This window comes from Edaphobacter paludis (assembly GCF_039993895.1).
Lineage (GTDB): Bacteria > Acidobacteriota > Terriglobia > Terriglobales > Acidobacteriaceae > Edaphobacter > Edaphobacter paludis.
Window position 1 is genome coordinate 3,967,636 of record NZ_CP121194.1, and the last position, 56,702, is coordinate 4,024,337.

Sequence of the window (56,702 nt, forward strand, 5' to 3'; positions counted from 1 at the left end):
GAAACGCTTGCACCTCCAGCCGCAACGGCTCACCCTGCTCGACCGCAACCTTAGTAAGCGAGAGCCCAGCCGAAGGATGCTGACCGCCAGCCTGCGCTGCCTGCGCCATGGCGGCAAGCTGAGCCGGGTCCATCCCGGCCGCAGCCGCCACGTCGATCATCAATAGGTCCTGCCGCGCAAAGTCGAGCGAGAGATACTGATGCGGCTGAAAGAACCGCAGCTTCCGCACCCTCTCCGTGCTCACGCGGCTGGCGGTAAAGTTGGCCACGCAGCCGTTCTCGAACTCCACCCGAACGTTGGCGATATCCACCTTGTTCGAGAGCACCGGCAGCCCCACCGCCCGCACCTCGCGCACCGGCGAGGCCACCAGGCTGAGCACAATGTCCAGATCATGGATCATCAGGTCCAGCACGACATCCACATCGAGTGATCGCGGCGTGAAGACGCTCAGCCGATGGGCCTCAAAAAACATAGGACGGTGCAGATACCGCCGCGCCGCAGTCACCGCAGGATTGAACCGCTCCAGATGCCCTGCCTGCACAATGCGCTCATGCTTCCGCGCCAGTTCTAGAATCCGGTCAGCATCGGCGAGATTCGCAGCGAGCGGCTTCTCCACCAGCAGATCGACGCCCGCAGCCAGCAAAGGCTCCGCAGCCACAGCATGATGAACCGTAGGCACGCAGATTGAAGCAGCATCCAGCTTGCCGACAGTGTCCAAACAAGCCTCGATGCTATCGAAGCCAGCGATACCAAAGTCGGCAACCGCCTTCTTTACGACAGCAATATCGCGATCGACAACAGCCACAAGCTGAATATCGCAGCCAGCATCCTGAAGCTCACGATAGACGCGGAGATGATTGCGCCCGAAGGCACCCGCTCCGACAACAGCGACACGCAGTGGATTCGTACCCGCCACTTATTTGCTGGTTGGGTTGCTGATCGGCGCCTCGACAGCCTGGCGGCAACGCGCATAAAGCTCGAGCAGATTCGTCACCTGATCATCGGATTTCGCCGTCGCCGTGACGCCAAAGCCGGTGGCACCGGCGCCTTTGCTGCCAACATTGGCCTGAGCAGCGACAAACTTAAGCAGATCGAGCGCGATATCTTCCGTGCGCCGCGCCGTTGTGGTCGATTCCATGAAGTCGTTCCTCATTTCTCTTTAGCCCGATGTTAATTGGCTGCGAGATAAGGCGCAAATGAGACCCTAACCAGCCGCATTCACCAGCCGAGGCTCAGCCCTCATGCCGCACACAATCTCGTAAGCGATCGTATGCGCCAGCCGCGCATGATCGTCCGCCGTAATGCCATCGCCCAGCAGTACAACCTCATCGCAAACGCTTACGCCCGAAATGTCCGTCACATCGACCACAGTGAGATTCATCGACACTCGGCCCACAATCATCGCCCGCCGGCCGCCAATCATCACCCATCCGCCCGGCGTAGCATCCGATGCGGACAACTCCCGCCGCAGCCCATCCGCATAGCCAACCGGCAGCAGAGCCAACCGCATCGGCCGATGCGCCGTAAAGATCGCGTTATACCCCACCGAATCGCCAGCCTGCACGTCACGAATGCCGATCACGCGAGTCTTCCACGTCATCACCGGACGAAGCTCAGGCCGCACCAGCGACCTCCCACCCTCAACCGGCAGACAATACCCATAGAGCGCAAGCCCACAGCGAACCATGGCACGCGCGCCGATGCCGGAAGCAACGCTCCGCAGCCAGACCAGCGAGCCGGGATCATGCACGCTAACCGCGCTGTTATCGACCGTAGAAGAGTTCCCCGCATGAACCCACACTGGTTGCAGGCCCGCAGCCGCAACCTCGCCGATAGCCTGTTCAAACCGCACTCGCTGCCGCAGCGTAAGCGGTGAGTCCGCAACCTCCGACGAGGCAAAGTGCGTCATTACCCCATCCAGCCGCAAATTCGGCTGCACAACCAGCCACTTCAGCAGCTCCCGCAATTCCGCACCCGGTGCAACGCCCTGCCGCGCCATGCCGGTATCGATCTCCAGATGCACCGCCAACGGCTCCGCACCGCGCTGTACAACCGCCTCAGCCAACCATTCCATCTGCTGCCGAGTCCACACAATGGGCGTCAAGCCGTGGCGCACAATAGCCTCGGCATCCTCACGAAGCAGCCCCGACATCACCATGATCCTCGGCTGTCGCTTCTCAGAGATCCCGGCCACCGCTGCACGAACCGCCGCACCCTCCTCAGCATCCGTAACGCCGAGCCACTCCACCCCAGCCCGCGCCAGCACCGGAGCGCATACCTTCGCGCCATGGGCGTAGCCATCCGCCTTAACCACGGCGAGAACCGTTACGCCGTCCCCCGCGCCACTCACGAGCGCCCTGTAATTCGCCACAAGCCGCTCTTCTGAAATCTCCACCCAACTCTTCACAGCACCGTCCCAACTACCATCCTAATCGCCGACCGTTAGAACGCTCCCACGATTCACCGACTGGCCATGGTCCGGCTTCGGCATCGCCGCTTTGATGAAATCCTCCAGCCGTTGCCCCCGGCGTGGCACGAAGGTGCGCTCCAGCACCAGCACGTCCTCCATGCGGTCAATCCGAAAGGCTCGGAAATCTTTCCGCAGTTCACACCACGAAGCCAGCGTCCACACGCCGCTCCAGAAGGCGAGAGCCAGCGGACGCACCGCGCGGCTGCTGCGCTCGCCATCTTCACGCGCATAGCCAAACGTGATGGCACGCTTCGTAAGGCAGGCGGCATGGAGAATATCCAGCCGTTCGCGCAGGTGCTGCGCCATGTGAAATCCGCCCGGCGCATACAGCAGGATGGAGTCGAGTTCATCGCGCAACTCCGCAGGCAGGACGGCCTCGATGCGCTGCAACGCCTGATTCGCCGCGACGACGTTCTCCGCGCCGCCCCACGCGCTCACCAGCCGCACGCCCAGCACCAGCGCGGTCAACTCATTGCGCGTGAACATCAGCGGAGGCAGATCGTGGTCGCGCCGCAGCGTGTAGCCCACACCGGCCTCGCCTTCAATCGGCATACCGGAGAGCTGAAGGTCTTGAATGTCGCGGTAGATCGTCCGCTGCGAGACCTGTAGCTTCTCGGCCAGCTTCTGCGCCGTCAGCAGACGGCCGAGGCGCAAAAACTGGACGATGCGGAAGAGTCTGTCAGCGCGTCGCATAGGTGTGATCTTAGTGCGAATGCAGGCCGATGTGATTGCCCTCGGTATCGCGAAGACAGGCAAAGTGGCCGTAGCCGCCGGGCACCTCCGTCTTGGGCATCAGCACAAGGCCGCCCGCCTTGGGGACACGGGAGAGAACATCATCGAGGTCGCCATCGCAATTGAGGTAGACCATCGTTCCCGCGCCTGGCTTCTGAAACTTCCGCTTGACCAGGGTTCCGCTCGTTCCCGTCTGTTCGGCAGGAAAGATGGCCATGTTGTCGCCGATATTTTCGCGCTGCATCTTCGCGCCCAGCAGCGTCTCGTAAAAGGTGGTGGCCCGGTCCAGATCGGCGCAGGGAATCTCGAACCAGTTGATGGCATTCTGGCGAACTGTCGCTGTATTGCTCATGTCGCTCTCCTTGAATTGGCTGACTTAAGGCAAAGCATATACAGGGACTACTGACAGCATTGTGTCAGTAGCCATTATTTTTTTGAGAACATATCAGCCAACATCCGTGAGCTAGTACCCGCCACCACCGCCGCCATCGCTCTGCAAATTTTCAAAGCGCGTGTAGTCCGACAGATACGCCAGATGCACGCTGCCCGTAGGCCCGTTTCTCTGCTTGGCGATGATGATCTCCGCCTTACCCTTCGACTCAGGATCTTCGTCGCCGTTCTCGTCCTTGTTGTAGTAGCTCTCGCGGTGAATAAACGCGACCACGTCAGCATCCTGCTCGATCGAACCGGACTCGCGCAAGTCGCTCAACAGCGGCTTCTTGTCGCCGCCGCGCTGCTCACTCGAACGCGAGAGCTGCGACAGCGCAATTACCGGGACCTTCATCTCCTTCGCCAGTGCCTTCAGCCCGCGCGAGACGGACGAGACCTCCTGCGTGCGGTTCTCAAATTTCTTCTGATTGGCCCCGGCCGAACCCGTCATCAACTGCAGATAGTCGATCACAATCAGGTCGAGCCGCCCCTCCTGCTGATGCAGTCGCCGCGCCTTGGCGCGCATCTCGGCGAGCGTGATGCCCGGCGTATCGTCGATAAACAGCTTCGATTCCATCAGCCGTTCCAGCGCACTCAGCAGCTTGCTCTTATCTTCCTTCGGTAGAAAGCCGGTCTGAATTTTGCGCGAGTTCACCAGCGCCTCGGACGCCAGCAAACGGCGCAGCAGGCTCTCCTTCGACATTTCCAGCGAAAACACAGCAACCACCTTGCCGTCGCGCACAGCAGCATTCTGCGCGATGTTAATCGCCCACGCCGTCTTGCCCATCGAAGGCCGCGCCGCAATAATAATCAGCTCCGAGTCCTGCAAGCCGCTGGTCATGCGGTCGAACTCGATATAGTGCGTCGCCAGACCGGTAATCTCGCGCCCCTGCTCATACAGCTTGTCGATCGAGCCGAACGACGACTTCACGATCTCGCCGATGTCGGAAAATCCGCCCGTCACCGCGTGATCCGAGATCTCCATCAGTCTGCCGCTCACGTTGTTCAGCACATCGAGCGCTTCCTGACTCTGGTCCGCCGCGTCGATCATGCCGAGGTCGCACACCGTCATCAACTGACGCATCAAGCTCTTGTCGCGCACAATGCGCACATAGCTCTCGATGCTCAGCTTCCTCGGCAATCCCTCGCTCAAGGACGCGAGGTATGGCAGGCCGCCAATCGAGTCAAGCTCCTTCTTCTTCTTCAGCTCCTCGCCCACCGTAACGATATCGACCGCGTGGCCGAGCTCGGACAGATGCAGCATGGCCGTATAGATTCTGCGGTGCGAGTCCAGCGCGAAGTCGTCAGTTTTCAACAGCATCGTCGCATCGTTGATTGCGAGAGGCTCAACCAGCATCGCGCCGAGAATCGTCATCTCAGCATGAAGCGACGCAGGGCGCTCTTGCTCGCCAACGATATGAGGATAGGTAGCCATCGATTATTAACCTAGCTGAAGTGTTCCTGCGGATGGCAGGCAAATTCTGTGGATTAAGCGTCAAAAGACGCCTTTGCAAAGTCTACTCTTATACCAGTCAGCACACTGACGCACACACGCACACTCAGCTTTGGAGGTATCAAGATGGGATCGGAAAAATTTCTCGCCATTCCGCCAGCCGCACAACGCGACAAGGCATCCTTCGAGGTGTTGCGCGTCTGGATCGCCGAGCAGGGCCAACACGTCAGCATCCGCAGCGGCGCCTGGGAGGACCCCTTCGCGTGGGGCATCGTCCTCGCCGACCTCGCCCGTCACATCGCCCTCGCCCACGAGCTGCAAGGCCACGCCGTCGACAAGGATGCCTTTCTTGAACGGCTGCTCGAAGGCTTCACCGCTGAGATCGACAACCCCACCGACGAGCCCGAGGGCGAAGTCACCCAATAGCTTCGTCGCTACTCCCCTTTGTAAGGCTGAAACAGCTCCGGAAAGTCCCGCTTCAGCGTCTCAATCTTCGGCCGGTCGCAAACCATGATGTAAGGATTGTTCGGGTTGTTCGTCGCATAGTCCTGATGGTAGGACTCGGCGTCATAAAAGCCCTTCAGCGGAACCACCTGCGTCACAATCGGCTTTGAAAATACATGCGCCGCTTCCATCTGCGCGATATACGCCGTCGCAATCTTCTTCTGTTCATCGTTGGTGTAAAAGATCGCCGAACGATACGACGTGCCCACATCCGGCCCCTGCCGGTTCAACTGGGTAGGATCATGCACCGTGAAGAAGATGCGCAGAAGCTGTCCATAGGTCAGCTTCGACGGATCGTAGACCACCTTTACTGACTCCGCATGTCCGGTCGTCTCCGTCGTTACCTGCGCGTAAGTTGCTGTCGCCGCAGAGCCTCCGGCATACCCGGCCATCGTCGAAGTCACACCCTTCACCCGCTGAAACACTGACTGCGTTCCCCAAAAGCATCCGCCCGCGAACACCGCCGTCTCGTGGCCCGAAACCGAGGCCTTCGCCTCATCGACGGCAGGCACCGGGGCCTTCGCCTGCGCACTCACTTGTGTCATCTTCATCCCCCTCCATGCCATCAGAACCACTGCAACCACCACCAGCGCTATCCACCCGAACCGTATCAACATCTTGCCTGTCTGCATCTCGAACCTCCACTGCATCCCGCTATACAGTTAAGACGCGCTCATACCGGTTTCAGATTCTCTCAGCAGATCCGCCGCTCTGCGACGCCTGCCCTGAATCTCAATGAATCCATGGATCAGACTCACCGCCACCGGCGTGACTCCGGCAATGCGGCTGGCCTGTCCCAGTGTCTGCGGACGCACCCGCGACAGCGTCTCCTGCATCTCCCGTGACAGGCCGCTCACCGCCGCATAGTCGAACCAATCCGGAATCAGCCGCTTCTCGGCCTTGCGCAGCTTCTCCATCGACCGTCGCTGCTGATCGAGGTAGCCCGCGTACTTAATCTCGGTCTCCACCGTTTTCATCTCATTGCGAACCCAGGCAGGCAGCCGCGCGCTCACAGAATAAGCAGCCGCATCCATCGCCGCCACCCAGGCACTCAACACCTCACCCTCATCCACCAATCGATCCCGCAGCAGCGGAGCAAGCTCCTCCACCACAACCTCAGGCCGCTTCAGCAACTGTGCAAACGTCTGTCCGGCAACGCCCCCGTCGCCATCCAGCCGCGCCACCAGCTCTTCAGGCAGCTCGCCCGTCCTCACCCGCGCCGTTCCCAGCAGCTTCTCAAACGCAACGCCGCGCGCCTGCTTCGCTTCATAGCCAGCCCACGCGTCGTCATCAATCAGCCCCAGCCGCCGTCCATGCGGAGTCAGCCTGCGGTCCGCATTGTCGATCCGCAGATGCAGCCGGAACTCCGCCCGCGAGGTAAACATCCGGTAAGGCTCATTCGTTCCCTTACTGATCAAATCGTCGATCAGGATGCCCGTGTACCCCTCAGTGCGATCCAGCGTAAAGCCCGCCTCGCCACGCACCGCCAACGCCGCGTTGATGCCTGCCATCAGCCCCTGGCATGCTGCCTCTTCATAGCCGCTCGTGCCATTGATCTGCCCGGCAAGATACAAACCCTGCATCGACTTCACCCGCAGCGTCCGGTCAAGCTCCGTCGGATCAATCGCGTCATATTCGATCGCATAGCCGGGCCGCAGCATCTCCGCATTCTCAAGGCCGGGAATCGAGTGCACCATCGCCGCCTGAATCTCCATCGGCAGACTCGTGCTCATGCCGTTGATGTAAACCTCGTGCGTGTTCAGGCCCTCAGGCTCAAGGAAAAATTGGTGCCGCGTCTTCTCCGGAAAGCGCACGATCTTGTCTTCAATCGAAGGACAATAGCGCGGGCCGATGCCCTCGATCTGCCCGGTATACATGGGCGAGCGATGCACATTTTCGCGGATCAGCCTTAGCGTCTCCGGCGTCGTATGCGCGATGTGGCACATGATCTGCCGCAGCGGCAGCGACCGCGTGCGGAAGCTGAACGGCGTCGGATCCGCATCGCCCGGCTGCTCCTCAAACTTTGTCCAGTCAATCGTCCGTCCATCGAGCCGCGGCGGCGTGCCCGTCTTCAAACGGCACTCCCTCAGTCCCAGCCGCTTCAAGCTCTCGCCCAGCAGAACGCTCGCTGGCTCTCCGCTGCGCCCGGCGGTGTACTGCTGCTCGCCGCAATGAATCAGGCCGTTCAAAAACGTCCCGGTCGTCACCACCGTCGCAGCCGCGTGAATTGTGCGACCATCCCGCAGCTTCAACCCACGCACAACCCGTTCTGAGCAGCCATCCACCTCTTCCACAATCAGGTCCACGACTTCGGCCTGCTTGATGAACAGGTTCCTTTGTCCCTCCAGCACCTCACGCATCTTCACCCGGTACAGAGCCTTATCGCACTGCGCCCGCGGAGACCACACCGCCGGCCCGCGCGACGTATTCAGCAACCGAAACTGAATGCCGCAGGCATCGGCGACTTCGCCCATCACACCGCCCAGCGCGTCCACCTCGCGCACCAGATGCCCCTTGGCAATTCCACCGATCGCCGGGTTGCAACTCATCTGCGCAATCAGATCGAGGTTCAGCGTAAAGATGGCCGTGCGCAGCCCCATGCGCGCCGCAGCCATTGCCGCCTCGCAGCCCGCATGGCCTGCGCCGACGACCACGACATCGTACTGTTCCGTAAAGCTCACCCTTCTATTCTAGGCTTTCCGAGAGTAATTTCCCGTCCCGCCACGGCGGCTCCGCAGATCACTCGCTTCAGACTCCGGGCATCCAACCATAACGATGATTGCCATCTTCCACTCCCATCATGCCTGGTTTTTCGCCATCTTCTTCTTTTGCGCCGCGCTTGTGCTGGCGAATCTCGTGCATTACGTTGTGTTCCGGATCCTGAAACGCAAAGAGGTCCAGATGTCAGGCATGGGGTGGGGGCTTCAGCAACACCTCGGCCATCCGGCACGAGCCATCTTCTTTCTCACCTGCCTGCTTCTCGCGCTTCCATTAGTCCCCCTTCCCCGCGATCTCGAACAAATCATCCATCAGGGCTTCATCATGGCAATGGTCGCCGCCCTGGGATGGTTCGTCGTCGGGTGCATCTACGTGCTGCAAACCATCCTCCTGCGGAAATACGATCTCTCCGCCGCCGACAACGTTCGCGCACGCCGTATCCATACGCAGTTCCAGGTCTTCCGCCGCATGCTCATCACCTTTGTCATCGTCATCGACATCGGCGCCCTGCTCTGGACCTTCAACGACCCCCGCATCTGGCACTACGGCTCCGGCCTGCTCGCCTCCGCCGGCATCGCCACCCTCGTTCTCGCCACCGCCGCCAAATCCACCGCATCCAACTTCCTGGCAGGCATTCAAATCGCGCTCACGGAGCCCATCCGTATCGACGATGTCGTCGTCGTCGCGGGGGAGTGGGGCAAAATTGAAGAGATCACCTCGGCCTACGTCGTGGTCAGAATATGGGACCTCCGCCGCCTCATCGTTCCGCTCACGTACTTCATCGAAAACTCCTTCGCAAACTGGACACGCGAGTCCGCCGACATTCTGGGCACTGCCTTCCTCTACGTCGACTACTCCATTCCGGTAGAAGAGTTGCGCGCCCAACTCGACCTCATCGTTCATCCTTCGCCCCTCTGGGACAAGAAGGTATGCGGTCTCCAGGTCACCAACCTCAGCGAGCACACCATGGAGATCCGCTGCCTGATGAGCTCCAGCAACTCCAGCGCAAGCTTCGATCTCCGCTGCCTGGTACGCGAAAAGATGACGGCCTGGATTCAGCAGAACTATCCCAACGCCTTCCCCACTACCCGCTTCGCCGCATTACCCGACCGCGCTGGCAGCCCACAGCAAGGTTCGCTGCCGCCGGATTCAGCCCCCGGCCCGCAGCAGCCCCCAAAGCAACAATCCAGCACATAGCGGAGTGGAAAGATCCTTCAATCAAATTGAGGCAGGTGCCGCACATCCCCTTCGGGAACCAGTTCCAGCTCGCCCCCGGCCTTGATCCAAGCCTTCATGCCACCCTTAATCACCTGCACCTTGCAGTCTTCCTGCTGGAGCATATAGGCCACGCGCACGCTCGTCGTGTCGCGCAGGCAACTGCAATACAGATAGATCTCGCACTCCGGAGCCATGAACTCACGCAGCGCCACTACTTCTTCTTTCAGCCGGTTCGGCTCCACGCGAATCGAATTCTTGATGCGCTTCATTCCCGGATCGTAGTAGCCATGGCTGCGCACATCCGCAATCACCACCAGCCGGTCCGGCGTCAGCAATTGCAGCCGCTCGTGCAGGTTAGCCGCGCTGATTTTCTCGATCGCGCGATACCGCCTCGCGCGGATCGTGAACGCCAGAAACCCGACCGCGTACCCGATCGAAAGCAGCAGGACCAGAATCAGCACCGCATGTCCCGCCTGCGCCAGCGCCTCCGCAATCTCCCGCAAAAACCGGCTGAACACATATCCCGCCATCGTCCAGGCGGCGCAATAGAAGACCGCGCCCAGCGCATCCAGTCGCAAAAACCGCCAGAAGCGCATATTCAGGCTGCCTGCCAGAGGGGCCGCCATCGCTCCCAGTCCCGGAATGAACTTCGCCACCAGCAGCGTCTTCGCGCCACGCTTGTAGAAGTAGTCGGCCGAACGAAAGATACATCCTTCAGGATCGAGGGATAGCCTGCACATCACCGCCAGCAGCCACCATCCCGTATATCGTCCGCCAAAATAAAGCAGCGTATCGCCCGCAATCGCCGCTCCGCACGCCAACGGCAACAGCACACTCAATTGCAGCCCATGATGGGACGCCGCACCCGCCGCCAGCAACGTAATCGATACCGGCAACGGAACGCCTGCGCAGGCCAGAAACAGCACAATCGCGGTCACCGCGTACCCATGATGCGCAATGACCTCGATCAGCCCCATCTCACCACGCTCCAATCACAGCTTACACACCGCTTCGATGCAAACCGCAGCTCTGAAGCACTCGCTGGCTTTTAAGGCCTCAAAACTCCAGCCTCACCCCAAGCTGAACCTGCCGCTCCTGCGTCTGGCTCGTCGAAGCCGCCGTAAACGTCCCGAACGGCTGCACATTCAATCCCTCCGCCGCCACCGTCGCCGCATCCTGAAACACCAGCGGAGTCACTCCGTTCGCCGCCGTCTCGACCAGAAACGCCCGTTGCATGATCGCCGAATAATTCACCCGGTTAGTCACATTAAAAATCTCCGCCACGCCTTTGAGCCGCACCTTCTCCGTCACCCTCACCATCCGGCTCACCCGCAGATCGAGATTCGCCGCATCCGGCAACCGCAGCGTATTCCTTCCCACGGTCGGCAGATATACGGCACCACCCGAGCCATTGATGCTCTGATGCCCACCCGTCAGCCGCCTTCCCCCGTAGATGTTCAAGCTATACGGCCTTCCACTCCTCTCCGTAAACAGCGGAGCCATCATCCACCCATTCGCGGCAAGCCGCAGCCACCGCCGCTCGCTCGAAACCCGCGGCTCCCACACCGCGCTCAGGACCAGCTTATGGGGAAAGTTCAGCGCCGAAAGCCCCTTGTCATATCGCAGATCGAACGGATCCAGCTGCCCATTCTGAAGAGGTGTCGCTCCAGCACTCTGCCCGAAGTCGATGGCCTTCGACCACGTCCAGCTCGCCCTGAACTCCAGGCCGCCAACGCTGCGCCTCCGCGCCTCCAGCACCAGCGCGTTGTAGCTGGCATTCGCATTCGACACGATGTCTGTCACCGGCCCAAAGCTCGCGTCCACCCGCTGCGTGTAAACCGGTAATGCAAATGTCTCCCCGTCGCGAACACCCCGCGCCCCCGTACCGCCCTGCAGCTGAAACGTCTCCACCGCCGAAGCTGGCGCAATATTAATGTCCACCGAGTTCGGCAACTGCCGGTCAAGATTCATCAGGTAAGTCGCGCTCCCCACCACTCCCGCGCCGACCATGCGCTCCATCGTCACGCTGCCCTGCTGCACCGCAGGCAGCCGGAAGCCGCGATCGAAAACTGTTGCCGAGGTCGTCGTACTCACCGCCGCCGGAGGCGTCGTCAGATACGCGCAGGCATAACCAAAACCCTGGTCCGCCACCTGCGGACAATTCGTCACCGTTGTCGGTGTAATCCTGACATGCGTCGCTGAATTCGGCAGCGCCGTATTCACCAGCGCACTTCGCACCGTCGCCCCCGGCAGGCGGCCATAGAACAGTCCGTACCCCACTCGAACCACGCCACGCCCCACCCCAAGCGGCTGCCACGCCACGCCCACACGAGGCCCAAAGTTATTTCTGTCCTCGGGAAAGACGCTGGTCGCGCCGCGCCTCCCAAACGCTGCATCGATATTCCCATTCGGCCTCTGCGGAAAGGGAAGCAGCTCATACTCATAGCGGACACCCGCATCGATTGTCAGTCCCCGCCTGGCCTGCCAGCGGTCCTGCATATACCCGGCCCACTCCTGCGTATCGAACGTCACCGCAGCCTGCCCAAAACTCTGCGCGAACGACGTAAAGCAGAAGTCATGCAGAGCCGAATGGATCGTTGGGCATCCGCCATTCGGATACGTATTCACGTTGAATGTGTAATCGGTGATCCAATCCACCAGCCCACCCGCATGTCCTTTGGTCGTGCCGCTGTCATAGTGAAACGCTCCCTCCTGATCGCTCAGCGAATCGATGTAGTCATGCACCAGGCTTACATCCCCACCAACCTGCAACTGATGATGCCCATGCACCCAGGTCACCATGTCTGCAAACTGCACCCTGCGCTCATCGGGATAGGCCTTGCGCCCCAGCGACGACGGCGTTCCGAACGTCAAGCCATTCGGCCCAATCGCCACCTCGGGAGCATAGCCGCCGGGCCCCACCGCCGGCTCCTGCGGCAGCGAAGCCGAGGCCTGCTGATACTGAAAATCCCTCCCCACCGCCACTCGGACCTCATTGCTGAACTTCGCGCTCCCCGACCACAGCCACCGACCCAGCAAGGTGTCCACCTTCACATAGCTGCTGCCCAGGCTCGCCCTGCCGCGCGCCACAACCGCCGCCGACCTCACACCACCCGGCGAACTCGACCGGGCCCGGTCATACTGCACGCTCAGCCGGTTCTTCGCCGAAGCCTGCCAGTCCAGCTTGCCAAAGTTCACCGTCTGGTCCTGCCGCCGCGCCACTGTCCCGGTCAGGCTATCCAGATAATTGAGCGCCGCATTTACCTTCGAGGACGTCACTCCGCGTGTGGCCAGCACCCCTATTTGCGTCGATGTCAGCGAATAAAACGCCGCAGCCCGAGGCGAAGAGACCGCCGGAAACCCGCGCCGCTGCTGGTCGAACGCATAGAAGTAAAACAGCCTGTCCCGCACTGCCGCGCCACCCACGCTGCCCCCAAACTGCTGCCGCAGATCATGCGGCTTTACTGTCGCGCTCGTCACCACGCCATCGGCATAATGCGTCGCAATCGAGAAAGGGTTCGCCGCAGCCAGCGCACTGCTGCGCGCCAGATAGAATCCCGTCCCATGCAGCGCATTCGTTCCGCTCTTCGATACCGTCGTCACCACGCCCCCCGCCGCGTGTCCATACACCGCCGAGTAGTTCTGCCCGCTCACGCGGAACTCCCGCACCGCCTCCTGCGAAAACGTATAAGCCGCGCCGCCCAGCCGCCCATACCCCCCATTGCCTTCTCCACCCGTTCCCCGAGGCACCGCACCAAAGCTCTGGTCATCCTCCGCTCCATCCACCACCGTACTGTTCTGCGTCACCGCCAATCCGCGAAAGCTCAGCAAACCCGCCGCATCGGGATTCACCTCAGGTGTCAGCAGCGCAAACGTCTGCCACCGCCTCCCATTCACCGGCAGCCGCTCGATCTCTCCCGCCGTCACCGTGCTTCCCGCCGCCGCCGACTCCGGCTCCGAAACCTCCGCAGCGGCCGTCACGGTCACTGCCGTCGCCACTCCGGCAACCCTCAGCCGGGCATCTACCCCCGTCACCGCACCCGTCTCGACCACGACCCCCGACAAAACCAACCGCTCGAATCCCGCCGCCTCCACCACCACGCGGTATATTCCCACCGGAACCCGCGCCACCAGAAATTCCCCGCCTTTATCACTGACGACCCGCACCACAAACCCGGTCGCACTCTCCTCCACCTGCACCCGGGCCCCACGCACAGCCGCACCGCTCGCATCCACCACCACTCCGTGCACAGCGCCGTCCACCGCCGTCTGCCCTCGCGCAGCCGCCAGCCCACAGCACAGCAAAAGCACCAAAACAACCGCGCCCGACCTCACGCGATTACAGCAAGACAACATGCACTCTCCCGTAAATTAAAGCGACGCCCATCCAGACCACGGGAAGACAAGACAACACCGCGCCCCATCCATAACTATCCGGGCAGAGCATCGCAGCACAGCGAAACTTCATAAAGTAATTAGCCGCAGACTAACCAACTTCCACCGATTAAGAAACTCCCCACATGGGTCACATCTGCGCAGGAGATGCGGTGGCCAAAGCTAGCCCGCCATGGGCAAAAAAAAAGGGAGGCACCTGAGGCGCCTCCTTGGAGAGCATTGATTGAAATTGTTAAAGAAAGAGTAGCTTCAGCCTCATCTCCTGTCATCGCCACAAAGACCTGTTTTCATCTCAACCTATAGGTGGAGAGCATCCCTCGATTCACACCTCAGGAAACCACATTGAACGCGCCCTGCTGCTTCCCCTCATGCAGCATATAAAACGCACCGGCGGCGATACACAGCACCGCTATCGCCACACCGGGCAGAATGTCTCCCAATGCCCAGCCATGCAAGATCTCGCGATAATCAAATCGTGAAAGGCCATGCAAAAGCCACGCCGCAAAGGCCACTACGCAGCCCAGACTCAGCAAACGCATAAAAATCAGCGGACGCGTCGCCCGCTTCAGAATCATCGCCTGTCTCTCCATCTGCGCCCGTCGCCAGATCTCGTCGGCAGCCGCCGGCACCTGCTCTACCCGCAGCGAAGCAGCATAGTGCAACAGGCTCTCCGCGACCCGCTTTGTCTCCCTGCACGAATCGCAGCTCTCAATATGACCATTCAAGTCAGCCGTCCACAAGCCCGTCCGCAGAGCATCCACGACTTCACGCTCACATTCACATCCGCTTCGATTCATCGCTCTTCCTCTCTTGTTCTTTCAGCGGCCGCAGCAGCACCGCAGCCTTCTGCCGCGCCCGAAACAGCAGCAGCCGAACGCTCATCGTTCCCAGACCGGTCGCCTTCGCAATCTCGGCATGACTCATCCCTTCCACGTACGCCAGCCATAGCAGCTCGCGCTCTCTCGGCTTCATCATCTGCATCGCGCGCCGAACATCCATCTGCGTGTTGACGTCCGCCATGTTCGCATCCGGCGAAGATCCCTCGTCCGCCATCTCAGGGGCCGGGCGATCCTCGCCCTTGCGCCAGCGATCGCGCAGCAGATTCGTCGCAATGCGAAACAGATACCGCCGGGCCTCAGTCGCTTCCATCGCCCCAGGCTGGCGCACCAGAAAGCGGCAATAGGTCTCCTGAAGGACATCCTCGGCCACGTCTCTGCGGCCGGTCACGCCGGTCAGATAAGCCAGGATCGGCCGGGAGGTCGCGTCATACAGCGATCGAAACGCCTGCTCATCCATCGAGGCCGTCGAATCCATCGCAGCGTCTTCCTCGCCCGTCCACGAGAGCCGTGCCGCAAGTGCATCGGTCTTATGCATCGGCCTCAAGACCCCGCTACGCGCCTTCACTCTTATTCAGCAGCCCGAACGACCGGGAGAGAAAGTAAGTCGCCAGCGCCGCCACTTCAAACCCGATACCAAGCGTAAGGGCGATCGTTCCAATAAACTGATTGGCCTGGGCGTCGTTTCCAGCCAGCGAATGCAGTGACAATAGCGCCGCACCCAGCGCAATCAGCATAATACCCGCGCGGACGCCGCTCAAGATGCTCTTGTACGGCGTCGCCCGCTCCGCCTGCTCCACCGCCAGCGAGCTCAGAAAGTTCCGTCCGGCCTCCGTCTCCGCATACGCCAGCACCGTCTGGGGCGAATCGATCTTCTCCAGCAGCTTCATCTGCACGAAATACTGGAGCTTCGCAATCCGGTAACGCCGAATCGACGACAGCACCACCCACGCAATCCAGCCAATCGTGAAGAACACAATGAATGGAACCAGAACATTTTCTGCCATAACCTCTACCCCTTTTCCGATACGAACGTCGCCTTCATCGAATACAACGTTCCAGAGGCCTAAACGGTTAACACCCAAACCGCGCTTGTTCTCATCTCACCCACGTAAGATTTCAGACTTGGAAGCAGGAGAGTCGATCCGCATCGATCCGTGATTGCCTCAAGCCGTTCGCCGCCCCAGCCCCTGCAGTATCTCCCCCACCGTCTTTCCCAGCACCGGATGCACCATCCCCGGCGCAATCTCCGCCAGCGGCTCCAGCACAAACCGTCGCTCGTGCATCCCGGGATGGGGCAGTGTCAACGCCGCCGTATTCATCACCACCGCGTCATAAAGCAGCAGATCGAGATCGATCACCCGAGGCCCCTTCGCAACGACCCGCTGCCTACCCATCGCCTGCTCAATCTCAAGTAGCCCGCGCATCAACTCCAGCGGCTCCTGCTCGGTCTCCAGCAGCATCGCCGCATTCAAAAACCTTGGCTGCGACAGATACCCCACCGGTTCGGTGTCATGAAATGTCGAGACCGCCCGCACTCTCCCCAGCAACCCCAGTCGCTTTACCGCCTCGCGCAGGTTTGCTTCCCGGTCGCCAAAATCCGACTCCAGGTTCGACCCCAGCGCAATCGCCGCGAGCGCTCTCACAATCGCACCCCACCCATCTCATTGTCCTCAGATTTAGATGATGGTCCGGCCCGTAGCCCGTTTATGGAAAGATAAACCACCCAGTCAAGCCGAAGCGTGCTGCAATCTGATCGGAGCCGTCTCCACCTCAGCCACTTCATCATACCCGTGCGCCAGTTCCCACGCCGACCGGTCCCGCATTAATCGCTGCACCAGGGCTGTGTGCATGGCATGGCCTGCCCGCTCCGCCACCACCCGCCCCTGAATCCGCCGCCCTGCCAGGGCCAGATCGCCGATCAGGTCCAGCACTTTATGCCGCACAAACTCGTCCTCAAACCGAAGCGGCCCATTTTCCACTCCCCGTCGCGACAGAATAATGGCACTCTCGTCCGAGACCCCGCGAATCAGTCCCATGTCCCGCAACATCGCTTCATCTTCCTTAAATCCGAACGTCCGCGCCGGAGCAATCAACTTTACATAGTCGCCCGTCGCCAGGTCCCCTGTGAACTTTTCGTATCCGATAGGCTGCGGAAAATCGATGGTGTACTCGATCCGATATCCCGAGCCCGGATACACGCCGATAAACTTCGACCCATCCCGGACCTCGATCTCCTTCAGAATCCGGATGTACTCCCGCTTCCGCCGCTGCTGCTTCAACCCGACTGAATGAAAGGCCTGCACATAGGGCAAAGCGCTTCCATCGAGGATCGGGACCTCCAGATTGTCCACCTCGACGATGACATTGTCCACGCCAAACCCGATCAGCGCCGACAGCAGATGCTCCGTCGTCGAGATCAGAACGCTCTGCCGCATCAGGCTGGTCGCATAGCTCACCTTGGCCACATTGCGGCCAATCGCCGGAATCTCGAAGTTGTCCAGATCCGTGCGTCGAAAGACGATTCCCGAACCAGCCGGAGCCGGAACCAGCCGCATCGAGACAGGTGCGCCGCTGTGCAGGCCAATGCCGCTCAGCTCTATCTCCGACCGGATTGTTCGCTCAAAATGGGCTTCGAATGCCACGAATCTACATCTCCTGCGCCAACTCGGGTTAGGTTACAGGCATATCAATGCCTGTAAATGTGGTAAAAAAACCACACTTGCCAATAGGGATGACTACCTTTGTTCCCTCAAAATCACTCCACTAAGCTCTCTGTCTGCTATAACATCCGTCCATGAACCCCAATGCTGTCCTTAACCTGGCCCAGACCAGGCATGAATGGATCCGATCCGCCCTCCGCGATCTCGTTTTGCAGGAATCCCCAAGTGAGGACAGGGCGGCAGTTAACGCGGCGGCCACTCTCGCAGAAGATCTCGCCCGTGGCCTCGGCGGAAGAACGAGACGGCACAAACAGAAAAACTTCGGCGACATCCTCGAACTCCGCTTCGGCCCGGCACGCTCCTCCCGCAAGCCCATTCTCCTGCTCGGCCACCTCGACACCGTATGGCCCATGGGAACGCTCAAAGGCATGCCCTGGCGCGAAGAAAATGGCCGGTACTGGGGTCCCGGGGTCTTCGACATGAAGGCTGGCATCGTCATAGCGCTCGCCGCTATCGGCATCTTGAAAGAGTTGAAATTGTCCCGCCCCATCACCCTGCTCCTCAACAGCGACGAAGAAGTTGGCAGCACCGTCTCTCGCCCCATCACTGAAAAGCTGGCGGCTGCATCCTCCGCCGTCATCGTCCTCGAACCCGCCCAGGGACTCGCCTGCAAGACTGCCCGCAAGGGAGTCGGCCAATATAACGTGCGAGTGACAGGTGTCGCCGCGCACAGCGGGTTGGACTTCGAGCGCGGCCACTCCGCCATTCTGGAGCTGGCAAAGCTGGTCGAAACCATCTCCAGCTTCACCGACCTCTCCGTCGGTCGAACCGTAAACTGCGGCGTCATCGCTGGAGGAACCCGTTCCAACGTCATCGCCCAGAACGCCTATGCCGAGGTTGACGTACGCATCGCCAAAACCAGCGATGCCGCGCGCGTAGAAAAACTCTTCCGCAGCCTCAAGGTCTCCGACCCGCACTGCAAGCTTGAGATCACCGGAGGCCTTAACCGTCCGCCGATGGAGCGCAAGCCCGGCACCGTCGCCCTTTTCAAACACGCGCGAAAGCTGGCTGACGAACTAGGATTCGAACTCAACGAAGCCTCAACCGGCGGCGGCTCCGATGGCAACTTCACCGCCGCCCTTGGCATTCCCACGCTCGACGGCATGGGAGCTGTAGGCGACGGCGCCCACGCCGCCCACGAGCACGTCGTCATCGATCAACTTATCCCACGCACCGCTCTGCTGGCCGCCATGCTCGCGACTCTCCCTGAACGGGGCTAGTAAAGCCTCATTTATGCTGCTCTTGCGTACCTGCTAAGAACCAGCCAACCCTGCCGCCGCTTCATCCAGCAGAGAGATTGTCCGCGCAATCGGCAACCCAACCACGTTGAAGTAGCAGCCCTCAATCCGGGGGATCCATCGCGCGGCGTAGCCCTGAATCGCATACGCCCCGGCCTTATCAAGCGGCTCACCGGTAGCGATGTACGCGTCGATCTCCGAGTCCTTGATTACGTCGAAGGTGACCTGCGTGATCTCAACCTCGCTGATCGCCCCCTTGCGTGTAACCGCGGCAAGACCCGTCAACACTGCATGAGTGCGTCCGCTGAGAAGCTGCAGCATGCGCCGCGCATCAGCAGCATTTACAGGCTTACCGAGGATGTTGCTCTCGCTGACCACTGCGGTATCGGCCCCGATCACGATCAGCGGATCGCCACCAGAGTCGTGGGATTGATGCCGATTCCAGATGGCCTGCGCCTTCTCCACGGCCAGCCGCTGAACGTAGGCAGCCGCCCCCTCGTCGGGCAGCAGGTCTTCATTCAGATCGGCCGACTCGACAGTAAAGTTAAGGGCAGCCTGCGTGAGCAGTTCACGGCGGCGAGGCGAGGCGGAGGCAAGAATAAGCATGGCAACCTAAAGTGTATTCGGCTCAGGACAAAATTTTCTCGACGGAGATATGCGCCTGCATGCTGTGCGTCTTTCCCGGCGCAAGCGTGACAGTATTGGCCGCGGCGTTCACCGTTTCGACGCACAACATCTCGTGCCACTCGTCCGGCCCCAGATCGGCCATCGCCTTCCACGGATTGAAGACAACCGTGGTGTCGGAGTTCGTCTTGGCAACCGTGATGCGGCGACGACCGGCAGCATCGTGCAGAACACACGTCGCTTCAGTATTTTGATAGACCCGGTCGGTCGGTCCTGTAAACGTCAGCGGAGCATGCGCTGCGGGCTTCTCGCGCATGTTGTCGGTCTTGTCGATGAAGGGTGTCGGCTCAAGCCCGGTGACCGTCACCTCATGGACATCCACCACGGAGTAATAAGTATGCAGCGCCTCTTCAAAGAGAAGTGGCGCTGCCGCGTCGTTGGCCACCGCAAGCTGCATCGTGAGCGTACGCCCGATGGTCAGTTGATAGGCCAGCCGAAAGTTATCGTAGCCAAGCTCGCGGCTTATCTCCGTCGGCGCCAGCGTGAACGTCAGATGCAGGTCGTTCCCGGCGAGCGCGGCAAAGGCCAGCGTCCAATTCTGGATACGAGCGAAGCCGTGGGATGGGCCAGTCTTGCCATCGTGCCGGTTCGCAAACCAAGGAAACGCAATGGGCACGCCGCCGCGGATCGGTTTGCCCGGCTCGAAGTCGCTCTTGCGGCTGACAAAAAGCACCGGCTGTTCCCCGGTAGGCTGCCACGCAGCAAGGTGCGCTCCCTGCAGATAGACCGTAGCCGTAGCGTGCGGCGTCGTCACGTCGGCATAGATGAGGCCGCTGGCCGTCTGATTAAACGAGAGCACGCCGGGAATGGCGAAGTGTTCGGTGAGGGAAGCGATATCCATAACTGCTTTCGAGTATCTCAGATGGAAACGCCTTTTATGCCCTTCGAATGAAGTGCAATCCAAAGCCAAAGAGAAACGAGGGCAACCTGGATGGCTGCCCTCGATAAGAGATTGCGATATTGGCAAAAGCGATCTAAATCTGCGAATACGCCGTCGGGCTGAGAATGAGGTTCGTGACATTGCTCACGATCGGCTCAAACGAATAGCGAGACGAACTCGACAGTTTCTTCCAATCCGGATCGCTGCTGAAGCGCTTCCACTTGTCCGTCAAGTCGGACAGCTCGGGATAGCTGAGCATGTACGTCAGGTTCGGCATGCGCGGACCAATGAGCGTGTCGCCATAGAAGACCTGGTCGAAGCCCGCCTTCTGAAAGATCTCGAACTCGCCATGATGGAACATCTCGACCTTGCGAACGTGATCGGCATCGCTGGGGCTCTCGTAGGTGCGAAGCTGGAAGACGCGCTTACCATGCTGCGCCGCCGAAGGGGGTGGAGTCAGCTTCGGATGCCCTTCAAAAGCAGCGAGCAGCGAGCTTTCCATGCGAATGAACGCAGGCGCCGTCGCGGGGGCGCTCCAGAACGGCTGCGCCGTCTTCATAAACTGTTCGTCCTGTGCCAGCCGCAGATCGACGTTCACCAGCGTCTCGAGATTGCTGCAGGGCAACAGCAGATAAAGCGTCGGCGTCTCCGGGCCCAGGTCGAGATGAAAGGCGCCAACGGGCGCGATGCCCAGACGGTTCAGCGCGGGGATCAGCGAGTCGGCCACGTAGCTGTCCGTGAGCTTGGTCTGCGGCCCTGACTGCATGTGGTACTTGCGTATTTGGTAGTATTCCCGCGGGCCGGCAGCCGCCGGTGATTGTGCAACGCCCGATTGTGGCTGGCTGGCAAGGGCAAGCGTCGATGCGGCAAGGGACGAGGTCAGAAAATCACGCCGTTTCATTTGTTCTCCTGCAGATAGAATGCCCGCAAGCGCGGGACCAGAACGCATCTTGAAGCATACAGAATGCACGCGAAGAATGTCCCCACGCCGCGTTGCTTTTTGAGGGCGAGCCGCATTGCCTTATGCTGGAAACATGATGCGCCGCATCCCGCTCTGCCTGCTTCTCTCCTGCGCTCTCCTGTTCGGCGCCGCTCGCACGGCCTCTGCAATTGAGGTCAAGATCTCGTCGCAGGCGCTCGAACGCACGCTTCGCGCACAGCTCTTCAACGGGGCCGATGGCCGCTACTACATGCGTGGCGACATCAATTCCGCCTGCTACGTCTACGCCGATTCGCCGCACGTCACCTTCATGCAGGACCGCATCGTCGTGCATGTGCACGCACGCGCGAAGCTGGGCACCTCGGTTGGCGGCCTCTGCATCGGCGTGTCGATGGACACCAATGCTGACGTCTCCATGATCCCCGTCGCGCAGGAACAGATCATCGGCTTTCGCGATGCGCGCATCGAACGCCTCAGCGAATCGAAGGAGTTGAACTTCCTTCTCGTGCCCTTCCTCGACCGCAAGCTTCCCGACCAGATGAAGGTGAACGCCGCCGACCTGATGCGGCAACTGTTGAGCCAATCGACCCAGACCACAGGCTATGCCTTCACGCTCAGTTCGCTGAAGCTGCACTCCCTGTTCGTCGAAGGCACGATGCTTGTGCTCGACGCCGACGCCGGGTTGAACGTGGACTGAAGCTATCGGCGCAAATGTTTTACTGCGCCGCGCCGAAATATGGGACAGTAATCCCGCCCGGCGCCGAAGGTACAGGTTCTCCATGCAATTGCGGTTCGCTCTCTGACGCCGGTTGCACGGATGGCTTTGCCAGGTCCACCGCGACGCCCTGCGCTCTACCCAGGTTCTCGATGTCACCCGGCAATATCTCCCTCGGCGAGTCCTTCGGCGCCTTGAAGCGCCCATCGGCCAGATAGGCCACCACCATTCCTGCCGTGAGCGGCGGACTCAATACGAACAGTGGCACAACATACTTCTTCGATTTCACCAGCGACTCCACCACGCCGTTGATGGGATGGCTGCGATGGATCGTACCCGGCACCTGCGGAATCACGAACGTCAAAAAACCCAGCTCCGGATGCCTCCTTCCATACTTCGTCAGAGATCGCGCGACCTGCTTGGGCGTCGTAATGCCAAGATCGATGAAGAAATTTCGATGGATCGAATGCGGATAGTAGACGTTCAACAGCATCTTCGAAAAATCCGCGCAGTTATGGAAGAAGAGATTGAAGTGACTGACATTGCGATTGTCGTTGAACTCGGCGATGAAGCGCGCATCTGCCTCCCGCGTCGTCTCAACCTGAAAACCATAGATCTTGCGGTCGTAGGATGCGCCGATGAGCTGAGTCCAGTCTCCCTTCGGCGACTTCCTCGCGTCTTCGTCGGCTTCAGCGTCGGGAATGATATTCAGCAAATGCTGACGGCGGTATGCGTCGCGCAACTGTGCTTCGAGCCCCGGATCGGCCGTTGCAGGAACGTCTTCCGCATGATCGACGGCGTACAGATACGGCACCAGGGGAATCGCCAGCCAGTCGTAGCCGCCCACCTTGTGATAGCGGCTGATGACCACGCCAAACTCGCCGGGCCGGCATGGGCGCAGTTGAGTCGGCGTCTCCGCGCAAATGTGGTTCAGATAGATCGCCGCGTGTCCCGTCGGATTAATCGCGCCGAACGTGCCGTATGGTTCTTCCATCAGCAGGGCTGCGTCTGCATGCGCCCGAACTCCGGATGCCGCCAGAACTAGCAACGCCCATGCGATGAGAATTCCTCTTATGCGTTTCATCCAAACCTTTCTGAGCTGAAAGGGAAGCATGGCTGTGCTTTCCAAGAAGTTGTCTAACGCTACGACCGCGACAAATTCTTTTGCCGCTGTCACTTTTCCGGCCCCGACGTCACAAACCGCTCACCATCCGTGACGCGGTGGAGAGACCCTGTATTTTCCGTTGCTCGTTCTACGCCGTATCTCCTAAGTGAATCGGCGCAGGGCAACGAACTCTCTCTTGTTAGAGACACCCTTCCACGCAAAGTGTTTCGAGAGTTTCTTATTGCTATTTGATTTGATTGAGGTTCGACGTCAACGGTCGCAGAGCGTGCGATTACCGAGTCGGCAGCAGCTTCCTGCGTTCCGTCTCCAGGTACGTATACCGGATGCGGTGGATCACCGTTGTGGTCGAGAATAAAGCCAGCACCCACAATGCCGCAGCCATCACTCCCCAATGGTTGAACAGAGCGCCGAGGATCACGCAGACGATGCGCTCGGGCCGCTCCATGAACCCCACCTTGCAGCTTCCAATCAACGCTTCCGCGCGGGCACGGGTGTAGCTCACCATCAACGAAGCCGTCATCACAAAAGCCACCAGGCCGACATAAAACAGACGGTTGCCACGTGCGTAGAAGACCAGCAGGCCGAAGAAAATCACCACGTCGGAGTAGCGATCGATTACCGAATCGAAGAACGCGCCGAAGACTGAGACCTGGTTCGTCTGCCGGGCGACCCGGCCATCGACCATATCAAAGATTCCGGCTCCAATAATGATCACGCCCGCGTAGAAGAACATACGGTCTGCGTTTCGAATGCGCGCAAAACCGAAGAACATAGCAGCAACAATGTTGATGCAAAGCCCGATAAAGGTAAGCGCGTTCGGTGAGATCCGGGTCAGTGCAAGACCATTGACGATCTTCTGCAGCAGCCAGCCGCTGCCCTTGCCGAATGCACTTGTCCAGGTCAAAAAACTTGCCTCCCGAAAGACTGCTCTGCCTTATCGCTCTTAACTAAAAATCCATGGCCCGATTGAAATTACTCGGCAGCGGTGTCGTGAATCGTCACCAGTTTCAGCACCTCGAGCTCGCGGTTGCCGTTCGGTGTAATCACGGTGGCCACGTCGCCAACCTTTTTGCCCAGCAGGCATCGCCCGATCGGCGACGTCGTCGAGATCAACCCCTGCGACACGTCGGACTCTTCGCTGGTCACCAGCTTGTACTGGATCTCTTCGTTCTTGCTCGAATCGTAAACCGTGACCGTCGCGCCGAAGCCGACCTTGTCGTGCGGAATGTTGACCAGGTTCACCATGGCAAGCTCGCCCATCCGCTTTTTGAGCTGGCCGAGCCGCGCATTAACGAAGACCTGCCGCTGCTTCGCCATGTGATACTCGGCATTCTCGCTCAGGTCGCCCAGCGCAACCGCCTTCTTGATCTCTGCGGGCAGCTCGGTGGTGAGCTCGTACTCAAGTTGCTTAATCTCTTCTTCGAGCCTTTTCTTTACGTGTTCTGGCATGGGGCCTTCCAGGTCGCGCTGGCATATTCGCAACGTCACTGCGGCAGCGGGTTCAAAATCAAAAGTCCATTATACGATGCGGCCCGCCCGAAGGCGCTCTGGGCGGATCTGATCACCGCGATGGCTCGATCGGCGGAAGACCTCTTCCAGCCTGCGTCCCCTAACCTCCGCACCGTAAAATAGTCCAAACACGATGCATCCACAGCATCGCTGGAGGGACGCGGCTTGAAGTTTCTGGGAACACTTTTACTGCTGGTGCTGATCGCCGTGGCCGTCACCGGCTACGTTGTCTACATCCCCTTCGGCCCTCATGCCGAGACCTTCGTCGACATCGCGCCCGGCACCGGGACCCCGGAGATCGCCGCGCAGCTTCAAAAGAATGGCATCATCCGCAGCCGCTATGGCTTCGACCTGCTGCACCTCACTCAACAGGGAACGCTCAAGGCCGGAGAGTACCGCTTCGATCACGCTGCCCCCATGACCGAGGTCTATGCGCGGATCGTACGCGGCGACGTCTACACCATCACCCTCAAGATTCCCGAGGGCTACAACATCTTCGACATCGCCCAGGCCGTCGCCGCCGCCGGGCTTGGCACCCGCGACGCCTTCCTCGCCGCGGAGCGCCAGCACACCGAGTTGATCGCCTGGCTCCCCCAAACCGGCGTGACCGGTGAAAGAATTGCGCCGCAATCGCTCGAGGGCTATCTCTTCCCCGATACCTACTTTTTCTCTCGCCACACCACTCCCGAACAGATGCTCGCCACCATGGTTCGCCGCTTCCGGCGGGCCAGCACCGAGCTCGGCCTCAGCGGAGACATCCAACAGACCGTGATCATGGCCTCCCTCGTAGAGAAAGAGGTCAATCAGGACACCGAACGGCCTCTGGTCGCGGGTGTCTTCACCAATCGGCTCGCGAAGGGAATGCCGCTCGCCACCGATCCGACCGTGATCTATGCCGCGCTGCTTGACCATCGTTGGAGCGGTTCCATCCACACCTCCGATCTGCAGTCCATGTCGCCCTACAACACTTACAAACATGCAGGATTGCCGCCCGGCCCCATCTGCAATCCTGGCATCGCGTCCTTGCGCGCCGCCATGGCCCCGGCAAAGACCGATTACCTCTACTTCGTCAGCGACGCCGCTGGCCATAGCCTCTTCTCCACCGATCTGAAGCAGCATTCAGAGCAGGTGCACGCCTACTGGAACACAGAAAAATCCCGGAACCATTAAGTACACCTACTTCCCACTGAAAATAAGAGAAGCGCAATGGCCCTCCGCAACATCCAATAACACGAAAAGAAAATCGAACCTACCGCGATTGCGTAGGCCACGCTTATCGGCGTGCGTGTGTTCGTGGACAGATATACTCGAAGTTTGTGCTCATGAGTTTAAGAAAAGCGGTAGCGGCGGGATTGATTGGCCTGGTTCCGGCGTTGACCGGATGCCTGACCCATACTCGCATCGTACCCCGAACCCACCTCGCCGAGCTGGTCATCGGTACATCGCTCAACGCCTTGGTCAAACAGATCAACACCCGGTACGACGACCTCCAGACCATGAAGGCCACGGTCGAGATCTCCGCCACAACAGGCGGCGGCCTGCAGGGGAAGGTCACCGAGTCGCCCAACTTCAGCGGCTACATCTTCATGCGCAAGCCCGAAGACCTGCGCGTTATTCTGCTCGTCCCTGTCCTGCGCAATCAGGCGATGGACATGGTGAGCGACGGCAAGACATGGAAGCTTTGGATTCCCCCGAGAAATCGCGCCATGGAAGGCACGAGCCAAGTCACGAAACCGTCGAAAAATGGCCTTGAAAACCTTCGCCCTGCCGTCTTCTTCGGCTCGCTCTTCATCCGCGGTCTTGAGCCCGACGAGATCGCCTCGCTTACATCCGACATCCGCGTCGTTCCCGACCCGAAGAAGAAAAAAGATCTCATCGAAGAGCCGGACTACGAGCTCCAGATCCTCTCCCAGCCAGAGGGCCAGACGGCACACACGCACCGCGTCATCCACATCAGCCGCACCAACCTGGAGCCATTCCAGCAGGACCTTTACGATCCGGACGGCAACATCGTCACCCAGGCCGTGTACAGCAACTACCAGACATTCGATGGGATCTCCTTTCCTACAAAGATCGTCATCACGCGCCCGCTCGACCAGTACAGCCTGACCGTCACCATCACCAAGCTGGCCTTGAACCAGCCGCTCGCCAACGATCAGTTCGATATGAAGATCCCCGACAACGTTCCCGTTCAGAAGATGAACTAGCTTCGATCCGTGTTCCTTCCACTCGCACGACACGTCCTTGCAGGAGTAGCCTGACGGGGAGGATTTCTTCATGCCGTCGATGCCGATGCGTGCGGTTCTCTCCGTGGCTGCGCTGTTGTGCATAGCAGCTCTTCCTGTAGCGCAGTCGCAGAGCACCCCTTCCCAGAAACAGCCTGCAGCGAGCGATGCTCCCACTCTTCACGTCACGTCGCGGCTGGTATTTCTGGACGTCACCGTATTGAACGCGAAGGGCCATCCCGTCGTGAGCGGCCTCACTAAAGACGACTTCACCATTACGCAGGACAAGAAGCCGCAGAGAATATTTTCGTTCGAGGCCCCCGAAGCGCATGTAGTCACAGCCGACGCAGCGGACGATAACCCCGCTGGCAGCGCTCCCGTAACCATCTTCGTCATCGACCAACTGAACTCCACCTTCGAGCAGATGGCCTACATCCGCTATTGCGTGCACAAGTATCTGGCCAAAGAGCCAAAGCAACTGAAGGCCCCCGCAGAGGTAATGGTGATGGGCAACGAGTCGCTGGAGATGGTGCAGGGCTATACCCGCGACAAGAAAGAACTGCTCTCGGCGGTCGACCATATCCCCACAGTGATCCCCTACAAAATGAATGGTTCGTTCTTCAGCGAGCGGTTTGTTCAATCGATCTATGCGCTACAGGAGATTGCGCTGGAGAACCATGGCGTGCCCGGACGAAAGAATATCGTGTGGATCGGCCATGGCGGCCCCAGCCTCTACACCGCTTCCCTCGACAGCAAAATAGTCGATGAAGTCAACGCTCATGTTCACCGCACTGTAAACATGCTGGTCGATTCGCGCATGAGTCTCTTTCTTATCTATCCCGGCCTGGAGGTGAGGAGTCGTCTCGGCACGCCGATAAGCGCGATGTCGGCCGAGCTTGAGATTGGCGACGACGATCCCTTTTCAGGCGACATCAACTTCGGCGTCTTCGTGAATGAGACCGGCGGCAAACTCTTCTATAACCGCAACGACCTTGACCAGCTCATACGAACTTCGGTCGAGCTGGGTTCGCGGTATTACACCCTCACCTACCAGCCGCCCGAGGGCGTAGCCGATGGCAAATTCCGGCGCGTGCGCGTCACCATGCGAAACCCTGCACTGCACGCGCTCACCAAGGCAGGCTACTTCGCGCCGGACAAAACAGCCCCCGCCGATCCACGGGCGAATATTCTCTACAATATCGCCGAAGCCGCGCAAGCCGACGTACCCTTCCAGGGTGTCGGGCTGACGGTCGAGAAGGTGATACGCCATCGCGATACAAACTCCGCCGACATCACGGTGAATCTGAACACGAAGAATCTCGGCTGGCAGGCGGCAGCCGATGGAAAGAACACCGCCGACATAGGTTTCGTCGCAGCAAGCCTATCCGCGCGACGCGATGTGCTGGCTTCAAAGACCGAGGACCTGAGGCTGATCAATAACTCATCTAATCCCGTCCGCACCGAGAAGCCCCACGCGCACCTTACGATGACCCTGCGCGTACCCCGCCGAACCAAATCAGTACGGCTCGTGATCGGCTCTTTAGCAGATGGACGCATGGGCGCCGTCGAGCTTGACCGAAAGGCCATCGACGCCGCTCCCGACATGCCTACTCCGCAGCCGAAGCTGATTCCGCAGCCCGCCAAACAGCTTCCTTCCCCATAAGGGGGGATCGCTTTACCGCGATCTCATATGCTGAATCCGCACCAGAGAGACCTAAGCCCCCTCTGAAATTGTCATCCTTCGCCGCACATGTCATGTTTGGACCTGTTTACGGCAGCGACGAATCCGAACGGCCAGCCCCACTCGGCAAAGCTAACAGCTTGCCTACCAGCAAAGAGAGTCGCTGAATATGCTCTGACAAATCCAGCGCCAGCGCCTTCGCATCGCCGCCGCTCTTAGCCTCGGCGGCCAGATACACCACATTGGTCAGGCTCTGCAAAGGATTGTTGATCTTGTGCGCCAGATCGTTGGCCATGGCCGCAGCAGCCGCGGCGCTCGCCTGCTCCATCAGTATCTTCTGTTGCCGTTGCTGCCTTACGCCCATCGCGGCAAAGTTCGCGAGCACCTGCATCATGCGGCAGTCATCCGCATCGAACGCCTCTGTTCTTCCATGCGCCATTATCCAGATCGTGCCGCGCGTCTCGTCCACCTGCCACGGCAGCAGAAGGCCGTCCGTCACCGTCGGAGCGTCGACGCCCATCAGGTCGAAGAAGCGCTGCGTCACGCGAAAGATCTGCGGCTGCCCCCTCTCCAGGCAGATGCCGCAGGCGCTCGGGTAGCGCGGAAGCGTCGCATTCAAAAATCCCGAGTATTCACCCGCAGTTGCGACCCAGTGGTAAAAATTCTCGTCGGTCCTGTCTTCCCGCTCCATGCTGATGCCGGCGCTGTCGGCACCACACAGATCGACAGCAGCATTCACCAACTCCTGCAAAATCGTATCGGGGTTCGACACAAAGGCCCGGGCCAGCCGATGCATCCCTTCAATCTGGGTCGCCACATCGCGGACATGAAGCCGCCTCTCCGCAAACGAAGAGTCGTTGTGAAGGTCGATCACCTCCAGGCCCGTGTCTTCTGCAGAATTTAAAACGGCCCCGCTCATCTTGCCCTTTCCGCCTGCCACTGCATCCATATCTATGTTGGCTGTTAATCAATTAGCGTGGCAGCGTTCGCCATCTCATAGAGAAGAACTTTATTTCAGAAAGCTAGCCTATCTTAGCGGTTTCGATGCCCCATCGCGGAATATTCGACAACCAAGTGTGAAAGGGCAAATATGCAACTCGGGATGGTGGGATTAGGAAGAATGGGGGCCAACATGGTTCGGCGGCTGGCGCGGCACGGCCACGAGTGTGTCGTCTTCGATATGTCGCCCAAGGCGGTCGATGAGCTGGCAAAGGAAAACGGAGTTGCCGGCTCCTCCTCAATGCAGGATCTCGTCAGCAAACTTAGCAAGCCACGCGCCATCTGGCTGATGATCCCCGCGGGCGTCGTAGATAAAACCATCGCCGCCATAGCTCCGCATCTCGAATCCGGAGACATCCTGATCGACGGCGGTAACTCCTACTACATCGACGACATCCGCCGCTCCAAAGAGCTCGCCCCGAAGGGAATCCAGTACGTCGACGTAGGCACCAGCGGCGGCGTTTGGGGCCTCGATCGCGGCTACTGCATGATGATCGGCGGCACCGAAGCTGCCGTGAAACACCTTGATCCCATCTTCAAGGCCCTCGCGCCGGGCATTGGCGACATCGACCGCACCCCCGGCTATGACAAGATCGGTGGCACCGCCGAACAGGGCTATCTGCATTGCGGCGAAAGCGGCGGCGGCCACTTCGTCAAGATGGTTCACAACGGCATCGAGTACGGCATCATGGCCGCCTATGCCGAGGGCCTGAACGTTCTCAAGGCCGCCAACATCGGCAAGCAGACCGGCGAAGTCGACGCCGAGACGACGCCGTTGCGCGATCCTGACCACTATCAGTACGACTTCGATCTGACTCAGGTCACCGAGGTCTGGAGGCGCGGCAGCGTCATCGCCTCCTGGCTGCTCGATCTCACCGCCTCCGCGCTCACCAAAGATCCCGCGCTCACAAAGTTCTCCGGCCGCGTCTCCGACTCTGGCGAAGGCCGCTGGACGATCAAAGCCGCCATCGACGAGGCCGTCCCCACCCCTGTCCTCACCACCGCTCTCTACGAGCGCTTCAGCTCTCGCGGACAGGCGGACTTCTCCGATAAGCTTCTATCTGCCATGCGCTACGAGTTCGGTGGTCATCTCGAAAAGCCAGCCACAAAGTAGCTTCATAACCTTGAAAGAGAGAGACCCCGAAATATGGATCAACAGCACTCCGACGCGCTTGTCTTCTTCGGCGCCACCGGCGATCTCGCTTACAAAAAGATCTTTCCAGCGCTGCAATCGATGATCAAGCGCGGCACGCTCAACGTTCCCGTCATCGGCGTGGCCAAGGCCGGATGGAACCTCGATCAGCTCAAAGCCCGCGCCAAGGACAGCCTCGAACAGCACGGCGGCCTCGATCCCGCCGCATGGCAGAAGCTCAGCGAGCTTTTGCGCTATGTCGATGGCGACTACGCCGACGCCGCCACCTTCACGGCGGTGCGCAAGGAGCTTGGCTCAGCCCAATTTCCCGCACACTATCTCGCTATCCCACCGTCGCTCTTCGAAAAAGTGGTGGAGCAGCTAGTCCAGTCAGGCTGCGCCAAAGGCGCGCGCATCATCGTCGAGAAGCCCTTCGGCCACGATCTCGCCTCCGCGCAGGCGCTCAATCGAATCCTGCTCTCGGCCTTTCCGGAATCCTCTATCTTCCGCATCGACCACTATCTCGCCAAGGGTCCGGTCCACAACATGGTCTCCTTTCGCTTCTCGAACTCCTTCCTCGAGCCGCTGTGGAACCGTAACTATATTGAGAGCGTCCAGCTCACGATGGCCGAGAGCTTCGGCATCGAGGGCCGCGGCTCGTTCTACGACCAGACCGGAGCCATCCGCGACGTCGTGCAGAACCACATCTTCCAGGTCATGTGCAATCTCGCCATGGAGTGCCCCGCGCGCAACGACGCCGCGTCCATCCGCGACGAGAAGGTCAAGGTGCTCAAGGCCATTCCGCCCATCGACCCGGAGAACCTCGTTCGCGGCCAGTTTCGCGGCTATCTCGACGAAAAGGGCGTCGCCCCCGGCTCGCAGATGGAGACATTCGCCGCTCTCCGCCTGGGCGTGCACTCCTGGCGCTGGGATGGCGTGCCGTTCTACATCCGCGCCGGAAAAGAGCTTCCCGTCACCGTCATGGAGGTGATCGCCCGCTATCGCAAGCCGCCCACCACCAACCTGACCCAGCCCAACACGCCTCAGAACTACATGCGCTTCCGCGTCAGCCCCGAAACCACAGTAGCCATGGGCGTCTCCGCCGCCGCCCCCACCGGAACAGGCAGGCGCGACGAGATAGAGATGGTAGCCAGCCGCCACCCGTGTCCCGACGAGATGGAGGCCTACGAGCGCGTGCTCGGTGACGCGATGGCAGGCGACGCCACCCTCTTCGCCCGCCAGGACTACGTCGAAGAAGCCTGGCGAATCGTCGATCCCGTCCTGAAAGCAAGCACCCCGGTCTACCCCTACGAAACGCATACCTGGGGCCCGAAACAGGTAAACCAAACCGTCCTTCCTCCCGGCGGATGGGACCAACCCCAACAAGACGAACCCGAAGACTTCCGCATCGTCAAACCGCAAGAATAGCCTCCGCTCCCCTCGGCTCACATCATCTCGACCGGATCCGGGGGTAGCGGAGACACACCTGTATTTCGCCGTTGTTCTTGCCGCTGCCTGTTCCTCAACAAACACCCTTCAGCGCAAATTATCCGGCTCCCAGGCCCAATCGGGCACCGGCGCGCCGAACGGTCTCGGCGAAGCCCCCGGCGGCGTGGTGATGTCGCCTTTGTTCTGTTTCAACTTCGCATAAGCCTCGACTACATGCGGAGGAAACGAAGGCATCTGCGCCTCCAGCTCTCCGATTAGCTCCGTCACCAACTCGGGATGAAACTTCGCTACGTCGTAGCTCTCCGCCGGGTCACGCGACAGGTCATACAGCTCCGGATGCTGCAACCAGGCGCTCCCCCGCGCGCCCGTCGTCCTGTCGTTGATGTAGATCTCGCCCTTGACGCCCTGCGCCACGCGCAGCTTCCACGACTCCTTGCGAATGCAATGCACGTCAAGCCCGCCATTGCCCATGGCGCTGAAATAAATCAGCGGCTTCCGCTCCACCGCTCCCTCATGTCCCAGCAACACCTTCGAGACGTCAACCCCATCAAGCGGTTTCTGCGGCAATCCCAGCCCGCACAACGAAGCCATCGTGGGCAGCATATCCAGGTTCGAGCACCACGTCTCCACCACCTTGCCCGGCGCAATCACTCCCGGCCACATCGCCAGAAACGGCACGCGAAACCCACCCTCGAACGTCGAAGCCTTGCGTCCGCGCAGCAGCCCCGGACTGCCCTGGTACCAGGGCCCATGATCGCTCGTAAAGCAGATCAGCGTATCGCCGCTCAGGCCCTTCTGCTCGACCGCGCGCACAATCTCGCCCACGCTCCAGTCGATCTCGGCGACCGCATCGCCATAGTCTCCCAGCCCGGTCTTGCCGCGAAACCGTTGCGACGCCCGCGCTGGATCGTGCGGATAAGAAAACCCAAGATAGAGAAAGAAGGGATGCTCGCTGTTCTGCTCGCCGATATACTTCACCGCCTCCTCGGTATAACGCGGCGTCAGCAGATCGCGGTCGGTGTTCTGCTCAAGGATCTCCGTGTCCCGCATCAGCGGCAGCGGGTTCATGTCGTCGCTGTAAGGCACGCCATAGAACGAGTCGAAGCCCCGGCTGGTCGGCAGATACTCCTTCGCCTGCCCCAGATGCCACTTGCCGATCGCTTTGCTCCTGTAGCCGGCGTCATGAAACAGGTTGGAAAGAAAGGTCTCATCGAGCGACGTGCCCTCTGCCGCCGCCCCCGGCGTGAACGGCCCAAAGGCTCCAGTCGTCCCTGTGCGCTGGCCATAACGCCCCGTCATCACCGCCGACCGTGACGCCGAGCAGATAGGATGCCCCGCATTGAAGTGCGTAAAGCGCAACCCATGCGCAGCCATGCTGTCGAGATTCGGCGTAGGCAGCTTCGACCCGTAGCAGCCGGGATCGCCGTACCCCAGGTCATCGCAGATCATGAAGATCACATTCGGCCGCCGCCGCGGCGCGCCCACCTTCGCAACAGAAGCGCCCTCATGCGCAGCCAGCGCAAACGAACCCACCGGAGCAGCCGCAACACCAGAAGACATCAGAGCAATAAACTTTCGCCGGTCCATCATCTCTCCCCAAAGGAATGACGAAATTATAGGCTGCTGTTGTCAACGGATTACGGAGCTATAGCCACGCAAATTATTACTTCTTTAGATAGATACCCTCTCTAAATTTATCCGCAGCGCGCCCACTACATCTATTGCGATGAAGCAGAGAATCGCCAATATGTGAAGCTGCCTTGCGTAGCAGGAACAAGACTGAATCGAGGCGGCGACTTACTATTCAGCTCAAGAACCTGGCTCATATCGTCCAGCACAGGACGCACGGTGAGAAAGTAATCATGGCCTAGAAAGTTCATGGGAAGATTGGAAACATCCACCTCATCCACGCCCTTGAGCGGAACGACGGGCGGCATCTCGCCAACAGCATCGACGCCATTGACCTTGTGCGAAAGCCACATAGCCAAATCCTTGTGCGAGCCGTACATCGTGACGCGCTTGATCGTATTGGAGGCAAGCAGCGGCGGCATGATCTGCATAAAACGGCCCTCGTCGATATCGGGCGCAGCCATAATGACTTGCCCCAGAGCTGGCAATCGGTTCTGAAGCTGCAGACGATTCAACGCCTCCAGAAGCAGCCGGTTGCCCATCGAGTGAGCGATGATGTTGACGGTGACGGCACCCGTTCTCCCCGCAAGATTGTGAAGAAACTCGGCAAGACTTTCAATGGAGTTATTCATCGAAGTGCGGTCGGCGGTATAGTCCACCAACCCATCCTTCGACGGCCAGTCATACATCATGGGAACGCCGACGAAGTGGGTATCGTAAGCAAGCTGTGCGGTCTTATAGATATCTTCCTTAAAGCTGTTATTGAATCCGTGAATGAAGACAAAGACTTGCCGCCCCGGAGCTTCGGCGGAGACCTGGAGAATCAGATTGTTATAAAAATCAGTTTCGCTCAGCAGAGGCGCAAAGCTGGCACTGAAATCCTGAGGGCTGTAACGCCAATACACCGGGTCGCCTACAAACATGCGCTTGTGAGTCGTTGGCACTGTAACCGAAGCGATCCCGTAGCGAAGATGCCCGTCCGGGCTGCGGGCAGAACCAAACAAGGCGGCGGTGCCGGGAAGATAGTTGCGCTCCGTGACGAAATAGACCTTGATATGAACCGACTTCCGAGTTTGTGGATTCTGCACAGAAGGGGTTGATATGGCATGGTGTCCCGAGAGATTGGTTCCGAGGGATCCGGCTTTTTGCGGGGGAGGTGACGTATTGCCGCTATCTACCTGCACCTCCTGTTTGGCCTGCGGTGCATTCTCGCTCCTGCCTGTTGCACCACCACGAATAATCTCGTCGAACCTCTCAGCACTTTGGGCGGCAGCCGCCGGGCTTCTTACCGCCATGTTGGTCTCATTCTCAGGCCTGAAAACCGGATAAGGATCGACATATGTGTCGCTCGCCGCCACACGCGCCTTCAGCTCAATGGAGACGGTACATATCTCCTTCTTGTCGGCATCGCTGGCAGCTACCAGATAGGTCCCCTCATCGTAAGGGCCGAATTGAAGGCGGATACGTCGCGTCTGTTCGTCAAGCTCCATCCCGTCCACGGACCATGCGATATGAGTGGCGTTCGGTGCGAGCGTGTCCGGAATGGCGACGGAAATCTCATACTCGTCCGACTGCTGGCTGAGGCATGGTGGCGCGGAAACCGCCATCGTCATAGACGGTGTGGCCAGGCTGAAGAGGAGAAACAGGGAAGACGCAAGAGGAGTAAAACATTGCTTCATGGCAACACCTCTGGGGCCCGGTGGACAACACGATACAGCAAAACCGGGCATTCGGTGAACGATCGTGAATCAACATCCCATTCGCCCCATCCCACCCGGCGACGGCATTACCGCCCCACCCTAGTACACTAAAGATTGACTAATGTTTATTGACGAAGCACGAATCCGAATCAAGGCCGGCGACGGCGGCAATGGCTGCATGGCCTTTCGCCGCGAGAAGTTCGTTCCCCGCGGAGGTCCCTCCGGCGGCGACGGCGGCCATGGCGGCGACATTCTCATGTCCTCGTCCCTCAGCCACAACACCCTCGTCCACTTCCGCTTCAACCCCGAGTACAAGGCGCAGCGCGGAGGCCACGGCCTCGGCTCCAACTGTTCCGGCTACGCAGGCGAACACACCACGCTGAAGGTTCCCGTCGGCACCCTGCTCTACGACGACGACACCGGCGAGCTGATCCACGACTTCACCCGCCCCGACGAGACCATCGTCATCGCCCGCGGCGGACGCGGCGGACGCGGCAACCAGCACTTCGCCACCAGCACCCACCAGGCTCCCCGCGAGCACGAACTGGGCCGCGCCGGCGAGGCGCGAAACTATCGCCTCGAACTGCGCCTGCTCGCCGATGCCGGACTCGTCGGCTATCCCAATGTAGGCAAATCGACGCTGATCTCGCGCCTCTCCGCCGCCAGGCCCAAGATCGCCAACTACGCCTTCACCACGCTCGAGCCAAATCTCGGTGTCGTCCAGGTCGGGGAATTCCCGCATACCGAATCCTTCACCGTCGCCGATCTCCCCGGTCTCATCGAAGGCGCGCACCTCGGCCACGGCCTCGGTATCCAGTTCCTCAAACACATCGAGCGCACCAGCGTCATCGTCCACCTCGTCGACGTCTCCGACTCGAGTGCCACCGAAGGCACCGCACGCCCCGACGCCGTCGCCGACTTCAAGGTCATCACCGAAGAACTGCGCAGCTTCGACCCCTCGCTCGTCACCCGTCCCACCATCGTCGTCGCCGCCAAGTGCGACGTAGCCAACCCCGACAAGCTCAAAAAGCTCGCCGCCATGGCCAAGCGCCGCAAGCTCCCCTTCTTCGCCATCTCCGCCGTCACCGGCGAGGGCATCGAACCCCTGAAGTACGCCATCGCCGAAGCCGTTGCGGCCCATCGCCCCGCTCACATTGAGCTCGAAGCTGCTGCCACATCCACGGCCAAGCGTAAGCCCAACTACCCTCCGCCCGCGCCCTCCGCCCGAGGCCGCACTTAGCCGGCCATCACCCTTTTCCAGCCATCCCCCTTTTCCTTGTAACCCTCCTATTTTGTTGTCATCCTTCGCCGCAGGCGGAGGATCTGCGTTTGTCGTTGCCTGTTCTTCCGCGTTCCTCCGCGAAGATCCGCAGTCGCCCTATCGCTTTAGATCGGTGACATCGGGTAAAGTCGTTCAGCCCTTGTACTCTTCGTTCGACGACGTCGCATCGAAGTCCAACTCCAGCGGCTGGATCAGCGGCATCAGCCACTCTCCCAGCGCCTGATGGACAGGATGCGGGAAATAGGCGTCCAGCGCAGCCTTATCGGTAAACTTCATCACACCGCCAAACTCATGGCCCTGTCCGCGCGGGGAGATATTTACCCCCACATGCGTCTCAAGCAGCCCGGGAATCTTTCCCTGCAATGCCAGAATCTCCCTCTTTGCCCGCTTCTTCTGCTCTTCGGTCGTTCCCTCCACCCACCGGAACGCGAACGCGTGAATATACATGCACTAACTCCTCAATTTTGATCTGCGGCAGTGAATCGACTGAAGGCGCCCCAGCGAAGCCATGCGCGGCGCTGAGCACTTCTCTTGCCTTCCAAAATACCATCTCACGCCTCGCCATCTGTCACCAAACCCTTCAGCCAACGGGAGCTGATGGCGCGAGTTCAAGCTGCGATCCGGAGGCGGCGCAAGACGGCGACGCAAGCGATCTACAACTTCGGCGACTGTGACGTCGACTTTTTGAAGATGAGCGTACGGCGCGGCGGCAAGCCGGTTGCGCTTACCTCACATGAGTTCAAACTGCTTAAATTTTTCACCGACAACGCGGAGAGGGTTCCTATCCTTGATATTTCCGGCATCTCAGCGATAGATCGTGAAACTGCTTACGACGCGGCTGATCACACCCTGCGGGCTCGGCGCATCCGGCCGCAGCCCAAGGGCAAGCGACGAATATAACCCAAGCAATTGACCGAAGATCACATCCACCGGCGGACGATACGCATCCGGAAACGATCCATCGATCGCATGGTACACATCACACAGCGGAGCAATCTCTTCGCGGTCCGATGCCAGCCCCACCACAATGCACGATGCCGTAATCTTCTTCGCCTGAATTTCGCGCAGCAGGTCTGCTTCGTAGCGGAACCGCGTGCTTTCCGACGACAGGAAAAGCACCAGGTCAGTCTCGCGATCGAGCGCCGCCATCGGCCCATGACGCAGTCCCAGCGCGGCGATCGCCATCGTCTTCACCTGTCCGCCCGACATCTCCAGCACCTTCAGCGCGGACTCCTTCGCCACTGCGGCCAGCGCTCCCGAACCCAGCATGCAGATGCGAGGCTTGCGCCGCTGCACCGTGCTCTGCGCCAGCTCAGCCGAGCTGTTCAAAAACTTCGTAGAGGCGGCAATCATCGCATGCAGAATGTCCCTGTATTCCTCGAGACTCCACGCATGCGCCAGACATTGGCCCATCACCACCATGTTCGTGAACGAGCTGGTCATCGCCAGGCTGCGATCATTCACCGCATCGTCCAGGATCACACCGCAGACGCGCTCATAGTTTGCAGACACCGTCAACATGCGCGCATTCGGGTTGCAGGTCACAACAAGGTGCGAAATCTCAGGATAGGCTTCGAGCGTCTGCTCCAGTACACTCACCCCTTCTGGCGAATCTCCCGAACGCGAAAACGAAATCCAGAGATAGCGCCGGCCCGGAATCACATACTCGGCAAGGCTTGGCAGAAGATCCGTACTTGCCACCGCGCTCGCTTCGCATCCCCAGCGCTGCCGCAGAAGCAGTGCCAGCGACTCGCCAATATAATCGGAAGTCCCCGCGCCTACAAGCATCACAATCGGCCGCTCTTCCAATGCCGCCGTCACCCCCGCCGCCTGCAGGAAATCCCGGATCCGCTGCTGTTCTGCCTCGAAGATCTGCAACGTCTTCAACCACGTGCGTGGTTGCTGCTCAATCTCTCGCGCCGTAAAGATCAGACCTCGTTCTTCTTGTTCCGAGATCGGTAACTCGAGCAAACTAAGCAGCGGATCCACGGAATCATCTCCTAAATCAAGACTTGCAAAAATAAAACGAAGCTAAACACAACAAATAATAACATAATTTGCTTGCGGTTAAGCCCAGCCACGAAGGCAACGCCTCCGGCGCGAACCTCAGCTTCGCTTCGATCCGTCGCAGCAACCCAGTCCGCTCGTATCTCTGATGGACCAGATGAAAGCGTGTGCTCTTAAGCAGGTCCAGCGCCGCCTGCGAATCTCCGCGCCGGATTCGATCCCATCCGGGTCATGCGCCGTAGGAATTGCCCCTGTCGGCACCAGTGGGTGCGTCAGTAGCACCTCGGTCGTCTCTGCGAATGCGAGCATCTTCAGGCGCAACCCTTCACCTCGGCTGCATCGAGCCGACCCTCAAGCATGTGAATCAACAGCCCCTCTTTAATACCGGCCCGTTCGGTATCTTTCGTGACGATCGACGATTAGAAATGATACGGAAGAAAATACTAACAAAACGAAAGCAGAAACAACCCGAGGTAGTAGCGTGGCCAGACAGACCCTAAGACGTCCACTTATTTGCCGATGCAGAAGGTACTGAAGATCAAGTGGATAATATCGTCGGTCGTCGTAACGCCCGTAAGCGCATCCAGCGATTGCAGCGACTCATACAGATCGAGCAGCAGCATCTCGTGAGGAATGGCCGCATTGACCGCTCGATGCGCGCGGCTCAGAGCCGCCAGCGAGTTCGATACCGCCTGCTGCTGCCGGAGATTGGTCAGCAGGGCCGTGTCACTGCTGGGCGCGCCTGCCGTGATGACCCCAAGAATGGCGCTGCGCAGTTCGGCGACACCTTCACCCGTCAATGCGGACGTAGCAATAGCGGTGTGAGAAGAGTGCTCAAGCAGACGCGAGCTCGGAGCGAGGTCGCGCTTATTCACTGCGATCAGCAAAGGCCGCGCCGTGTGCGCCGCAATGGCCGCTTCATCTTCCGCGTGCAGCGGCGCCGTCGCATCGAGCACAAGGAGCACGATATCGGCCTCGGCCATCGCTTCGCGCGACTTGGCGATGCCGATGGTCTCCGCCTCGTCCGTCGCATCGCGAAGGCCAGCGGTGTCGATCAGCTCTAATGGAATCCCTTCGAGCGAGACCCGCTCCGTCACAAGATCACGCGTCGTTCCGGGAGCGGCGGTAACAATAGCGCGATCGCGCTGAACAAGGCAGTTGAAGAGGGAAGACTTGCCTGCGTTCGGCCTCCCCACAATGGCCAGCGTGAAACCATCGCGGACAATGCGTCCATACCCAAACGTCTCTTCCAGCGCGCGAAGCGGCGCCTGCACTGCCTCGATCTGCGCAATGATCTCGGCCGCCGGAAGCAGATCGATATCGTCTTCAGCAAAGTCGATCCCCGCTTCCAGAGTAGCGATCAGGTGGACCAGCTTCTCTTTGATCGGCGCAATCTGTCGCGAAAGCGCGCCGCCAAGTTGCTGCGCGGCCACACGCGCCTGATGCAGCGTCGTCGATTCGATCAGATCGTGCACCGCTTCGGCCTGCGTAAGATCGAGTCGTCCGGCAAGAAACGCCCGCTGCGTAAACTCGCCGGGCTCGGCCAGTCGCGCACCGTTGCGAATGCAGCTGCGAAGAATATGGTTGAGCAACACAGGCGAGCCGTGCGCGGCGATCTCCACAATATCCTCAGAGGTGTAGGAGTTGGGGCTCTCAAAAAAAGTGACGATAGCTTCGTCGAGCACCGCATTATCTTCCACGTCGAGAACTTCGGCGAACCGGGCTTGCCCATGCGCCAGCGAGTGACGCAGCTTCAGCAGCGGCAGGGCAACGGCGCGTGCATCCGGGCCGGAGAGGCGCAGGATCCCGATACCTCCGCGTCCGGGCGGAGTAGAGATTGCTGCAATCGTGTCGTTGGCGAGGTCGCTCATACTAATTCGATTGTCACTCTTTTCGTGTACTTACACTGCAAAGGGCTTAACCCCGAGGGAAGTTTTTCATGCCCTGCGAGCTGAGTAGAATGTTGGGCGTAGAAGTTTTGTCCAACGAGGTGAAGATGAAATTCAAACTGGTGCTGTCTGTATGCGTGCTGCTTGGGTGCATGGGTGTAGCTTTTGCCCAGGACAACTACTTTGACAACTGGCCCGCGGGCGTCGCTCCGCAGCAGGTAGGCAAGGCCCTCGCAGAGCACTTCGTAACCAGTCCGCACCAGTACACCAAAACCATCCACTACTCCGAGGTCTGCGCCTGGTACGGCGCGCTCACCTTTGCCCAGCTCACCCACGACGACGCGCTGCGGCAGGCGCTCATCAAGCGGTTCGAGCCGCTGATGCCGAACGGCGCAGAGGCCGACCGAATTCCGAAACGCCATCACGTAGACGACGAGATCTTCGGCGTAGTGCCTCTCGAAATTGCCATCCAGACGAAAGACCCCAAGTACCTCGCCTTCGGCAAATCCTTCGCCGACAGCCAGTGGGACCATCCGCTACCCGACGGCCTCTCCGACGAGACGCGTTACTGGATCGACGACATGTACATGCTGACCATGCTGCAGCTCGAAGCCTACCGCGCCACCGGCGACAAGAAGTATCTCGACCGCGATGCCAAAGAGATGGTCGCGTATCTCGACAAGTTGCAGCAACCAAACGGACTCTTCTTCCACGCTCCTGATGTGAAGTACTTCTGGGGGCGCGGCGACGGGTGGGTCGCAGCCGGCATGGCGGAGATGCTGCGAACGCTGCCCGAAGATCATCCTGACCGTGCGCGAATCCTGAAGGGTTACAGTCTCATGATGAGCGCGCTGCTGCAGTATCAGGGCAAGGATGGCATGTGGCGCGAGCTGATCGACAAGGACGATGCCTGGCCTGAAAGCTCAAGCTCGGCGATGTTCAGCTTCGCCATGATCACCGGCGTGAAACACGGCTGGCTCGATGCCAAAACCTACGGCCCGGCAGCACGCAAGAGCTGGATCGCCGTGGTCGGATACGTCGACCAGAACAGCGACGTAACCCAGGTCTGCGAGGGCACAGGCAAGAAGGACGACATGCAGTACTACTACCAGCGCAAGCGGCGCACCGGCGACTTCCACGGCCAGGCCCCCGTCATGTGGGCCGCCGATGCTTTGTTGCGAGATGGCGAGTAGACCTGTGGGTTACGCAGAAGAGTGAAGGCTTCGTTAAGATGGAAGCTATGGCAACACACTTTTCCAACGAGGCGCTGAAATTTCTGCGAGGGTTGAAGCGCAACAACGACCGCGAATGGTTTGCCGCGCGCAAGGACATTTACGAGCGCGAACTGAAAGCCCCTATGCTGGCGCTGGTTGCCGAAGTAAACGACGCGATGATCGAGTTCGCGCCGGAGAATGTGCGCGCACCGCAGAAGGCGCTGATGCGCATCTACCGCGACATCCGCTTCAGCAAGGACAAACGCCCCTACAAAATCCACCAGGGCGCATGGTGGGTGCGGCAGGGCCTGGAGAAGACCTCCGGCGGCGGCTTTTACTTTGAAGTCAGCGGTACCGAAGTGACCATCGCCGCAGGAGTATTTATGCCGGAGCGCGAACAACTGCTGGCCATCCGCCGACACCTTGTAGAACATCATGAAGAACTGCGCCGCTCGCTCGCCGGCAAGAAGCTCAAGGCTGCAATGCCGCAGATCGACGCAGTACGTCTCACCCGTCCACCCAAGGGCTTTGCCGCAGACGACCCCGCAATGGACCTCCTCTTGTGCAAAGAATGGGGCGTGATGGCGCAGCTTCCCGCGGAATTCGCTCTGCGTCCCACACTGGTAAAGGACATCGTTACCCATTTCAAGTTAGCCGCGCCCATCGTGGCCCTGCTCAACGCCCCGCTGATACCGAAGCCACGCAAGGCGCTCTTCTAGCAGAACTTGCCATCGATTGGCACCGATTTAGAACCACCTGCTTACACTAACAAGGCCCTCTCGATAGATGTGCCACAACCAGGTTGCCAGCCTTCACATCAGCAAGTGTCGTCCTTCTTAAGTTGTCATCCTTCGCGAAGCGGAGGATCTGCTTTTTTCTCCCGCCCGAAGCCCCAAAAGCACGTCAGCTCGACCGAAGGCGTACAGCTTCATCGCACGCCGCATCGGAAGAAACCCCGGTATTTGCCTTACCCTCTGCAACAAATCTTCACGAAACACTAACGCGCCACTGCACCGAGTAGTGCGAGTTCGACCCGCATCCGACTGCCGAGTCGATACCCAGATAGATAATGCTGAACGGATTGGCCTGCGATGTCAGAATCATCTCGTTCAGGGCCGCTCCTGTGAAGGAAAAGGAATCAAGCGCCACTGGCCCATCGCAATGGTCGGAGGACAGCTGCTTGAACGCTACTTTGATCGGGTTCCACAACGCGTTGATATTGTCTGCGGCACGCAGGTCCGTCGACAGGCTCGTCGGTAGCTGAACACCATTCACCGACACAATCACTGCCTGCGCCGCGTTGAAGGTGGTCAATGCAGGCTGCGTCATTGCGCTCGCGCAGTGATCGAGCACATCCTGCGTCTTTCCCCCACCATGGTTGATGACAAGATAACTGAAGACGAAGGTATCGGCGGTGGTGTACTCCGATGGCACCGAAACGGTCATGTTCACCGCATGGGTGCCGTTGTTGACGTTGCCGATCCGCTTGGTTTGCGGCGCTACTTCTTTCTTATTCTGTGTAATCGCAACGCCGACATAGTCAGTGTCTTCATGAACGGAGCGCGTGTTATCGATCGCAAACGACACGACGGTAAAGTTGATTGGCATGGGGAACTCCTATGCTTCGCGGCTCACGTACGCAGCACACGCAGCGGATGAATTAACCTTCGCTGGCCCTGAATGCTGAACCGATGAATGTCCCGTAAAGAAAGCCCTGTGCTGCGCTCGATCACCCGAGATCGCCCGCTGATCGTTCAACCGGCAAAGCTCGCATGGCCCGCAAGCATAGCACCTGGACCAATCTGTCATCAAGCACCCCAACCCGCTTCATCGCACGCCGCAGGGGAGGGGCCCCTCTATTTCGCATTAAAATCCGCGCATCTCCGCGCCAATCCGTGGTCGCCTATCGACTTTAAAATCGCTGTGACCGGTGCCAATCAGTGGTAGGTTTTTCCCGGCTTCAGTCCCAAAATCGCCCGAAATGTACCAAAAACCGCACAAAACCGGAAAAACCCTAGAAAAACCTGTGGAAACCGAAGAAAACCGGTTGACAAAGCGCGCGGAAAAGCCGAAGGTGAATTGCGGTACAGTTCTTCGGACCCGCATGAACATTGATGAATGCGCATCCCAGCACGGATGTTTTTTCTCATTCAATCTTCACGCGGGCAAGGCGGGCAGACCCAGAATTTCTATTTTGAACGCAAGAAGGAGTAAGACATGGCAAAGGGAATGACAAAGACCGCACTGGTTCGCCACATGGCGGAGAAGCTCGAGATGACCAACAAGCAGGCCGCCGCCGCCCTCGAACTGCTGGCTGAGACCGCAGTGAAAGAGACCAAGAAGAATGGCGAATTCACCATTCCCGGCATCGGCAAGCTGGTAAAGGCAGAGCGCAAGGCCCGCCTCGGCCGCAACCCCCAGACCGGCGAGACCATCAAGATCAAGGCCAAGACCGTGGTCAAGTTCCGCGTGGCCAAGGTTGCCAAAGACACCATCGCACCACCCAAGAAGTAGTCTCAACGCCTCACTCGAAAGCCCGCTGTCTCCTGGCTGTAGCCGGGTTCAGCGGGCTTTTCGCTTTCCGCACGAAAATATAAACAGTCTGGGGAAAAGCCGGTTCTGCTTAAGGGCACGGCTTCAGCCGTGCCGCAAGTCACTTCCCTGAAATGGGGCTTCAGCCCCTGAGGTACGGGTTTTCGTTGCCACCGACTTCTCCACCGTCTGTTGAGCCACTGAGGTAAAGTTTTGAGATCCCTGCTACTCAGTGTCCATCGCGGCTAAACCGTCAGGTTCAGCCGGAGACTTCGGCAGCAGTGCCCGCGCCACCAGCGACACCCCCAGCGAGATGATGACGCCCTGTGTAATCAGGAACGCGTTATAGCGGTAGCCCACGCTCACGAACGCAATCGCAACGCCCCACATGTAGATCTCACCCAGCAGCGCAGTGCCCCACGCGGCCCGCGTGTGCGACGAGGGCACCCGAGGCCTCAGCGCAGGCAGCAGGCGCGGCACGCGGGCACAGTAGGCCAGATAGGGCTCGCCCAGCTGCCCGCTGAGGAACGCCTCTTCACCCAGAATCAGCCGCACCTGAAAAAAGCCAATGGCAACAATGCTGAAGATCGCGCCGCTCGGCGGCATCAGCAGCGCCAGCGCCAGCACATGAAGCATGGTGCCCAGATAAAGCGGGTTGCGCACGCGACGATAGGGTCCCGCAGCCACGACGCTGGCGCCCTGGAAGGTGTGTGCCTTCACGACGCTCGCTCCAAGGTAGGCTGAGCCCCAGGTGCGCAGCGCGGCCGCCCCCACGGCGCACAGGATGCCGACGGCGAGTATCAGGTTGAACGCAGCCGCAATGCCGATCCCACCCGCACCCGGCTTCAGCATGGCCAGCCACGCCGCCAGCGTGCCCCACACGTGCGCATTCGGGCCCGAGGAGTCGATATGCAGCCACCGGTCCCACGGAGCCGTAAAGCCCACCAGGATGATGACAAAGTGAATCAGGAAACGGAAACGGAACTCCAGCGAGTGGGCTTTCATAAGAGGCGCTTTCTTTGGCGGTGTAGCGGGTTCAGGTCCAGGCGTTCACAACCACCTTACTTACCGGCATCGCCGCCGAGAGCCGTCAGAATCGCGTCAAAATCTTCAAGCCCCGAGTACTCGATAATCACCCGGCCCTTGCCCTTCTTGTCTTCGATCTGAACCTTCAGGCCGAGCGTCCGGCGAAGCAGGTCTGCCGCCTCACGAACATTCGGGTCCATCTCCTGCTTGTTCTTCTCTTCCTTCTTCGATTTCACCTCAGGATTGATCAGTCCCTGAACGTAAGTCTCCGTCTGGCGGACAGAAAGCGAAAGCGCAACCACCTTCTGGGCCGCCGAAGCCATAGCCTCTGCCGTATCTAAACCCAACAGGGCACGGGCATGGCCGAAGCTGAGGTCGCCGGATTCCACCTTAAGCTGGACCGACTCCGGTAAACGCAACAAACGAAGGAAGTTAGCTACGCTGGCCCGCTCTTTGCCGGTGCGCGTCGCCATCTGCTCCTGGGTAAGCTGGAACTGCTGGCTCAGTCGCTGATAAGCTCGCGCCTGCTCCATGGGGTTCAGATCGGCGCGCTGCAAATTCTCTACGATGGTGATCTCAAGTGTTTGCTCATCAGACACTTGGCGAACAATCGCGGGAATCGTCGATTTGCCCACGCGACGGCTGGCAAGCCAGCGCCGCTCCCCGGCAATGAGCTGGTAATGCGGTTGACCCGTCGGATTACTGATTGGTCGGACCAAAATAGGCTGAACCACCCCTGTAGCCGCGATCGAGGCAGCCAACTCCGCCAATTTGGAATCATCAAAGCGCGTTCGCGTCTGAAAGGGGTTACGTTCGATCTCGTCGAGCGGAATCTCAAGGGGCTTTCCGTTCGGTTCCACGGCAGTTGCGGCTATGTGGGGAACGACCGCCGGGCGAGACGGCAGCAGAGATTCAAGGCCCTTACCCAGGGCGCGGCGTTTGGGATCGGCGGTAGCGGTTGGCATGGTTTTATTCGTCTTTCTGTACCGTACTTTGTTGGATCGATGTCGTAGTTAGTTTGCCTTTGATTTCGACGACTGCCAGAAGCGGCCCTTCTTCTCCGGCGCCTGGAACGATTTCAGCGAACTCGCAGCAGCCGCAGCCGCGGCCTTCCGGCGCCCCTCTTCAGGACTCTTCACATTGTTGCGACTCAGGATCTCAAGCGCCAGTTCGCGATAAGCCTCAGACCCACGCGATTTGGGATCATAGAGCGAGACCGGCTTGCCATGGCTCGGCGCTTCGGCCAGCCGAATATTGCGCGGTATGCTCGTCTTGAGTAGCTTGTCTGTGAAGAAACCCTTCAGATTCTCGGATACCTGCTGCGAAAGATTGGTGCGGTCGTCGTACATCGTCAACAGGACGCCTTCCAGCTCCAGCGTCGGATTGAACGATTGCGTAACCCGCTCAAGCGTGGACATGAGCTCTGAGATGCCTTCAAGCGCGAAGTACTCCGCCTGCATGGGAACAAGCAGGCCATCGGCTGCCACCAGCGAGTTCAGCGTCAGCAGGTCCAGCGCAGGCGGACAGTCCAGAATGATGAAGGTATAGTTCGCCCGAATCGGTTCAAGCGCATCGCGCAACCGGTACTCGCGCCGGTCCTGCCCGACCAGTTCGATATTGGCACCGATAAGGTTCTTGCTGCCGGGAATGATCGAGAGATTACCGACGTCCGTCGGCACGATGATCTTGTCGATCGAGGTATGGCCCATGAGCAGGTCATAGATGCTGGCCCGTTCTTCATCGCGTCCAAGCCCAAGCCCACCGGTAGTATTGGCCTGGGGATCGCAGTCGATGATCAAGGTCTGCAAGCCTTCGAGCGCAAGGGCCGCAGCCAGGTTGATGGCCGTGGTTGTCTTGCCCACACCACCCTTTTGATTGACGACCGCGAGCACCTTGGAACGGGCAGCGGCAGGCTGCGCGGGGCTGGGCTTCGGCTTATTTGACGGGGGATTTTCGCTCATAAGATCGGTAAAAGAAGGTTATCGGTACCCAGCGATGGAAGCAATGTCACTGTGCTTGTGGAGAAGCCCGCCACGCTGTGGAGAACGTGTGGAAGCCATCTTTTAGGCCATATCCAGTGGACTTCGGGATGAGCGGGTGTGGAAAACTTTTGTTCCACGTGGAACAAAAAGAAGAGAAAAACACCACTCGAGAATTAAGCAATCACGATGCAAAGCTCGAATGTTCCACGTGGAACATTCAGTGCCTGCTGGCTGTCAACAGAATGCGATCCCGAGACTCGGGAATCGATATTCGAGACTGATCGGGGAAGTCAGAAAGAACAGGCGCGTTGGCCTCGCTGGTGAGCACCACGACCTGACGAATAGCCCTGGACGCGGCAGCGGTTACGGCTGCCGCCATATCGTCGACCGCACGAAGCGTCACCGTATCGAACTGACGCGTGGACGGCAGCAACTCGGCCCGGTTCGCCCAGACCTCTGTGCTCAGGCCCAGCGTACGGATGACTTCGCGCAAGAAACTCGCCTTCTTATTCTGCGACTCGGCCAGGGTTGCCTGAATCTCCGGGCAAAGGATCGCTATGGGGAGACCGGGAAAGCCTGCGCCTGAGCCAAGATCCAGCAGGGTTGGAATTTTTGGGTCAAGATGCCGCGCAGCGAAGAGGCTTTCCCCGAAGTGGCGGCGAACGATCTCTTCAGGATCGCGAATTGCAGTCAGATTGGTTCGCGCATTCCACTTCAGCAGAAGATCGAGATAAGTAGAAAGCTGCGGAAGAATTGAAGCAGGAACAATGAGATACGGCTGAAGCAGGTCAGCAATGGAGGATTCGGAGAGCGTAGCCATCGAAGGTTCAGTATCTCAGATCAGCCCCTGAATATCAGTGACAGGAACCACTGGAGTGGCACGAATAAAACAGGAGATATGCCTCCCTGTTTTATTCGTGTCCTCCGCGCAGATGAGTATTGTTCCACGTGGAACAATCCTAACGGTCGATGGCCTTCAGGGCCCCGGCGTTATACCGGTCTCCGACGATCTCTGCCTGTGGGATGGCCGCTTCGAGTTCTGCCACCTCGGCGGCAGTCAAATGGATATCTACCGCAGCGGCATTCTCTTCCAGATACTTGCGGCGCTTGGTGCCCGGTATTGGGATCACGTCCTCGCCCTTGGCCAGTACCCAGGCTAACGCCAGCTGTCCGGGCTTTACACCTCGGCGTTCGGCAATAGCACGCACGCGGTCCACGAGAAGGAGGTTCTTGTCGAGCGAACCGGGCGCGAAGCGAGGCATACGCAGGGTGCGGGCGTCCTGGTCGCCAAGATCGGACGGCTTGGTGATGGTTCCGGTAAGGAAGCCGCGGCCCAACGGGCTATAGGGCACGAAACCGATGCCAAGTTCGCGGACAGTGGGCAGGATTTCAGCTTCAACATGGCGCTCCCAGAGCGAGTACTCGGTCTGGAGAGCGGTGATGGGATGAACCTTATGCGCCCGGCGAATGGTCGCGGGAGATGCCTCAGACAGCCCTAAGTACCTTACTTTGCCTAACTTTACCAGTTCCGCCATCGCTCCTACTGTATCTTCGATGGGAGTGTTGGGATCGACGCGGTGCTGATAGTAGAGGTCGATGTGGTCGATCCCCAGGCGCTTGAGCGAAGCGTCACAGGCCGCGTGGACATACTCCGGTTTGCCGGAGAGGCCGGAAAAAGAGGGATCTTCCTTCTTGCGGATGTTGGCAAACTTGGTCGCGAGAAAGACCTCATCGCGGCGGTTCTTGATGGTCTTTCCGATAAGCTCTTCGTTGTCGCCGATGCCGTACATGTCGGCGGTATCGAGGAAGTTGATACCGAGATCGAGCGCACGCAGGATGGTCGCGGAGGACTCCTCGTCGTTGCGCTGGCCATAGAAGTCGCTCATTCCCATGCAACCGAGTCCCATACGGGAGACGACTGCGCCTTGTGAACCTAACTTTACCTTTTCCATGAAGAGTTAGACGTTAGATAAGCGGGGAACGACGAAGACGAAATACAGGGTCTCTCCACTCCGCAGCTCCGGTCGAGATGACGTGAGTTTAGGAGGATGTGAATGTTCCACGTGGAACATTCGCCGTGGAACGCGGCTTTGATCCGTTCTTATCCGCGCAATCCGTGGTCAACTCGGGTCTTCAATTGTTCCACGTGGAACATTAATGAGGTTTCGGAATAGAGGCGTGGATCGCCCGGGGGGTCCAGGCGGTGGCTTCGGCGATGAAGCGGTGGAAGAGAGCGCGGGACGCAGCGCTGGTGTCGTAACTGCGTTCAGGATGCCACTGCACGCCCAGGACGAAGTGAATGGCGTCCGTACTGGGCCCGGCAGTGGCTTGGCCGCCTTCTACGGCTTCGATCACTGCGTCCTGCGGGCAGCGGGCGGAGATACGGAGACCGTCGCCCGGAATGCCGATGGCCTGATGGTGGCTTGAATTGACGGGGAGACGAAGGAAGCCCTCCTGCTCGGGCGCCTCTTCGGCAGGAATGATGGCGGCAAGCAGGGAATCGGGAGCGATGGCGGCAGTGTGGGCGACGGCTACGCTGCGTCCCGCAGGATGGTTCACGGGCATCGGGGCGAGGTGTTGGACGAGGGTTCCTCCGCGCCAGACGTTGAGCGATTGGGTGCCAAAACAGATGGCGAAGATGGGCTTGTAGAGATTGTGCGCATCCTGAATGAGCAGTTCATCTACATTTTCGCGGGCAGCGTCGGAGGGCTTGCACTCGGCGACAGGCTCGTGGCCGTACTTGTGCGGATTGAGGTCGGCGGGACTCCCGGGAAGGAGGACGGCCTGACAGGTATTGATAAGGTCGGCGGTCTGCCTGGGGGAGATATCGAGAGGAATTTCGACGGGGTGGCCACCCGATTTTTCGATGGCAGTGGCATAGACGGGCCACGCGATCCGGTTGTATTCGGCGTCTGTACTGGTGGGGAGCGGTATGGCGATGCGGGGCTTCATGACTTATCTGAATGATACGGCGGTGGACCTGGATTTGCACCGCCAGTGCGAAAGCGCGAAGAAATACACGAATAATTCCACTACGATGCAATCGCACTCCAAATAGTAAGCTCGCTGGGGCTCCGTAGCTCCGGTTCTAGAAGGTGCAGCTTGTGGGGCCACCTCTATCTGTGGTGTTGCATATACGTGGTGGTAATGACTTCGCGGAGGCGCTGGGTAAGAGCGTCTGCGTCGCGGGTGGTGAGCCCGGCAGTAGGGATGGGGTCACCTACGATGATAGCCAGCGGGCGGGGACGAAGGTGATAGGTGTGAATGGGAAGGAGCTCGTAGGTGCCCACCAAGGTAAGCGGAATCAGTGGAAGCTGCGCCTTGATGGCCATGTAGGCAGCACCCGAGACAAAGGGCTGGGTTTGCCCGCTGGCGGCGCGGCCTCCTTCGGGAAAGAGGACCAGGGGAAGACCGGCCTTAAGGGTGGCTACACCGCGGTTTAGGCTGGCGATGGCGCTGCGCACTCCGGATTGATCGACCGGCACCTGACCGGAGCGGTGGAGATACCAGCCGATGAACGGGACCTTCCAGAGAGCTTGCTTGGCCAGGATCCGGAACTGGAAGGGAAGCTTTGCGAAGAGGACCGGGGTGTCGAAGTAGCTGAGGTGATTGGAGGCGTAGACGGCGGTCTCGTGCTCGTGAAGTTTTTCGGCGCCGATAAGGGTGACGGGGGAGAGGCTGATGAGCAGGAGGACGCGGGCCCAGACGTGGGCGATGGCATGCTGCTGGCGGCCGGACTTGTCCCACAGGCCAGCGATGAGTGAGACGCAGCCGAAGGCGATGGTGGCCAGGGCTACTAAAGGCAACAGCAGGAGGTAGGTCAGCCAGGGGAAGATTCGTGAGGACGGGCGCTGATCTTCGCGGGTGGGCGCGGATTGGACTTCTTCGGGCGTGGGAGCAGACTCAGGCGAAATACAGGGGTCTCTCCACTCCGCTTCGCTCCCGTTTTCGCCGATGCCGTCATTTTCTTCGCTTCGGTCGAGATGACGAGAATCCTGACTGCTTCGGGTGTCTTCTGCGCTTGGGCTGTTTATGCTGTTGCGCGGATCTTCAGTCGTCATGCGGGGTTGGCCTCGGGGTGGAGGGCGAGGTGACGGATTTCGCCTACGAGGTAGACGGAGCCGGTGGCGATGATGAGGCCGTTGGCCGGTGTGACGGCCCGGGCCTGGGCGAGAGCAGCGGCCATGTGCGGGGCGGCGTGGGCGGGGATATCGAGGGCGTGGGCAGCAGCGAGGAGATCTTCGACGCTGGAGGCGCGGGGATTGTCGATGGGGGCGAGCAGGATGTGATCGTGAATGCGCTCGGGTTCGCCGCTGGTGGAATCGAAGAGAGGGAAGAGAATCTGGGTCATCTCTTTGAGGGATTTGTCGCGGAGGCAGCTGAAGATGAGAGTGCGCGGCTGGTTCGAAGGGAGTTGTGCGATGGCAGCGCGGAGAGACCAGGCTCCGGCGGGGTTGTGGGCCACGTCGAGCAGGATGGGTGGGGTTCCGCCGAGAAGTTCGAGGCGGCCGGGCCAGCGGGTGTTGCGAATTCCTGCTTCAATCGCGGCGTTGGTGATGTTGTAACCATTTTGGTTACTTGTAGTGGGTGATTTGTAACTTACTTGGTTGCGTAATGCGATTGCGGCGGCGATTGCCAAAGCGATGTTGCGTTGCTGGTGTTGGCCGTGGAGGGGAGAGTTGATCTCGAGAGGTTGGTTGTCGAGGGTCAGGGTGTAGTGGTTGTGGGGGAGTGGTTCGCTGGCGCTTTCACCCACCTCAGCGACGGTAGAACTGTCGCTAAGATGAGACACCCGGTTTTGTGGCGTCGGGGGGATATAAGGGGCCGCGCTGATGGCGGTAAGGTTGAGGGTGGCGGCGGCTTCGCCTATGGCCTGGTTGGCCTCGGGATGCTGGGGCAGGGTGATGAGAATGCCGTTGGGTCGGAGGATGCCGGCCTTTTCGCGTGTGATCTCGGCGATGGTGTTGCCGAGGTAGTCCTGATGGTCGAGGGCGATGTCGGTGATGATGGAGAGGAGAGGGTCGACGATGTTGGTAGCGTCGAGGCGGCCTCCGAGACCTACTTCGAGGACGGCGATGTCGATCTTCTGCTCCGCGTAATAAACGAAGGCGAGGGCGGTGAGGACTTCGAAGAAGCTGGGGTGGTGTGGCAGGGTGCCTGCGGCGACGAGGCGGTTGGCGGCGTCATCGACCTGGAAGTAGAGGCGGGCGAAGTCTTCGTCGGGGATCTCGGTGCCGTCGATCTGGATGCGCTCGTTGACGCGAATGAGGTGCGGCGAGGTGTAGAGGGCGGTGCGGTAGCCGGCGGTGGTAAGAATGCTGCTGAGCGTGGCAGCGGTGGAGCCTTTGCCGTTGGTTCCGGCGATGAGGACGGAAGGAAAGCTCTTCTGCGGATCGCCGAGGGCGGCCATGAGGGCTCGCATGTGGGCGAGATCAAACTTGCGGCGCGGAGTTGGGGTCGCGGTGGGCGACAGCGTAGGCGCAAGTTCATGGCCGAGGGCGTACAGGTGATCGACCGCAGAGATGTAAGACATGCGGGTATTTTAGGCGATGACGAGGACGCCCAACACCTCTTTATATTCATCGCAACAGATTTACCTTCCCTAGGCAGCTAAAAGCAGAGGCCAATGAAGCACTTCTGGCAAGGGTCAACAGACTACGGAAAAAATCGCTGTGCAATGAAAGGCCGTACCTCAGGGGCTAAAGCTCCATTGCCAGGAAGGACTTGCGGCACGGCTGAAGCCGTGCCCTTAAGCAAAGCCAGCTATTTCCGCCCTTAAACAAAACTGGAGTGTTTAGCGCCCGTGAAGGACTTGCGAAGCGCTACCTGGCTGCCGCCTCAATCTCCGCCCATTCTGCATCGCTCAGCTTTACGTTGGCGGCGGCAACATTCTCTTCCAGATGCTGGACCGAAGACGTCCCCGGAATCGGCAGCATCACCGGCGAGCGGTGCAGTAGCCAGGCCAGCGACAACTGCGATACGGTTGCTCCATTCTTCTTCGCCGCGGCGTCGAGCTTGCCGCCCGGCTGCGCCAGCTTACCCGCGGCCACGGGGAACCATGGAATGAACGCGAGGCCATGCTTCTCGCAATATTCCAGAACATCCTCGTGTTTGCGGTCACCGATGTTGTATTGGTTCTGCACGCTGACGATTTTGACGACCTTCTGCGCCTGCTCAATCTCGTGCGGCTTCACCTCGCTGAGGCCAACGTGCCGGATCTTGCCTTCCTTCTGGAGCTTCGCAATCTCACCCAGCGAATCCTCTACCGGGGTCTGCGGATCGATGCGGTGCAGTTGCCAGAGATCGATTCTCTCGACCTTCAGATGGCGCAGGCTTAACTCTACTTCCTGCCGCAGATAGGCGGGCCGTCCCACGGGCTCCCACTTGTTGGGGCCAGTCCTTACCAAGCCTCCCTTGGTGGCGATGACGACACCTTTTGCATACGGAGCCAGCGCTTCGCCGATGAGCCGCTCGCTGACGCCAGGTCCATAGGCATCGGCGGTGTCGATGAAGTTGACGCCAAGCTCGACGGCGCGGCGCAGCACCTTTTTGGCGCCCTCGACGTCTTTGGGCTCGCCCCAGATACCCTCGCCGGTTATCCGCATCGCGCCATAACCCAGACGGTTGACGGTCAAATCGCCGCCAATCGCAAACGTCCCGCTCGCCGCTGCATTTACAGTTGTCATGCGAATTTGGATGCGCGGCAATCCAGAATGGTGCATCGCAGCGCAAACGACCTTTCGAAGCGCCATACAGATGCGCAAAGTTATTGCACGGATTCTGCTTTGGGCCTGCCTAGCCGCATATTGAACCCGATGATGCCGCCCCAGACATTGATCCCATTGTCGAGGTACTTCGGCTCGGACATATAGAGGTTCGAAACATGCATGTAGGTGGGGCCGAACGCCATGCTGTAGCGGGGGCTGAAGTTGTACCGGACGCCGCTGCCGAGCATGAGAGTAAAGGTGAAGTCCTGTCCCTGCGCCCACTGCACACCATGGGGTTCCTTCGCGTTGATGAACCCTGCGCCCATTCGGTACTCAAAGTAGGGGGCCGTCCTCCGGTTACGGTAGACAAAATTGCGCCGCACTCCCAGATCGAAGGCTTCATAATGCGTCTCCGGGCCCCTTGGAATCGCGGTGATCGACAGGGAGGCCGTCAGGTCGGTATTGCCGCGCAGAATCCCCGGGCCTCGAATGGAGCCCATGTGCCATCGCAGCGAAGGAAAGATGGGCACCAGAGTGTAGTGCAGGGGCTTTTGCGTGTAATTGTCGCCCTCAAAAACGTCGAAGACAAAAGGAATGTTGATGGGAAGCACTCCCGTTTCGAACGAGAGCTCGAGCTTGTTTCTGTAGTAGATGTTGGTGTTGAAATCGGCCGGTTGCGCCGGTTGATAAACCCGTGTAACTGCACTGGAGGGCAGGACCATCGAATTCTGGCCCATTGAGAGAGCGGGTTGCATCAGGCATGCCAGGAACAGAATCGATAACTTCACGTCTCGTCCTTACAAAGAAAGATACCTGCGGAGAAGAACCCCTCGTCCCGGCAAACCCAGGAGTTCCAAGTAAGATGCGGTTTCTCTTCGATCTGGCTGAGAAGAGTTTCCGTGGGTCCCGACGGCGGCGAACCCTGTGAAAAACGCGTCCCATCAGGTATACTCAGAGATTGTTGCAACAGCCTAAAAGTTTGAGCAGGAATCGATCCTGCCGCAGGAGTTTTTTGTCATGCCGAAGCGTACCTTTCAACCCAACCGCCGCCACCGCGCGAAGACCCACGGCTTTCTCACCCGCATGAAGACCAAGGCAGGTGCAGCCGTTCTCAGCCGCCGCCGCGCCAAGGGCCGCCACAAGATCGCCGTCAGCGCCGGTTTCCGCGACTAGTCTTCGTACCTGTTTCTGCGTTTCGACCCACTGCGCGTCCTCTTGACGGGAGACGCGCAGTTTTGTCGTGCTTAAAATTCCTGCGGTTTTTGGGCAACCCCACGCGCATCGGGGCATCCAAACTGTGCATATCGGCTCCGCGTACGCGTAAGAAGAGCGCCTGCCGGTAGTCAGGAGATGCACACCATGGATAAGCAGCAAAATCAACCGCGCCAAGATATGCCGGCCAAGGGTGGTCAGCAGTCTCAGAGCGGACAGCAGACAAAAGGCGGTCAATCCGGACAGCAGGGCACGCGCATGCCACCCCCATCCAAGGGCGGGCAGTCCGGCAATAAATAGAAATCATCTCCCCCTAGCGCGAAGCCCGCCCACTGCGGCGGGCTTTGCTGTGTCTGGAGCGGCGTCCACCGTCTAGAATCAAGGAGTGCAGCCCCATTCTCTACCCGCGAGCGGACCGATTCAAGCGAAAGCCGCCACCACCTTTCGGCTGCGGAAACACGCCGACTACCAGCGCGTTTATAAAGCCAGCCGCAAGCAGTTCAGTAAGCAGATGAGCTACTTCTTCAGTCTCCGGCCGCCGCTCGGACCGGACGGCAGGCCCTTGCGCAACGCTGAGGCCGATACTCCTCGCGTGGGCCTCACTGTGGGTAAGGTGATGGGCAAGGCGGTCGATCGCAACCGCATCAAGCGCCGCATGCGGGAGGCCGTTCGCAAGAATCTGGCTGCTCTCAACGCTCCGGTCGACGTGATCCTGCACCCGCGGCGCAGCGTCATCGACCTCGAATTCGCTGCTCTTGACCGCGAGGTAGCCAACGTCTTCCGCGCCATCCAAAAGGCGATCCAAAAACAGGGTGAAGGCTCAACGCCGATCCCCGCCGATCAAAAGCTATAAGCACTCCGTCTCGCCCGAAGGCGACTCTTTCACCTGCGTGACTTCCCATAAGCCGACTTATCGTGACCAATCCGATGTCAGTGAGTGCATTGGCGATTTTGCGCTCATCGAGATCACAACTGACGAGAAGGGCGTTTCACAGGACTAATGTTCTGAGTTTGGCCAAATTTCCTTGCTCGATAAGTGCATCGCCCTGTTAGCAATATTTGAACGGTCGGCCACTTGTCGGGAAAGCCGACTATTCGGCCAGGTGGGCAGGGGAAACAGTGTCGTCAAAGGGCATAATGGGCGATTGGAAGTAGCCCTTGCCCTCTTAAAGCACAGCGAGAGAGATACCTCATCCACTGGAAGTTGGATCCAGCGAATGGCACATGAGATATTCCGTCCGATCCAAATATCGCGATACCCGAGTGCATCTGGATAGTAGTTGAGGTGGGCGCGGAGGCTGACAACCAGTAACGGCTACTTTGAACTCAAATAGTGGTCGATATAGTTTGTGATGCGTTCCACATGATTATGACGAAAGGTACCACAACGATCTTCGTAGAGAAGAAGATCGAAGGCGTGATGCGGACAACCTCCCATGCAGACAGGAAGAGCGATGCACTTTCGG

General features: G+C 59.5%; 56 protein-coding genes (2 of these 56 only partly in view). 16 read left to right on the top strand and 40 right to left on the bottom strand.

The features are described 5' to 3' along the window. From P4G45_RS16565 to dnaB, 6 genes are all read right to left on the bottom strand, one after another. Positions 1-916, bottom strand: partial view of a Gfo/Idh/MocA family oxidoreductase gene (locus P4G45_RS16565; protein WP_348267579.1) — the 5' portion only. It extends 122 nt beyond the left edge of the window; the window shows 916 of its 1,038 coding nt (coding positions 1-916); it begins with the start codon at positions 914-916; its stop codon lies beyond the left edge, outside the window. Then, the gene (locus P4G45_RS16570) at positions 917-1,138 is read right to left on the bottom strand and encodes a hypothetical protein (RefSeq protein WP_348267580.1); all 222 of its coding nucleotides are present in this window, start codon (positions 1,136-1,138) and stop codon (positions 917-919) included. It abuts the gene before it with no gap. 66 nt (positions 1,139-1,204) lie between these two features. Further along, positions 1,205-2,395: an alanine racemase gene (gene alr, locus P4G45_RS16575; protein WP_348267581.1), complete on the bottom strand. Its 1,191-nt coding sequence runs from the start codon at positions 2,393-2,395 to the stop codon at positions 1,205-1,207. Between the two features lie 33 nt (positions 2,396-2,428). Further along, positions 2,429-3,163 carry a YafY family protein gene (locus tag P4G45_RS16580; protein WP_348267582.1) on the bottom strand — a complete coding sequence of 245 codons (735 nt, stop codon included), beginning with the start codon at positions 3,161-3,163 and terminating at the stop codon, positions 2,429-2,431. A 10-nt stretch (positions 3,164-3,173) separates the two neighbouring features. Continuing rightward, positions 3,174-3,554, bottom strand: a complete 381-nt coding sequence (locus P4G45_RS16585; RefSeq protein ID WP_348267583.1) for a VOC family protein — start codon at positions 3,552-3,554, stop codon at positions 3,174-3,176. Between the two features lie 111 nt (positions 3,555-3,665). After that, complete coding sequence (dnaB, locus tag P4G45_RS16590; protein ID WP_348267584.1) at positions 3,666-5,066, bottom strand: replicative DNA helicase; 1,401 nt, start codon at positions 5,064-5,066, stop codon at positions 3,666-3,668. A gap of 144 nt (positions 5,067-5,210) precedes the next feature. On the opposite strand from dnaB, the gene P4G45_RS16595 reads away from it, so the two are divergent. Then, positions 5,211-5,510, top strand: coding sequence for a DUF5076 domain-containing protein (locus P4G45_RS16595; RefSeq protein ID WP_348267585.1), 300 nt, complete (start codon positions 5,211-5,213; stop codon positions 5,508-5,510). A gap of 8 nt (positions 5,511-5,518) precedes the next feature. Here P4G45_RS16595 and msrA read toward each other — a convergent pair whose 3' ends face one another. Further along, a complete protein-coding gene (gene msrA, locus P4G45_RS16600) occupies positions 5,519-6,154 on the bottom strand; it encodes a peptide-methionine (S)-S-oxide reductase MsrA (protein ID WP_373694211.1) in 636 nt (211 codons plus the stop codon). A 96-nt stretch (positions 6,155-6,250) separates the two neighbouring features. Continuing rightward, positions 6,251-8,269 carry a tRNA uridine-5-carboxymethylaminomethyl(34) synthesis enzyme MnmG gene (mnmG, locus tag P4G45_RS16605; RefSeq protein ID WP_348267586.1) on the bottom strand — a complete coding sequence of 673 codons (2,019 nt, stop codon included), beginning with the start codon at positions 8,267-8,269 and terminating at the stop codon, positions 6,251-6,253. A gap of 94 nt (positions 8,270-8,363) precedes the next feature. Here mnmG and P4G45_RS16610 point away from each other — a divergent pair, with 94 nt between their 5' ends. Further along, entirely contained in the window at positions 8,364-9,503 is a 1,140-nt protein-coding gene (locus P4G45_RS16610; protein ID WP_348267587.1) for a mechanosensitive ion channel domain-containing protein, read from the top strand. A gap of 17 nt (positions 9,504-9,520) precedes the next feature. On the opposite strand, the gene P4G45_RS16615 is transcribed toward P4G45_RS16610, so the two are convergent. The 7 genes from P4G45_RS16615 to lpxC form a co-directional block, all read right to left on the bottom strand. After that, entirely contained in the window at positions 9,521-10,501 is a 981-nt protein-coding gene (locus P4G45_RS16615) for a VTT domain-containing protein (RefSeq protein WP_348267588.1), read from the bottom strand. 79 nt (positions 10,502-10,580) lie between these two features. Next, positions 10,581-13,835 carry a TonB-dependent receptor gene (locus P4G45_RS16620; RefSeq protein WP_348269280.1) on the bottom strand — a complete coding sequence of 1,085 codons (3,255 nt, stop codon included), beginning with the start codon at positions 13,833-13,835 and terminating at the stop codon, positions 10,581-10,583. Positions 13,836-14,248: 413 nt separating this feature from the next. Continuing rightward, entirely contained in the window at positions 14,249-14,716 is a 468-nt protein-coding gene (locus P4G45_RS16625) for a hypothetical protein (RefSeq protein ID WP_348267589.1), read from the bottom strand. Beyond that, positions 14,697-15,293 (bottom strand): RNA polymerase sigma factor, encoded by a 597-nt coding sequence (locus tag P4G45_RS16630; RefSeq protein WP_348267590.1) that lies wholly within the window; start codon positions 15,291-15,293, stop codon positions 14,697-14,699. Before P4G45_RS16630 ends, P4G45_RS16625 begins: the two co-directional genes overlap by 20 nt. 16 nt (positions 15,294-15,309) lie before the next feature. Then, positions 15,310-15,762, bottom strand: a complete 453-nt coding sequence (locus P4G45_RS16635; protein WP_348267591.1) for a hypothetical protein — start codon at positions 15,760-15,762, stop codon at positions 15,310-15,312. Positions 15,763-15,921: 159 nt separating this feature from the next. Continuing rightward, positions 15,922-16,401, bottom strand: a complete 480-nt coding sequence (folK, locus tag P4G45_RS16640; RefSeq protein ID WP_348267592.1) for a 2-amino-4-hydroxy-6-hydroxymethyldihydropteridine diphosphokinase — start codon at positions 16,399-16,401, stop codon at positions 15,922-15,924. A gap of 84 nt (positions 16,402-16,485) precedes the next feature. Continuing rightward, on the bottom strand, positions 16,486-17,400 hold the full coding sequence (lpxC, locus tag P4G45_RS16645) for a UDP-3-O-acyl-N-acetylglucosamine deacetylase (protein WP_348267593.1): 915 nt from the start codon (positions 17,398-17,400) through the stop codon (positions 16,486-16,488). Positions 17,401-17,552: 152 nt separating this feature from the next. Between lpxC and P4G45_RS16650 the strand changes: the two genes are divergently transcribed. Beyond that, a complete protein-coding gene (locus P4G45_RS16650; RefSeq protein ID WP_348267594.1) occupies positions 17,553-18,698 on the top strand; it encodes a M20 family metallopeptidase in 1,146 nt (381 codons plus the stop codon). 33 nt (positions 18,699-18,731) lie between these two features. Here the strand turns inward: P4G45_RS16650 and P4G45_RS16655 are convergent, their stop codons facing one another. The 3 genes from P4G45_RS16655 to P4G45_RS16665 form a co-directional block, all read right to left on the bottom strand. After that, positions 18,732-19,322 (bottom strand): Maf family protein, encoded by a 591-nt coding sequence (locus tag P4G45_RS16655; protein ID WP_348267595.1) that lies wholly within the window; start codon positions 19,320-19,322, stop codon positions 18,732-18,734. Between the two features lie 22 nt (positions 19,323-19,344). Next, a complete protein-coding gene (locus tag P4G45_RS16660) occupies positions 19,345-20,241 on the bottom strand; it encodes a D-hexose-6-phosphate mutarotase (RefSeq protein ID WP_348267596.1) in 897 nt (298 codons plus the stop codon). Positions 20,242-20,374: 133 nt separating this feature from the next. Continuing rightward, on the bottom strand, positions 20,375-21,181 hold the full coding sequence (locus P4G45_RS16665) for an NIPSNAP family protein (protein ID WP_348267597.1): 807 nt from the start codon (positions 21,179-21,181) through the stop codon (positions 20,375-20,377). A 133-nt stretch (positions 21,182-21,314) separates the two neighbouring features. Between P4G45_RS16665 and P4G45_RS16670 the strand changes: the two genes are divergently transcribed. Further along, complete coding sequence (locus P4G45_RS16670) at positions 21,315-21,917, top strand: hypothetical protein (protein WP_348267598.1); 603 nt, start codon at positions 21,315-21,317, stop codon at positions 21,915-21,917. A 19-nt stretch (positions 21,918-21,936) separates the two neighbouring features. Here the strand turns inward: P4G45_RS16670 and P4G45_RS16675 are convergent, their stop codons facing one another. From P4G45_RS16675 to greA, 3 genes are all read right to left on the bottom strand, one after another. After that, the gene (locus tag P4G45_RS16675; protein WP_348267599.1) at positions 21,937-23,019 is read right to left on the bottom strand and encodes a hypothetical protein; all 1,083 of its coding nucleotides are present in this window, start codon (positions 23,017-23,019) and stop codon (positions 21,937-21,939) included. 313 nt (positions 23,020-23,332) lie between these two features. Next, a complete protein-coding gene (locus tag P4G45_RS16680; RefSeq protein ID WP_348267600.1) occupies positions 23,333-23,965 on the bottom strand; it encodes a CDP-alcohol phosphatidyltransferase family protein in 633 nt (210 codons plus the stop codon). A 68-nt stretch (positions 23,966-24,033) separates the two neighbouring features. Continuing rightward, positions 24,034-24,510, bottom strand: a complete 477-nt coding sequence (greA, locus tag P4G45_RS16685) for a transcription elongation factor GreA (RefSeq protein WP_348267601.1) — start codon at positions 24,508-24,510, stop codon at positions 24,034-24,036. Positions 24,511-24,735: 225 nt separating this feature from the next. Between greA and mltG the strand changes: the two genes are divergently transcribed. The 3 genes from mltG (at position 24,736) to P4G45_RS16700 (ending at position 28,458) form a co-directional block, all read left to right on the top strand. Beyond that, positions 24,736-25,740 carry an endolytic transglycosylase MltG gene (gene mltG / locus P4G45_RS16690; RefSeq protein WP_348267602.1) on the top strand — a complete coding sequence of 335 codons (1,005 nt, stop codon included), beginning with the start codon at positions 24,736-24,738 and terminating at the stop codon, positions 25,738-25,740. A gap of 152 nt (positions 25,741-25,892) precedes the next feature. Beyond that, on the top strand, positions 25,893-26,777 hold the full coding sequence (locus P4G45_RS16695; RefSeq protein WP_348267603.1) for a DUF4292 domain-containing protein: 885 nt from the start codon (positions 25,893-25,895) through the stop codon (positions 26,775-26,777). A gap of 70 nt (positions 26,778-26,847) precedes the next feature. Next, positions 26,848-28,458, top strand: coding sequence for a VWA domain-containing protein (locus P4G45_RS16700; RefSeq protein WP_348267604.1), 1,611 nt, complete (start codon positions 26,848-26,850; stop codon positions 28,456-28,458). A 106-nt stretch (positions 28,459-28,564) separates the two neighbouring features. Here P4G45_RS16700 and P4G45_RS16705 read toward each other — a convergent pair whose 3' ends face one another. Continuing rightward, positions 28,565-29,416 (bottom strand): GAF domain-containing protein, encoded by an 852-nt coding sequence (locus P4G45_RS16705; protein WP_348267605.1) that lies wholly within the window; start codon positions 29,414-29,416, stop codon positions 28,565-28,567. A gap of 150 nt (positions 29,417-29,566) precedes the next feature. Here P4G45_RS16705 and gnd point away from each other — a divergent pair, with 150 nt between their 5' ends. Both gnd and zwf read left to right on the top strand, forming a co-directional pair. Beyond that, a complete protein-coding gene (gene gnd / locus P4G45_RS16710; protein ID WP_348267606.1) occupies positions 29,567-30,589 on the top strand; it encodes a phosphogluconate dehydrogenase (NAD(+)-dependent, decarboxylating) in 1,023 nt (340 codons plus the stop codon). A gap of 33 nt (positions 30,590-30,622) precedes the next feature. Further along, on the top strand, positions 30,623-32,035 hold the full coding sequence (zwf, locus tag P4G45_RS16715) for a glucose-6-phosphate dehydrogenase (RefSeq protein WP_348267607.1): 1,413 nt from the start codon (positions 30,623-30,625) through the stop codon (positions 32,033-32,035). 108 nt (positions 32,036-32,143) lie between these two features. Here the strand turns inward: zwf and P4G45_RS16720 are convergent, their stop codons facing one another. Beyond that, the gene (locus P4G45_RS16720; protein WP_348267608.1) at positions 32,144-33,646 is read right to left on the bottom strand and encodes a sulfatase-like hydrolase/transferase; all 1,503 of its coding nucleotides are present in this window, start codon (positions 33,644-33,646) and stop codon (positions 32,144-32,146) included. A gap of 128 nt (positions 33,647-33,774) precedes the next feature. Further along, positions 33,775-35,364 carry an alpha/beta hydrolase gene (locus P4G45_RS16725; protein WP_348267609.1) on the bottom strand — a complete coding sequence of 530 codons (1,590 nt, stop codon included), beginning with the start codon at positions 35,362-35,364 and terminating at the stop codon, positions 33,775-33,777. 142 nt (positions 35,365-35,506) lie between these two features. Between P4G45_RS16725 and obgE the strand changes: the two genes are divergently transcribed. Continuing rightward, positions 35,507-36,625 (top strand): GTPase ObgE, encoded by a 1,119-nt coding sequence (obgE, locus tag P4G45_RS16730; RefSeq protein WP_348267610.1) that lies wholly within the window; start codon positions 35,507-35,509, stop codon positions 36,623-36,625. 174 nt (positions 36,626-36,799) lie between these two features. On the opposite strand, the gene P4G45_RS16735 is transcribed toward obgE, so the two are convergent. From P4G45_RS16735 to mnmE, 4 genes are all read right to left on the bottom strand, one after another. Further along, a complete protein-coding gene (locus P4G45_RS16735; protein ID WP_348267611.1) occupies positions 36,800-37,114 on the bottom strand; it encodes a Dabb family protein in 315 nt (104 codons plus the stop codon). Between the two features lie 357 nt (positions 37,115-37,471). Next, entirely contained in the window at positions 37,472-38,656 is a 1,185-nt protein-coding gene (locus tag P4G45_RS16740) for an SIS domain-containing protein (protein WP_348267612.1), read from the bottom strand. Positions 38,657-38,773: 117 nt separating this feature from the next. Further along, positions 38,774-38,983, bottom strand: a complete 210-nt coding sequence (locus P4G45_RS16745) for a hypothetical protein (protein WP_348267613.1) — start codon at positions 38,981-38,983, stop codon at positions 38,774-38,776. A gap of 200 nt (positions 38,984-39,183) precedes the next feature. Further along, positions 39,184-40,545 (bottom strand): tRNA uridine-5-carboxymethylaminomethyl(34) synthesis GTPase MnmE, encoded by a 1,362-nt coding sequence (gene mnmE, locus P4G45_RS16750; protein ID WP_348267614.1) that lies wholly within the window; start codon positions 40,543-40,545, stop codon positions 39,184-39,186. Between the two features lie 125 nt (positions 40,546-40,670). Here mnmE and P4G45_RS16755 point away from each other — a divergent pair, with 125 nt between their 5' ends. Together P4G45_RS16755 and P4G45_RS16760 are read left to right on the top strand one after the other, a co-directional pair. Continuing rightward, positions 40,671-41,756 (top strand): glycoside hydrolase family 88 protein, encoded by a 1,086-nt coding sequence (locus P4G45_RS16755; protein ID WP_348267615.1) that lies wholly within the window; start codon positions 40,671-40,673, stop codon positions 41,754-41,756. A gap of 47 nt (positions 41,757-41,803) precedes the next feature. Then, the gene (locus P4G45_RS16760; RefSeq protein WP_348267616.1) at positions 41,804-42,496 is read left to right on the top strand and encodes a DUF2461 domain-containing protein; all 693 of its coding nucleotides are present in this window, start codon (positions 41,804-41,806) and stop codon (positions 42,494-42,496) included. A gap of 268 nt (positions 42,497-42,764) precedes the next feature. On the opposite strand, the gene P4G45_RS16765 is transcribed toward P4G45_RS16760, so the two are convergent. Beyond that, the gene (locus tag P4G45_RS16765; RefSeq protein ID WP_348267617.1) at positions 42,765-43,385 is read right to left on the bottom strand and encodes a hypothetical protein; all 621 of its coding nucleotides are present in this window, start codon (positions 43,383-43,385) and stop codon (positions 42,765-42,767) included. A 609-nt stretch (positions 43,386-43,994) separates the two neighbouring features. On the opposite strand from P4G45_RS16765, the gene P4G45_RS16770 reads away from it, so the two are divergent. Beyond that, a complete protein-coding gene (locus P4G45_RS16770) occupies positions 43,995-44,291 on the top strand; it encodes an HU family DNA-binding protein (protein WP_348267618.1) in 297 nt (98 codons plus the stop codon). Positions 44,292-44,534: 243 nt separating this feature from the next. On the opposite strand, the gene P4G45_RS16775 is transcribed toward P4G45_RS16770, so the two are convergent. From P4G45_RS16775 to P4G45_RS16820, 10 genes are all read right to left on the bottom strand, one after another. Then, positions 44,535-45,314, bottom strand: a complete 780-nt coding sequence (locus P4G45_RS16775; protein ID WP_348267619.1) for an isoprenylcysteine carboxylmethyltransferase family protein — start codon at positions 45,312-45,314, stop codon at positions 44,535-44,537. 56 nt (positions 45,315-45,370) lie between these two features. Further along, complete coding sequence (locus tag P4G45_RS16780) at positions 45,371-46,300, bottom strand: ParB/RepB/Spo0J family partition protein (protein ID WP_348267620.1); 930 nt, start codon at positions 46,298-46,300, stop codon at positions 45,371-45,373. Between the two features lie 48 nt (positions 46,301-46,348). Beyond that, the gene (locus P4G45_RS16785) at positions 46,349-47,296 is read right to left on the bottom strand and encodes a ParA family protein (RefSeq protein WP_348267621.1); all 948 of its coding nucleotides are present in this window, start codon (positions 47,294-47,296) and stop codon (positions 46,349-46,351) included. A gap of 238 nt (positions 47,297-47,534) precedes the next feature. Beyond that, positions 47,535-48,137 carry a 16S rRNA (guanine(527)-N(7))-methyltransferase RsmG gene (gene rsmG, locus P4G45_RS16790; protein ID WP_348267622.1) on the bottom strand — a complete coding sequence of 201 codons (603 nt, stop codon included), beginning with the start codon at positions 48,135-48,137 and terminating at the stop codon, positions 47,535-47,537. 139 nt (positions 48,138-48,276) lie between these two features. Further along, positions 48,277-49,269 (bottom strand): aldo/keto reductase, encoded by a 993-nt coding sequence (locus P4G45_RS16795; RefSeq protein ID WP_348267623.1) that lies wholly within the window; start codon positions 49,267-49,269, stop codon positions 48,277-48,279. A 202-nt stretch (positions 49,270-49,471) separates the two neighbouring features. Further along, a complete protein-coding gene (locus P4G45_RS16800; protein WP_348267624.1) occupies positions 49,472-50,269 on the bottom strand; it encodes a gamma-glutamyl-gamma-aminobutyrate hydrolase family protein in 798 nt (265 codons plus the stop codon). A gap of 164 nt (positions 50,270-50,433) precedes the next feature. Then, on the bottom strand, positions 50,434-51,378 hold the full coding sequence (locus P4G45_RS16805) for a lysophospholipid acyltransferase family protein (protein ID WP_348267625.1): 945 nt from the start codon (positions 51,376-51,378) through the stop codon (positions 50,434-50,436). Then, on the bottom strand, positions 51,375-52,850 hold the full coding sequence (locus tag P4G45_RS16810; RefSeq protein WP_348267626.1) for a folylpolyglutamate synthase/dihydrofolate synthase family protein: 1,476 nt from the start codon (positions 52,848-52,850) through the stop codon (positions 51,375-51,377). The genes P4G45_RS16805 and P4G45_RS16810 overlap by 4 nt, the downstream gene beginning before the upstream one ends. 289 nt (positions 52,851-53,139) lie before the next feature. Next, the gene (locus P4G45_RS16815; protein WP_348267627.1) at positions 53,140-54,003 is read right to left on the bottom strand and encodes an aldo/keto reductase; all 864 of its coding nucleotides are present in this window, start codon (positions 54,001-54,003) and stop codon (positions 53,140-53,142) included. Positions 54,004-54,083: 80 nt separating this feature from the next. After that, positions 54,084-54,812, bottom strand: a complete 729-nt coding sequence (locus tag P4G45_RS16820; RefSeq protein WP_348267628.1) for an acyloxyacyl hydrolase — start codon at positions 54,810-54,812, stop codon at positions 54,084-54,086. 229 nt (positions 54,813-55,041) lie between these two features. Between P4G45_RS16820 and rpmH the strand changes: the two genes are divergently transcribed. From rpmH to rnpA, 3 genes are all read left to right on the top strand, one after another. Continuing rightward, on the top strand, positions 55,042-55,197 hold the full coding sequence (rpmH, locus tag P4G45_RS16825; protein WP_089836647.1) for a 50S ribosomal protein L34: 156 nt from the start codon (positions 55,042-55,044) through the stop codon (positions 55,195-55,197). Between the two features lie 186 nt (positions 55,198-55,383). Continuing rightward, positions 55,384-55,536: a hypothetical protein gene (locus P4G45_RS16830; RefSeq protein ID WP_348267629.1), complete on the top strand. Its 153-nt coding sequence runs from the start codon at positions 55,384-55,386 to the stop codon at positions 55,534-55,536. 85 nt (positions 55,537-55,621) lie between these two features. Then, on the top strand, positions 55,622-56,089 hold the full coding sequence (rnpA, locus tag P4G45_RS16835) for a ribonuclease P protein component (protein WP_348267630.1): 468 nt from the start codon (positions 55,622-55,624) through the stop codon (positions 56,087-56,089). 462 nt (positions 56,090-56,551) lie between these two features. On the opposite strand, the gene P4G45_RS16840 is transcribed toward rnpA, so the two are convergent. Further along, positions 56,552-56,702, bottom strand: partial view of a radical SAM/SPASM domain-containing protein gene (locus P4G45_RS16840; RefSeq protein WP_348267631.1) — the 3' end only. The gene runs 1,151 nt beyond the window's last position; the window shows 151 of its 1,302 coding nt (coding positions 1,152-1,302); its start codon lies beyond the right edge, outside the window — the gene reads right to left on this strand; its stop codon occupies positions 56,552-56,554.

What these genes read in the sequence shown, in the direction of transcription:
- P4G45_RS16785 (WP_348267621.1), bottom strand. Translation starts at nt 47,296, where the DNA reads ATGAGCGAAAATCCCCCGTCAAATAAGCCGAAGCCCAGCCCCGCGCAG.
- P4G45_RS16720 (WP_348267608.1), bottom strand. Translation starts at nt 33,646, where the DNA reads ATGATGGACCGGCGAAAGTTTATTGCTCTGATGTCTTCTGGTGTTGCG.
- P4G45_RS16595 (WP_348267585.1), top strand. Translation starts at nt 5,211, where the DNA reads ATGGGATCGGAAAAATTTCTCGCCATTCCGCCAGCCGCACAACGCGAC.
- P4G45_RS16780 (WP_348267620.1), bottom strand. Translation starts at nt 46,300, where the DNA reads ATGCCAACCGCTACCGCCGATCCCAAACGCCGCGCCCTGGGTAAGGGC.
- P4G45_RS16670 (WP_348267598.1), top strand. Translation starts at nt 21,315, where the DNA reads ATGATGCGCCGCATCCCGCTCTGCCTGCTTCTCTCCTGCGCTCTCCTG.
- P4G45_RS16775 (WP_348267619.1), bottom strand. Translation starts at nt 45,314, where the DNA reads ATGAAAGCCCACTCGCTGGAGTTCCGTTTCCGTTTCCTGATTCACTTT.
- P4G45_RS16795 (WP_348267623.1), bottom strand. Translation starts at nt 49,269, where the DNA reads ATGGAAAAGGTAAAGTTAGGTTCACAAGGCGCAGTCGTCTCCCGTATG.
- P4G45_RS16655 (WP_348267595.1), bottom strand. Translation starts at nt 19,322, where the DNA reads ATGCTTATTCTTGCCTCCGCCTCGCCTCGCCGCCGTGAACTGCTCACG.
- P4G45_RS16585 (WP_348267583.1), bottom strand. Translation starts at nt 3,554, where the DNA reads ATGAGCAATACAGCGACAGTTCGCCAGAATGCCATCAACTGGTTCGAG.
- gnd (WP_348267606.1), top strand. Translation starts at nt 29,567, where the DNA reads ATGCAACTCGGGATGGTGGGATTAGGAAGAATGGGGGCCAACATGGTT.
- P4G45_RS16635 (WP_348267591.1), bottom strand. Translation starts at nt 15,762, where the DNA reads ATGGCAGAAAATGTTCTGGTTCCATTCATTGTGTTCTTCACGATTGGC.
- msrA (WP_373694211.1), bottom strand. Translation starts at nt 6,154, where the DNA reads ATGGCATGGAGGGGGATGAAGATGACACAAGTGAGTGCGCAGGCGAAG.
- P4G45_RS16615 (WP_348267588.1), bottom strand. Translation starts at nt 10,501, where the DNA reads ATGGGGCTGATCGAGGTCATTGCGCATCATGGGTACGCGGTGACCGCG.
- P4G45_RS16610 (WP_348267587.1), top strand. Translation starts at nt 8,364, where the DNA reads ATGATTGCCATCTTCCACTCCCATCATGCCTGGTTTTTCGCCATCTTC.
- mnmE (WP_348267614.1), bottom strand. Translation starts at nt 40,545, where the DNA reads ATGAGCGACCTCGCCAACGACACGATTGCAGCAATCTCTACTCCGCCC.
- obgE (WP_348267610.1), top strand. Translation starts at nt 35,507, where the DNA reads ATGTTTATTGACGAAGCACGAATCCGAATCAAGGCCGGCGACGGCGGC.
- P4G45_RS16805 (WP_348267625.1), bottom strand. Translation starts at nt 51,378, where the DNA reads ATGACGACTGAAGATCCGCGCAACAGCATAAACAGCCCAAGCGCAGAA.
- P4G45_RS16765 (WP_348267617.1), bottom strand. Translation starts at nt 43,385, where the DNA reads ATGCCAATCAACTTTACCGTCGTGTCGTTTGCGATCGATAACACGCGC.
- P4G45_RS16725 (WP_348267609.1), bottom strand. Translation starts at nt 35,364, where the DNA reads ATGAAGCAATGTTTTACTCCTCTTGCGTCTTCCCTGTTTCTCCTCTTC.
- P4G45_RS16815 (WP_348267627.1), bottom strand. Translation starts at nt 54,003, where the DNA reads ATGACAACTGTAAATGCAGCGGCGAGCGGGACGTTTGCGATTGGCGGC.
- P4G45_RS16675 (WP_348267599.1), bottom strand. Translation starts at nt 23,019, where the DNA reads ATGAAACGCATAAGAGGAATTCTCATCGCATGGGCGTTGCTAGTTCTG.
- P4G45_RS16580 (WP_348267582.1), bottom strand. Translation starts at nt 3,163, where the DNA reads ATGCGACGCGCTGACAGACTCTTCCGCATCGTCCAGTTTTTGCGCCTC.
- dnaB (WP_348267584.1), bottom strand. Translation starts at nt 5,066, where the DNA reads ATGGCTACCTATCCTCATATCGTTGGCGAGCAAGAGCGCCCTGCGTCG.
- P4G45_RS16810 (WP_348267626.1), bottom strand. Translation starts at nt 52,850, where the DNA reads ATGTCTTACATCTCTGCGGTCGATCACCTGTACGCCCTCGGCCATGAA.
- P4G45_RS16770 (WP_348267618.1), top strand. Translation starts at nt 43,995, where the DNA reads ATGGCAAAGGGAATGACAAAGACCGCACTGGTTCGCCACATGGCGGAG.
- zwf (WP_348267607.1), top strand. Translation starts at nt 30,623, where the DNA reads ATGGATCAACAGCACTCCGACGCGCTTGTCTTCTTCGGCGCCACCGGC.
- greA (WP_348267601.1), bottom strand. Translation starts at nt 24,510, where the DNA reads ATGCCAGAACACGTAAAGAAAAGGCTCGAAGAAGAGATTAAGCAACTT.
- P4G45_RS16660 (WP_348267596.1), bottom strand. Translation starts at nt 20,241, where the DNA reads ATGGATATCGCTTCCCTCACCGAACACTTCGCCATTCCCGGCGTGCTC.
- P4G45_RS16625 (WP_348267589.1), bottom strand. Translation starts at nt 14,716, where the DNA reads ATGAATCGAAGCGGATGTGAATGTGAGCGTGAAGTCGTGGATGCTCTG.
- P4G45_RS16760 (WP_348267616.1), top strand. Translation starts at nt 41,804, where the DNA reads ATGGCAACACACTTTTCCAACGAGGCGCTGAAATTTCTGCGAGGGTTG.
- P4G45_RS16800 (WP_348267624.1), bottom strand. Translation starts at nt 50,269, where the DNA reads ATGAAGCCCCGCATCGCCATACCGCTCCCCACCAGTACAGACGCCGAA.
- P4G45_RS16830 (WP_348267629.1), top strand. Translation starts at nt 55,384, where the DNA reads ATGGATAAGCAGCAAAATCAACCGCGCCAAGATATGCCGGCCAAGGGT.
- rpmH (WP_089836647.1), top strand. Translation starts at nt 55,042, where the DNA reads ATGCCGAAGCGTACCTTTCAACCCAACCGCCGCCACCGCGCGAAGACC.
- P4G45_RS16745 (WP_348267613.1), bottom strand. Translation starts at nt 38,983, where the DNA reads ATGCTCGCATTCGCAGAGACGACCGAGGTGCTACTGACGCACCCACTG.
- P4G45_RS16650 (WP_348267594.1), top strand. Translation starts at nt 17,553, where the DNA reads ATGAACCCCAATGCTGTCCTTAACCTGGCCCAGACCAGGCATGAATGG.
- P4G45_RS16665 (WP_348267597.1), bottom strand. Translation starts at nt 21,181, where the DNA reads ATGAAACGGCGTGATTTTCTGACCTCGTCCCTTGCCGCATCGACGCTT.
- P4G45_RS16700 (WP_348267604.1), top strand. Translation starts at nt 26,848, where the DNA reads ATGCCGTCGATGCCGATGCGTGCGGTTCTCTCCGTGGCTGCGCTGTTG.
- P4G45_RS16755 (WP_348267615.1), top strand. Translation starts at nt 40,671, where the DNA reads ATGAAATTCAAACTGGTGCTGTCTGTATGCGTGCTGCTTGGGTGCATG.
- P4G45_RS16695 (WP_348267603.1), top strand. Translation starts at nt 25,893, where the DNA reads ATGAGTTTAAGAAAAGCGGTAGCGGCGGGATTGATTGGCCTGGTTCCG.
- P4G45_RS16735 (WP_348267611.1), bottom strand. Translation starts at nt 37,114, where the DNA reads ATGTATATTCACGCGTTCGCGTTCCGGTGGGTGGAGGGAACGACCGAA.
- P4G45_RS16570 (WP_348267580.1), bottom strand. Translation starts at nt 1,138, where the DNA reads ATGGAATCGACCACAACGGCGCGGCGCACGGAAGATATCGCGCTCGAT.
- P4G45_RS16630 (WP_348267590.1), bottom strand. Translation starts at nt 15,293, where the DNA reads ATGCATAAGACCGATGCACTTGCGGCACGGCTCTCGTGGACGGGCGAG.
- rsmG (WP_348267622.1), bottom strand. Translation starts at nt 48,137, where the DNA reads ATGGCTACGCTCTCCGAATCCTCCATTGCTGACCTGCTTCAGCCGTAT.